Source organism: Schaalia suimastitidis DSM 15538, from assembly GCF_000429105.1.
GTDB classification, from domain to species: Bacteria; Actinomycetota; Actinomycetes; order Actinomycetales; family Actinomycetaceae; genus Pauljensenia; species Pauljensenia suimastitidis.
Genome location: NZ_AUBF01000009.1, coordinates 1 through 57,671 on the forward strand (window position 1 = coordinate 1; position 57,671 = coordinate 57,671).

Consider the following 57,671-nt stretch of genomic DNA (forward strand, 5'->3'; position numbering starts at 1 on the left):
AACAACAACCAACACACCCCCCCCTTTTGGGCGGGCGTGCAACAAAAAAGCTGCTGCACGCAGCACTGCTTACACCACTATACAAATCACGACCAACCCAAAACCCCACACCCGTGTGGGGGACACAAGAGAATACACTCGTGGTCGACACTTTTGCGGCGGCCACAGCGTGGGGGAAACGCCCGGACCCATACCGAACCCGGAAGCTAAGCCCCACAGCGCCGATGGTACTGCAACCGACAGGTCGTGGGAGAGTAGGACACCGCCGCAACCACACATATCCGTTTTGGGGCTTGCCTTCACCAATCAAAGGCAGGCCCCAAAACGTGTATTGCGACTTGTTGTTTTGATAGTTTCATAAAATGCTTGTCAATTACCCTTTGTTATGTGATGCTTTTCATACCTCCTAGGTGTCTCGTGGAAGGTGCGTTCGCTTGCTTTTATCTCCGCTTCAATCGTCACTTCGGAGGTATGAATGTGAAGCCGGTAGTCGTTATGAATGCAGTGCTCACATTCTTTAGCGTCATGGGTCTTTGTTTGGGAGTGCTCGCACCACATTGGCCAAGCTCCGAAGCGTTGGGTGTGAACTTCGGGGCGATTTTTCTTCTCCCTGCTTCCCTGCTGCTGTTGCTGATCTGTGTAATCATCTGGGTTGTCATTTTCGCGCAACATAAGGTAGGTACTGGAAGCCGCGGTGGGAAGAGTGCTCCGTTAACCACAACAAGTCGTATCTTCCTACTCGTTGGGAGTGTTACCATCGTAGTGAGCGTGGCCACATTTTTTCTGGTCCCATCGCAGAGTAGTGAGATGATCTTTGGTATAGCTGTTCTATCGATGATTGCGGCTATTGAGTTGCTTATCGTTGGCGGCATCTTACGATTCTTCACGGGTCAATCTCACATCAATGCCTAGAGGGCCATTCCGAGGTGTAGGTGTGCCCACCGTTGAGTGCTGGCAATGGTCCTTCGGAAGATGCGCCAAACCTCAGGTATGCCTTTCTCGGCATCCTTATGTGCCCAAAAAGGGCTTTGTTGCCATGAATATGACGCTGTGCACATGTCACGTCAGGTCGTTTTTGCCAAATGGCACCACATTATGCGTCCAGGGACGCAAAGGCATAGTATGGAATACCCTTAGTTTTCCACGAAAGGAATGAAGATGGATCTGGGAAGTCTCGGCCAGCAAGCACAAGATGCCGCAAAGTCCCTGCTCGGTGACGAAGCTAAAACAGACGCAGCACTTGATGCCGTAGCTGATGCTGCGAAGAAGGTAACCGGCGGTCGTTTCGACGGCCAAATCGATGCTGCGCGTGACACCGTCGATGGCAAACTCGGCGAGTAATCACTCGTAAAATGGCGTCGCCCAAGGCTGGGCGACGCCATTTCTTTGCCTCGTGTTGCCACTAAAAGGGCGGCATCGTCACGTTGTCACCACGGTGGGCTCGGATAATAAAGGTAAAGACCAAGTCGGTAGGCAATGAGGTAATTGGCCTCGACCCGTGCGCTGTGGTGTTGGAAGCGATGCCGATAATCCGCTACACGACTGTCCCTCGCATTGCCCGACTACCTCTGACACAATACCTGTGTGGATTTCTCGAATCAGCCAGTGCAACGTTCCGGCTCCATCTTGCTTGCAGCAACACCCATCGGAGATGCTGCAGACGCCTCGCCTCGCTTGATTCGTGCATTGTCCGAGGCCGATATTGTTGCAGCCGAGGATACTCGCCGCCTGCTTGCACTCGCTTCGCGCTTGGATGTGCGCATTAACGGAACCCTACTGAGCCTGCACGACCATAATGAGGGCGAACGGGCTCAGATGCTCGTTCAGCGTGCGGAAGACGGTGAGCGTGTACTACTCGTATCCGACGCCGGTATGCCCACGGTATCTGATCCGGGCTACCGCGTTGTCTGTCTGGCAGTCACATCTGGCGTGCCTGTGTCGGCACTGCCCGGCCCCTCCGCACCTGTGACGGCACTGGCTGTCTCCGGTTTGCCCAGTGACCGTTTTGTTTTCGAAGGCTTTCTTCCCCGTAAGGATGGCGAAGCAACGCGCCTACTCGCCAGCCTCGAAAATCTCCCGCACACACTGATCTTCTTCGAATCTCCCCGCCGACTGAACGACACTTTGGTGCGTATGGCGCAGGTTTTCGGAGGCGGTCGCCGTGCAGCGGTGTGTCGCGAAATGACCAAAACACATGAAGAAATCCTCAGAGGGGATCTCAATTCGCTCATTGCGCAAACAAGTGGAGAGGTACTGGGCGAGATCACGATCGTCGTCGAGGGGCACCGCGGCGTCACTGATGCTGATGATCATGTTGCAGCGGTCCTCGCCCTTGCGGCCGAAGGTATGCGTCTAAAGGAAGCTGCCGCTGAGGTTGCCGAGGCGACGGGCGCGCGCAAAAACGACCTTTATAAGGCGGCGCTGCGGCGAAAAGACGTTCAATAACGCCATCATTCCCTGTTGGCTCAGCGGTGCGTGTGGCGAGGGTTGATGCGGCAGAAACGGTCAGCGTTTGATCTTGCTAATGCCTGCCCAGTGGTGACGAATGCTTATGCCCAGCGCTCAGGGCGGTCAGCGGTGTGCTGTGCTGATGCGAGCGACATGCCTTGACTGCGGCAGGGGCTGCCTGCAGCAGTGACACTTCCATAGCGCCCTCAATACTCATGACATCTTGGTACTGTCCGCTCCAAGTATGAGAGATTACAGTACCCACTGCAGTGCGATAGGTAGCGCAGCGCCTTGAATATTACCTCGCAACTATGTAATATTTCGGGTAACCGAAAAATTGTGAGGATAAGTAGATGCGTTCCGCAACCCATGCCATCAAATTACTGTCATTGGCCTGCTGTCTTTGCCTTGGTATTGCCGCCTGCGCGAAACAGACAATCAGCACCAGCGGCAAACCACTAGTCGCCACATCTTTCACCGTCCTGGCCGATATTGCCCGCAATGTCGCAGGTGATCATATTGACGTCGTATCCATCACCAAAAATGGCGCAGAAATACACGGCTATGAACCCACGCCCAGTGATATTGCAGCCGTATCCAAGGCGGATCTGGTCATTGACAATGGAATGGGTCTTGAACTGTGGTTCGAACAATTTATGCAAGAAGTGAACGTTCCGCGTATCACCGCATCAGCAGGAATTACCCCGATCCCGATCGCCGAAGATGCCTACGCTGGCCGCGACAATCCACACGCATGGATGTCACCGAGTAACGTGAAAATCTACGCCACCAATATCGCTAATGCCTTCGCTGAACTTGATCCTGCACACGCCGACACCTACATCGCCAACGCCAAAGCCTACGGGGACAAACTTGACGCACTACGCACACGACTGGCCACCACCCTCGATGAACTCCCCGAACAACAACGTGCGTTGGTTACCTGTGAAGGAGCCTTCAGCTACCTCACTCATGACCTGGGGTTGAAAGAAAAATACCTCTGGGCCGTCAACGCTGAAAACCAAGCCACCCCAGGACAAATTGCGCAGGCCATCACCTTCGTCAACACCAACAAGATACCTGCAGTATTTTGCGAATCAACCGTTTCGGACAAGCCTATGCAGCAGGTCGTCGATGCTACTGACGCCAAATTCGGCGGAACACTTTACGTTGATTCACTCAGTGAAGACAACGGTCCTGTCCCCACATACCTGGACCTTATTGAATACGATCTCAAAATAATCGCTGAAGGACTCACCGGGCGTAACCAATGACACGTGACCAGCCCAAAGCGCCACCGCAGGACAAAATGCCGGGCGGCGCTACGCCTCGTCAAGATACGAAAAACATCCCCGCCATTACCGTCAACCACCTAAGCGTTCACTATGGCACGGTCTGTGCCCTCAACGACGTGACATTCTGCGTCGACGCAGGCAAAGTATGTGCACTCGTCGGCGTGAACGGCTCAGGAAAATCGACGCTGTTACGCGCCATCCTTGGACTGACTCCGTCAAGCGCCGGCCACATTGAAATCTTTGGAAACGCCGCCCGCGACGCGCGAAAAAACCGACATATTGCCTACGTCGCTCAAGGTGACGACATTGACCTGACATTTCCGCTCACCGTAGACGATATCGTAAGGTCAGGCTGCAAAAGCCGACACGAACGACGACTCTCTGCATGGCGCACCAGACACAATAAACGTGGCGGCGATGACGCAGTCGAAGACGCCCTCGCGCAAGTGAACCTTTGTGATATGAGGCTTCGACAGATTGGTGCCCTTTCTGGCGGACAACGAAAACGGGCATTTATTGCCCGTGCCCTTGCAGGTAAAGCACCGCTGATCCTCCTCGACGAACCCTTCGCTGGGGTTGACCACGCATCTGAACATATGATCCGCACGCTGATCAGCGACCTTGTCGCCCACGGAAGCACCGTGCTGGTTGCAACACACGACCTTGCGCACCTTAGCGAATTTGCTGATGAGGCAATTCTCCTTGCCGGGCGGATCCTCGCCCAGGGAAGGCCTGACGAGGTCTGTACACCGACAGTACTTGCCCGCGTATTCGGCATTGATACCGCAGCCCGTCGCGATGACGCAGGACAGAACTGATGGACCTCATCGACATCTTCATCACCCCCTTTAGCTACGGCTTTATGAGTCGCGCCCTCATATCGGCACTCGCTGCTTCAGGGGTATGCGCACTTTTGTCATGTTGGCTCGTGCTGGTCGGATGGTCTCTCATGGGCGATGCCGTGTCCCACGCAGTCCTTCCCGGTGTTGTCCTTGCCTATATCGCAGGCGTCCCATTTGCGTTCGGAGCAATCCTTTTTGGTGCCGGTGCAGTTGTCCTTATCGGAATTGTGCAGGAAAAGACTCGCTTACGGCAGGACGCCGCCATCGGCATCGTATTTACCACCTTTTTTGCCCTTGGGCTAGTGCTGGTTTCCATCACGCCCAGCCACATTGACCTTGGACATATTGTTTTCGGTAACCTTCTTGGCGTCTCGACAGTAGATATGCTGCAAGTCGTCGTTTTGGCGGTGCTCGTCGCAATAGTCCTCGTCGTTACGAGACACGATCTGACACTGGTCACCTTCGACCCAGCCCACGCCTACGTTATCGGCTTATCGCCACAGATACTCAACGGCATCCTGTTAGGTGCTTTGGCTGTGACGACTGTGGTGGCCCTTCAGGTTGTTGGCGTGATTTTGGTTGTCGCGCTACTTATTTTGCCTGGGGCAATAGCGCGCTTACTTACACAACGGATCACCACCATGCTGCTCATCGCACCGACAACCTCTATGGTGTGCACGGTCGGAGGTCTGCTGGTGAGTTACCACGCCGATATTGCTTCAGGAGCAACAGTCGTGCTGTTCCACGGCGCGGCCTTCCTTGCGGCGTGGCTATTGTCGCCACAGGTAGGTGTGCCCGTACTTGCGCGTCGCCACAGGCAGCGGCGCGCTGGTCGTACTACTTGGAATTGACGAGGCGTACGCCAGCGATGCTCATTCGCTCCCTTGCGGCGCGTCCAAGTTCCGCCGACACCGGTTCAGTCAGATCAGTGAAAACAGTGGTAGCAAAGCCTGCGCGAACCGCATCAAGGGCCGTATCGCAGACACAATGGGATTCCGCCAAACCGACAATGTCGACGCTACGGATACCCGCCTCGTGAAGGACGACACTGAGGGAACGGCCATCTTCTGAAGTGCCTTCAAAACCCGAATAGGCTGCCGAATACTGCCCCTTGCGAATCGTAGCGTCGGCGTTAAGTTGCGCCAATGCCGGGTGCAACTCCGCATTGGCTGTGCCAGCAACACCATGCGGCGGCCACGTATCAATGTAGTCGGGGTCATGTGAAAAATGTGCCCCCGGTTCAATATGCCAATCCTGAGTGGTGGCAATCAACGCGTAACTATCGCGATGGGCCGCGATATAGGCAGCGATCCGCTCGGCACAGGCGTTGCCGCCAATAACCGGAAGTTCACCGTTTTCGCAAAACGTTGGTTGAACGTCAACGACGATCAGTGCGCGTGACATATAACCCCCAAGATGGTTTCAGTGGTGTTCTCCCACAACGGTACGGCACTCAAGGGCGCGCGTCACCTGGGCCTCGTCAATCGGACAGGACGAAGGACGCCGGATGGCCGATGTCAATTCTGAGACACGGCGCCTGGGCACTAGACTATTGCCTATGAGTCGTATCCTCTCCGCTGTTGCTTGGCCCTATGCCAACGGTCCGCGCCATATTGGCCACGTCGCTGGCTTCGGTGTGCCCTCCGATGTGTTTTCCCGTTATATGCGCATGGCAGGACATGATGTGCTCATGGTGTCGGGAACCGACGAACATGGGACCCCGATCCTTGTGGCAGCTGACAAGGAAGGCGTATCAGCTCGCGAACTTGCTGACCGCAATAACCGTCTCATCGTTGAAGACCTCGTGGCCCTTGGTCTGTCCTACGACCTGTTTACCCGTACCACAGCTGGTAATCACTACAAAGTGGTGCAGGAAATGTTTGAAGTGGTGCGTGACAACGGGTACATGATTGAACAGGTGACGCGTGCTGCGATCTCCCCTTCAACGGGACGTACCCTTCCTGACCGCTACATTGAAGGCACCTGTCCGATCTGTTCGACTCCGGGTGCGCGCGGCGACCAGTGCGACGCATGCGGTAACCAGCTTGACCCAACGGATCTCATTGACCCGCATTCGCGGATTAATGGCGAAACACCGCAATTCGTTGAATCAACCCACTATTTCCTTGATCTCCCAGCATTGGCTGACGCATTGGCAGCATGGCTTGATGACCGTGAAGCCTCAGGTACGTGGCGACCAAACGTCATTAAATTTTCCAAGAATTTCCTGGAAGATATCCGCCCTCGCGCAATGACGCGCGATATCGACTGGGGGATCCCTGTGCCAGGATGGGAAGATCAACCGACGAAGCGTCTCTACGTGTGGTTTGACGCCGTCGTTGGTTACCTGTCGGCGTCCATCGAATGGGCTCGGCGCACCGGTGATCCGCAGGCGTGGCGTCAATGGTGGAATGATCCTGAAGCCTTGTCGTATTACTTTATGGGCAAAGACAATATCGTTTTCCACAGCCAAATTTGGCCCGCAGAAATGCTGGGCTACAACGGCCAGGGAAATAAAGGTGGAGAACCAAAGGGCTTAGGTACCCTCAACCTGCCCACCGAGGTGGTGTCCAGCGAGTTCCTCACCATGGAAGGCAAGAAATTCTCTTCCTCCCACGGCATTGTGATTTACGTGCGTGACTTTATGGAACGCTACCAAGCTGACGCGCTACGTTATTTTATTAGTGCCGCCGGACCAGAAACCTCTGACTCGGATTTCACGTGGGCAGAATTTCTTCGCCGCACCAACGGTGAACTGGTGGCAGGCTGGGGGAACCTTGTGAACCGTACTGCCTCCATGATTCATAAGAAATTCGGCGCAATCCCAGCACCCGGTGAGCTCGAAGATATTGACCGCGCGCTCCTGGACGCGGTGGCCGCTGGTTTTGACGAGGTGGGGGACCTTATCCGTCATCACCGGCAAAAAGCTGCATTGTCAGCAGCTATGCGACTGGTCGGTGAAGCCAACAAGTATGTCACCGACACCGAACCCTTTAAGCTCAAAGCGCCTGAACAACAAGAACGGCTGGCAACTGTGCTGTGGGTGCTGGCCCAAGCGGTCGCTGACTTAAACCTCATGCTCAGCCCCTTCTTGCCCCATGCGGCCAACGATGTTGATCGTGTCATGGGTGGTGCTGGTACTATCGCGCCGATGCCGCATATTGAAGAAGTGCCTGAATTGGATCCAGAGGCACTCACTGCTGATTTTGCGGGTCGTACTACGTACCTCATTATTACGGGTGATTACAGCGGCTTCCCCACGTGGCAGCGGCACGACATTGTCGTGGGCACCGAAATTGCTAAGCCGACTCCAGTATTTACGAAACTCGACGAGTCAATCGTGGAGGAAGAACTGGCACGCTACGCGAATCTCATTCCCGACGACGTCACCGGCGCCTAAAGGACGTTACATCTGTAGTGATAGCACGCCACATCTGAAGAACCCGCATGGCGCACAATACTCGTTGTGCGCCATGCTCTTTGTGTGTACTGCGCATCGTAGGCGCCGCGTGACGTGTAGTGCACAGTGTGGGTAATGCCTGCATCGCACGCATCGCATTGCCGAGCGTTACACGTGATTAGCGCTTGTGGCGTGCCCCAACAAATAGTGCCGCCACAATGAGCCCAATACCCAGGACAGCGACCGAAGAAATCAACACCAACGGCATGTCAATGTGCTGAATAAAAGCCAAGGCAACAAGGACTAAACCAAGGAGAATTACTAAAACTGCCCACAGCATCTGGCCCATGCGCACTCCACGGGCCTCAGCCTCGGGACGTGACGCTACAAGACGCTCAGTGCCTGTATTGGGCGCAGGAAGCGGCGTCGCTGGGGCAGTCGCGTCATCAGCGGAGGTTCCTCCTCTAATGTGCTGCGATGGAGCAGGGATGGTTGAAGTATCTGTATCTGCTCCTCCGGGGGCATCGGTACCGGTCGTGCTCGCGTGCCCACCAGTGGCAGTGAAGGTGCGGTCGTTGTTGGGGCTGGTTGGAAGGTGTTCATGTGCATCACTCACTGAAGCCAAATCTGACGGAAGGGGAAGATCGCTCGTGGACGTGGACGTGGACGTGGGAGCGGGCGCTGCCGTGTCCGTGTCTATTGCAGTCGCGGTGGCGGTTTCCGCGGGCGCTGTTGCGTTGGTGTCCGTGGTGGTTACCGTAGGCGCTGCTGTGTTTGGTGTCGCGGCGTTGTCGGCATCGGTATTTTCGGTAGGAAGAAGCTGTGTGTCATTCATGTTGTCAGGCTGAGTCATTGGTCTGTCCCTTAGTTATTTTCCACAGAGCTTTCGGGGGTGGGCTCCACAGGGGAACCGGTGTCATCCACCTCAAGTGCGTGCAACGAGTGCACCTGAACATTGAGTACGACAGTGATGCCCTTGTCGGCGGAGAACTGAGGACTTTCCCAGACCACAGTTTCTGCGCCGCTATTTGAGGCGACCTCAGTGCTTCGAGTGAGCTTCTGAGCGGAGGTGTTGAGGAAGTTATTGACAATGGAGGTGGTGACAATACGTACAGGCTGGCCTGTTCGATAGGTGACCACCATCGAGTCGATGGAGCCTCCGTCGTAAGTGATGGTCTTAGTTGTACCTTGAGGGGCTTCTTCCAACATGAGGTTCGCTGAGTCGGTGTAGAGACTCATCCTCATGTGATCATTTTCCCAGGTGGCATTTTGTGAGATCGTCATCAGGCTTTGCGAGGCAAGCACACCGTCGCTTGATTCGCTCTGCATTTGCGACAGTGGTAGGGAGGCAAGCGTTGTGGGTACGGCTATGAGGCAGCCAATGATCGATAGTGCGATAAGCCAGCCGGCGCCTCGGTCTTTGATTGAGGCGATGGCGATCGCAAAGCCCACCAGGACAAGGCAGATGCCGCCGCCGATAAGGGGAACCTGTAGAAAGTACTGAGCAGCGAGTTCAGAGCTAAAGGTCGCCGTTGGGGTGTGCATCAACTGGTAGAAATGTCGCATCAACGCAAAACACCCAGCGAGGATAAGGACAATGAGCCCCGTTAGTGCGAGGTTGGCCGATCCTGAGACCGTGCGTGGTTTCGGTGCGATTTGTACAGGTCCTCTCCATACAGGCACAACGGGAGCAGCGGTTCGTATGGGAGCCCCATCCGAGGTGACATACGGATTCGGTGCTGGTGGTGCGCTCTGCGGCCGATACGGCGCTGTCTGCGGAGCCGGAATATGGGCCTGCCAAGCGGTGGGCGGTGCGGCGTTGGGGCGGGGTGTGGAGGGAGCGGGTATCGATGTCGTAACCGCAGGTGTGGGTGTCGATGCAGGCGTGGGTGCCGGTGGCGTGCCAGATGGCGGCTCCGTGGCGGGCACCGAGGTGGGTGTTGGCACGGGTACGGAGGCTGCGGCTGTCACGGGTGCCGAGGCTGGGGTTGGTACGGGCGTTGAGGCTGCTGCAGACGTGGGTGCCGAGGTGGGGGCCGACGCGGGCGTTGTCGGTGCAGGTGAGGTGGTGCCGCGTGGCGTAAATGCGTGTGCGCTAACGGGTGTGGGCGAGGACTTCGCGGCAGTCATTGAGGCAAGTAAAGCGATGGTGAGCGCAACAACGAGTAGGAACCCGCCCCCGAAAAGCCATGTTGGCCACTGCCCGAAGGAGAGTGATAGGACAGTGGAGGTCCCGCCGAATCCGGTGACGATCAGTATGAGTTGCCCAAGGTGAGCAATATCGAAACGGCCTTGGAGTAACTCTTGAAGATGTATTCGTCCGTCGCTTTGTTCTGGCAGCAGCGCCCACACGACGCCATATACCAGCACCAGCGGAACAAAGAAAAAGGCTAAGACAATCGTAATGCCGCGGACCAGGGTGGGATCCCAGCCAAAGCGTTCGCCGAGTCCGCCACATACGCCTCCGACGACCCGTGAATGAGAGCGATACAAGCCACTGTCACGGATTGAGGCGAAGAATCCTTGGCTTGCTGGTGATGGCTGGTGGGCAGGTGCATGCGTGTAGCCGTGCGTCGATGCGCCAGGCTGGCCAGCAGGCGGGACAGACCCGGCAGGTTGGAATCCCGCAGGTGGGACAGTCCCGGCAGGGGGGGTAGATGTAAAAGGCGCCGTGGGGTGTGAAGCCGCATACAAGGGACCCGTGCCTGCGGGTGTATAGGTACCTGGTCTTTGCTGCCCATATGTGGGCGAAGGCCACGTACCGGGCACGTGTCCGTCGTGTGTGTGCCAGTGAGCCGTGTGCCCTCCGACTGTAGGCACGTGCCCAGGGTCTTCCTGTCTGGGCAGTCCCTGCCCAGCATGTACCCCTTCGGCAACTCCTTGTACTCCGTGTGCCGATGCGGCTCCAGTGGCGTGATCAGGCGTGTTGCCGCCTGTTGGGCCTCCTTGGGACCGCCAGTCTTGCGCATTCGTGTCAGCCTGTGGCATCTGTTGTGGCTCCATGACACTACTGTGCACCCAATGTGAAGGTCGGCGACATTGGGGATAGCCCTGATAACACCCTGAATTCCCCGCAGGGTGGTTATGGGGAGGCGAAAACATGCCACCATTGAGGGGTGACACCACACTACGCTGACTCACCGACGTCCACGACGCCCTACCAGTGGGTACCGCCTGTTCCGCAGCAGAAGCGCCCACCATTGCGTCGGGCAACGGCACGCAGTGCCGATATGCCGACACCGTGGGCGGCAGGTATCTGCGCGGGATTATCAGTCCATATGGGGATGCCTGTGACATTCGTGCGCATCATCATGGTGGTGACCTTCATCCCGTTCGGCGCTGGATTGCTGCTGTATTTATGGTTGTGGGTCATGGTGCCCCAAGACACAGGGGTAGCCAGCAATGACACGCGTATTGCTGGCCGTCTACGTGCAGTCGCTGCAGACAGACGTGCGGCCACTGCACGAAATCAATTGTTGCTCACAGGTGTCGTCACGCTACTGATCGCCGCAATGCTTGCCGTCCTATCGACCTCAGGGGTCGTCCAATGGCGTATCCTCGTGGCAACCGTTGTCCTCATCATTGGTTTGACCCTCATTTGGAGTCGCGCCGCAAATACGCAGCCTTTGCGCTCACCTGTGCAACTTGCTTCCGTACTCGCCGGTGTCCTGCTTGTCCTGGTCGCATTGGTCATACTGCTTTTAGGTAATGACCCCATTAAAGAAGTGGTGCAAGGCGCCATCGTTGGCGCGGTTTTGGTTGCCGGTGTCGGCTTGGCCCTGCTGCCCTTGGCTTTACGCGCCAGCCGAGACCTATCGGCATCGCGTGAAGAGCAGGTTCGTGACGCTGAACGGGCAGATATCGCGGCGCATCTGCATGATTCGGTACTTCAAACACTCACGTTGATCCGTGGCGCTGCTGACGATCCTCAGCGCGTGCGTGCCCTGGCGCTAAGTCAAGAACGTGAATTGCGATCCTGGTTGTATACCGGCAAGGAGGAAGCCGCCTCGTCGATTGCCGAGGCCCTCCGGGAAGCGGTTGGGCAAATCGAAACGACCCACGGTATTGCTGTTGACGTAGTCACTGTGGGTGACGCCGTCCCTGGACCGAGTGAACTCGCGTTGGTTGCCGCCGGAGCTGAAGCGGTAAAGAATGCCGTGCGGCACGGCGCGCCACCAGTGTCGGTGTATTTGGAGGTTGACCGCGCTGGCACTGACATTTACGTGAAAGACGCTGGTCCAGGTTTTGATATTGACGCGATTCCTGATGACCGTCATGGCGTGAAAGGCTCTATCCTCGGACGTATGGAACGTGTAGGGGGTACCGCCACTATCCGTCGGCGCTCGCCAGGTACGGAAGTGCATCTGCACGTTCCTTCTGCCTCGTCCCGCCCTGTCGCATTCTAGGAGTACCTATGACCATCCGCCTTATCGTCATCGACGATCACCCCATGGTTCGTGCGGGCGTGCGCGCAGAATTGGAAGCGTCAGGCGCTGACCTCGTCTTTGTGGGAGAGGCTGCCGACGTTGACGGTGCAATCGCCGCATGTCATGAACTCAAACCTGATGTTGCGCTGCTGGACGTACATTTGCCTGGCGGTATGGGAGGCGGAGGCGCGGAGGTCGCAGCCCGCTGTCACGATATCCCCGAACTACGTTTTCTGGCGCTATCGGTGTCGGATGCTGCCGAAGACGTTGTCTCTGTTATTCGCGCAGGCGCTCGCGGTTATGTGACAAAATCAATCTCCACCCCAGACCTTGTCGAGGCGATCGAACGTGTCGCAGGAGGAGACGCGGCCTTCAGCCCACGGTTAGCAGGCTTTGTGCTGGATGCATTCGGTACCGCGATGGTCGCGGCTGCTGACGACGAACTTGATTTGCTGTCATCGCGCGAGCAGGAAGTGATGCGTCTTATTGCACGTGGCTACACCTACAAGGAGGTGGCTTCGGAATTATTTATTTCCATTAAAACCGTTGAAACCCACGTGTCTTCGGTACTGCGTAAGTTACAGCTGTCGAATCGCAATGAGTTGACGCGCTGGGCGATGCAACGGCACATTGTGTGACGTATCGGCAGCAATAGCCCGTGTACTGCAAGGCAGATAGTAGTCCCGTCGCCGTTGTGACAGTTAGAATAAGACACTGTAGCAGCGTTCGGTGATGAGGCGAAGAATGCGCATACTGATCGTCATTAATGACTATTTCAATCCCAGCAACGGTATGTCGATTTCGACAAGGCGTTTTGTTGAGCAGTGGAAAGCGCGTGGCTACGAGGTCCGTGTCGTGGCTGCTGGCGTCAACGGTGATCCGGATTATCCGTTGAGAGTAGAAAAAATCCCGTTATTTCATCGCATCATCGCCCAGCAGGGTTTCCACTTTGCGCACGTTGATCGGCAGGTCGTCAGGTGCGCAGTGCAGTGGGCGGATGTCGTCCATGTCCACGATCCTTTTCCGCTGTGTCACGAGGCGGTGCTTGCGGCGCGCCGCCTTGGAAAACCTGTGGTGGGGACCTTCCATCTTTTCCCTGAGAATATGACTGCGTCGGTGTCGTATTTGAATAACCGGGCGATGAATATGGCCTTGATGCGTCGATTCATTGACAGTGTGTATCGGCATTGTGATCTTGTGATTGCACCAACACAGCGCGTATTTGAGCGGCTACGCGCAAGCGGCCTGAAGGTCGATTGTCACGTGGTATCGAATGGGATTGCAGACGACTTCCTTTTGCCCGCTCCTCGGGTGCCGCTGCACTGGACGCAGGCTGGGCTCTCGCACCGGTGGCAGGCGATACAGCAGATGAGTGTTGTGAGCGCGCCAACAAGTGCGTTGGCGGAGGGTTTTGCTCCGGAAGATAGGTGCGCGGACGAAGGCGTGGACATACATGATGGTGCGGGCAAACAGGGGGGTATGACTCGGCTCGATTGTGAGAATGGCTCTGACGGTGCGGATCGCCTCGACAGGGCGCCCAGTGGCGATAGCCCTGCCTTCGTCGTGGTTTCTGCGGGACGTCTGTCACATGAAAAGGGGCAGGATACGCTGATACGCGCGATTGCCCGCACGCGAGAGCCAGAGCGTATTGGTCTGGTACTTGCGGGGAAAGGGCCGCGTGCAAAGGCATACAAGGATCTCGCTTCAAGGCTTGGAGTGTGCTACCACCAGGGTTTTTATGAGAAAGATTCGCTGCGTGCCCTATTTGATCAGGCCGATCTTTATGTGCACTGCGCTCAGGTTGAGATTGAAGGAATGGCCTGCATGGAAGCATTTGCACGAGGCCTCGTCCCGTTAATTGCCGAGGCGCCCTTGTCGTCGACTGCAACCTACGCGCTCAGTGAGGCAAATTATTTCCCAGGTGGCGACGTTGATGCGCTTGCGGCGGGTATTGATGAATGGTTGGATAACCCAAAGCGCCGCGAGCAATGTGGGAATGATTACGTGAAGTTGGCTCACGAGCTTTCTATTGAACGATCTGGTCAGACAATTCTGTCCCTTATGAAAAGAGTCTGTAAAGATTTGAGTAATTATGAGTAATTGAGGGTCAAATTATCGTTAATTCGTGTTTGCTGTTCATTGCGTATGCGGCGTATGATGAAATCCCGAGCGGGAGCCGTTCCCGCAAGGACGGAGAATACTTTGCATCGCGTGGGATTCGACCGCGAGAAATACCTCGACATGCAATCGCGACATATTGCAGAGCGACGCGCGCAATTCGGCGGCAAACTATACCTGGAATTTGGCGGCAAACTCGTTGATGACATGCACGCCTCTCGTGTGCTCCCAGGATTTACTCCAGATAACAAAATTGTCATGCTTGCTGAAATGGCCGATGATGTTGAGATCGTTGTCGTCGTCAACGCTGAAGACTTTGCTCGCAACAAAGTACGCGCAGATCTGGGTATCTCTTACGAAGATGACCTTCTGCGTCACGTGGACGAGTTCCGTTCCTATGGTCTACACGTCGGTTCAGTTGTCATCACTCGCTGGTCGGACGCTAATCAACAAGCGCAAGCGTTTAAAAACAAACTCGAAAAACTTGGCCTACCGGTTTATCGGCACTACACAATCGCTGGCTACCCGCATGACGTTGCTGCCATCGTTTCTGACCAGGGGTATGGGCGCAATGAATATATCGAAACCACCCGAGATGTTGTGGTGATTACCGCGCCAGGTCCAGGATCAGGCAAAATGGCGACCTGCCTGTCGCAGCTCTACCACGACCATCAACGCGGCATTCAGTCCGGGTACGCGAAATTTGAGACCTTCCCAATTTGGAATCTCCCCCTGGATCATCCAGTCAATATTGCATATGAAGCTGCCACGGCAGACCTTGATGATGTCAATATGATCGACCCTTATCATCTTGCGGCACACGGTGTGCAGACGGTGAATTACAACCGTGACGTGGAGATCTTCCCTGTTCTGGCACGGCTATTCGAACAGATTCTTGGCGCTTCCCCTTATCAGTCACCCACTGACATGGGCGTGAATATGGCAGGGCATTGTATAAGTGACGACGAGGTGTGCCGCGAAGCGTCGAAACAGGAGGTTATTCGACGCTACTACAAGGCCCTTGTTACCGAATTACGAGACCAGGCAGAACCGGTTCAATCCCAGCGGATCGCCCTACTGATGACGAAACTTGGTATCAAGGCAACCGACCGGCCTGTGGTGCTTCCGGCACGCAGCCTCGCCGAAACTACAGATGCTCCTGCTGCAGCCATTGAACTAGCCGATGGACGTATCGTCACAGGAAAAACCTCAGAATTGCTTGGCGCGTGTTCAGCGATGTTACTCAATGCGCTCAAAGTACTGGCAGGTATTAATGACGAGGTGCGTTTACTCGCCCCTGAATCTATCGAGCCAATTCAGTCCCTAAAAACAGGGCATCTGGGGTCAAAGAATCCGCGCCTTCATACCGATGAAGTGCTGATTGCGCTGGCAGTGTCGGCCAATGGCGATGATTTGGCGCGCCGCGCCCTCGACCAACTCGATGCCCTGCGTGGCTGTGATGTACATACCTCGACTGTGCTGGGGCCCGTTGACGAAGGTATCTTCCGCTCCCTGGGTATTCAGGTGACAAACGAACCAGTCTTCGCTACTAAATCGCTGTACCGGAAACGCTAATCATCGCCTCGTCAAAAACACGAATGCGGCTCGCGAACGTCACGGCGCTACCGTTTCTAACGGTCACCTCACGTCTCGTGAACCAATTTCGTGGAGGTGAGGCAGTAGGGTAGAGGCGATGGATGAGAATGTAACTGCGCTACCAGAATTCGGCTATTGGGACGATACCTATGTGCCGCCCGAAACTCCCGCATTTGACTGCGACGAAGGTGTGAGCGACGCTTTGCCGTTTTTTGATGATGGTGCCAGTGCCAGTGCCAGTGCCAGTGCCGACAATGCGTTGCCGATCTTCGATGAGAGCACCGACGACACGCTACCCTTCCTAGACGAAAGCGCTTACGGCTTCGTCACGCCACACGCATCGCCGTCCGAGGCACACCCTTTCGGGCAATGGGACACACCTGATCACACCACAGCCCGCCTCCTAGAAGGCCTCAACCAACAACAATACGAGGCGGTCACCCATCGCGGAGCACCCTTACTCATCATGGCAGGCGCGGGTTCAGGAAAAACCCGGGTCCTCACCCACCGTATCGCCTACCTGCTGGAGACCAGACAGGCCAGCCCGGGACAGATCCTCGCCATTACCTTCACCAATAAAGCGGCCGCTGAAATGCGTGAACGTGTCGCGGCGCTTGTTGGTCCCGCTGGAGGGCGCATGTGGGTGTCGACCTTCCACTCCGCCTGCGTGAGAATCCTCCGTAGCGACTATAAGGCCGCAGGCCTAAGCAGCACCTTCACTATTTACGACGCGCAAGATTCGCAGCGTCTACTTCAAATGGTGCTCAAAGCCGCCGACGTGGATCTCAAACGATACAGCGTCAAACTGGTGGCAGCACGGATCAGCGATCTGAAAAATGAACTGATTACCGCACAAAATTACGCCAATACCGCACCCAATGACCCGATTTCACGGATCGTCGCCCCCGCTTATCTCGAATACGAAAAACGTTTAAAACAGGCCAACGCGCTGGACTTCGACGACCTCATCATGCGCACGGTGAAGATGCTGCAGGATAATCCGGCTGTCGCTGAGCACTACCATCGCCGTTTCCGACATATTCTGGTCGACGAATACCAAGACACAAATCACGCGCAGTACGTCCTTGTGCGCGAACTAGTGGGTAGTGGCGATGACGGTATTGCACCGGCGGAATTGACGGTTGTAGGTGACTCTGACCAGTCAATCTATGCCTTCCGAGGTGCCACGATCCGCAATATCGAAGAATTTGAACGCGACTTTGTGGGTGCTCGCACGGTCATGCTGGAGCAGAATTACCGCTCCACCCAAAATATTCTTTCGGCGGCTAATGCTGTTATCGCTCGCAATGCAGGTCGGCGCCCCAAGAATCTGTGGACGGCATCAGGCGACGGTGCCCCCATTGTGGTGGATGCTGCCGACTCTGATCGCGATGAGGCACGTTTCGTCATACAAGAAATTGATCGCCTGGCCGACCAGGGAGCCCATTGGGGCGATATTGCCGTTTTTTATCGTACGAATGCGCAGTCGCGCGCACTTGAAGAACTCCTTGTACGCCAAGGGATTCCTTACCGCGTCGTTGGTGGCACGCGATTCTATGAACGTAAAGAAATCAAAGACGCACTGGCGTATCTGCAGGCCGTGTCAAATCCTGACGACACCGTGGCGCTGCGCCGCGTGATAAATACGCCTCGCCGCGGCCTTGGAGCAAAGGCAGAGGAAGCACTGATCGCCTATGCGGATCAGTACGGAATCTCTTTTGGTCAGGCATGCCGCCACGTGTGGCGTGAACAGGGCGCGCCCCTGGGTGAAGGGGACGGGATATGTGATCAGGACGGCCAACAGTTGGCCGTGCTTGACGAGGCGGTCGTGCCATCTGTGCATCTGCCAGCGTCTGTGGGGCTTTCGCCTCGTGCCGCCAAAGGCGTCGGAGCGTTTTGGGGCCTTATTGAAGTGTGCCGCTCGATGGATGCGCGTCCAGGCAATAGTGCGGCAATCCTGGAAGAAATTTTGGACCACACGGGCTATCTGGCTCAGCTGCGTCATAGTGAGGATCCGCAGGATGTCTCGCGCGTCGAAAACCTCGCGGAATTGCACTCTGTGGCTAAAGATTTTGTCACCACTGCCCCGCAGTCTCACCTTGTTGATTTCCTTGAGCGTGTGGCACTGGTAGCCGATTCCGATCAGGTACCAAGTGAGAGTGGGCGCCAGGGCCAGGTGACGCTCATGACTGTGCATACAGCTAAGGGCCTGGAGTTTCCCACAGTTTTTGTGACCGGTATGGAAGATGGGACATTCCCTCATCAGCGAGCATTGGCTGATAGCACTGAACTTGCTGAGGAGCGACGCTTAGCCTATGTTGCCATTACGCGTGCGCGTGAACGCCTGTACTTGACGCGTGCAGCTGTACGTGCCTTATGGGGGGCGCCGCAGGATATGCCGCCGTCACGTTTCTTGGATGATATTCCGGTGGAACTACTTGACGTGCGTCGCCAATATACGGCGATGGATCGTTTGCGTGCTGCTGCGTCGAGCGGTGGCGGCACCTACCGTGGCAGCTATGCCCACGGGGATGCTTCTGGTAGGCGTGATCCGTGGGGTGATGAAGATACCGCACCGGTTTTTGGTTCGGGCCGAGGCGCGGGCCAGTCAACGGCTGCAGCTGCATTTGGGAAGACAGTGCGTTTAGGTGTGTCGACACCGCACGACAATAGTGGTGATACGCCAGGTGCCCTCCTTGTTCTTGCTCCTGGTGATCAGGTGCGTCATCGCACCCTTGGTGTGGGAACCGTTTTGGGGGTTGAAGGTTCGGGTCCGCGCGCTATTGCTCGGGTGGATTTTTCAGGTGTTGAGAAGCGTTTGCTGATCCGTATGGCGCCAATGGAAAAGATCTAAGGATGCTGGTGCCGTGGGTGATTATTGGCCCGACCTGCGGCTTTCGATGCCATGTGCGACACGTGCGATCGTTCAATGATTTTCGTCGCCGAGTCGGTTGGGCGGGCACGATGGCTGTCGTCGTTGCATGACTGAGGTGTGTCGTGGAGCGGATATGTCAGGGCGCACGAGAATAATTGCGCGAATATGCGCAATTTTTGGGGTTTTCAAGCATGTGTGATCTGTGTTAGGTTGGGCTCATCTTCCAACACAACGGAGAGGACAATGATGTCTCATCAGCGGGTGACATATATACGGACCCTTTCAGCAGGTGCCGCCGCAGCCCTTGTGCTGACAGGCCTGGGGCAGGTAGCCATGGCGGATGACCCAACCTACACCTACACCAAAATTGACCAAAGCCAGATGAGTGTGGTTGATGTTAATTCCGTGGAGGCCCAAGGCGAAATGCCTAACGGTCCCGCCGAAAGAATCCTGGACGGGGATATCTCCACCTACTGGCATACCAAGTGGCACGGTGGCATCGTACAACCTCCTCACCACGTCACTGTGCGCCTTGGCGGGCAGGGTGAGACTGTCAACCTTGGCAAAATTGACATTACGCCACGCCAATCGTCCTCCGGCTCAGGCCGTGCACGCGCATGGCAACTCTGGACCAGCGCAGACCCGAACTGTGCTGCCGATACCTTTACCAAACAAGCCGAAGGTGAATTTCCCGGCGAAGTAGCTACCTACGCCGAGGTTCGCACCATCACGTTGGCTGCGCCAGTACAAGCAGCATGTGCCAAATTTCTCCAGCTGACATCCTGGGGCGGCAAACAAGGCAGTGACATCATGTCACCACCTGAAAGCGTGGCGTCAATGGCAGAATTCAATGCCTACACAGCCACCGCTCAAACGGTGGAACCTCAGCCTGAGCCTCAACCAGACCCAGGGGTGCCCGCCGACAAAGTGGTCACACTGACCGACGGAACCCTCAGCGTGCGGATGCATACCGACTTTCCACAGGTCATCGGGTGGAATCTAGGTGGTGTCGAAGCTAACGGCAACACAGGCGCCGCGCTGACCACCATCCGCATTAACCAAACCGACCATGCTGTGACTGTCACCCCCGCCACTACGCAAGAGGCACATAGCGCGACCTGGGGCTTCGCAGTTAATGACACTAATATCACCTTCAAAGCGCGCGCCACGGTCGAAGACGGCACCTGGAAACTTACCCTTCTTGACCTAGCTGACCCAGATAACGTCGTCAAACAGATTGCCTTTCCTGGCCTGAACCTCGTCACCCTCAAATCAAGCGACCCCCAGGCACAGGTAACCTCCACGCGTATTTCCGTTAACCGCCTCATCAGTGGCGACCGTTTCGACGCCGTCGCCTCTATGAGTCCTGAAACCTACGCGTCCTACATGGTGATCCCCTCCACCTCAACGATTGCCTTCGGCATGGAATCCAATGCCATCGAAGACAACACAACCACCTATGCAGGTTCCAACCGAGGCTCCAACGCCAAGTGGATTCGCGTATCCACCCAAAATGGCTCAGTGAAAAGTGCAGCGATCTCACCGGGCAACTTTGTGTGGCGAGGTTCCAGTGCAAGTGCCATTGGCTACGATGAAGCACCCTGGATTGCGGTTCGCCCAACGGTTGATGCCAATAACGACAGCACCATCAACTGGCAGGACGGTGCCATCGCACTACGCGCCTTGCGTCCAGCCATTAACGGTGCCGACGATGTCGCAAATACCGTCATCACACGTATTCCTTTCAATATTGTCTCCCAGGCAACGCACCCATTCCTACGCACCCTCGATGACACCAAACGTATCGCTTTAGCCACCGATAACCTCCGCCAGCAAGTGATGCTCAAGGGTTACCAGGCTGAAGGACATGACTCCGCTCACCCAGATTATGCCGGCCACTACAACGAACGTGCGGGCGGCCTCGACGATCTGAAAACCCTGGTCAACGAAGGGAAAAACTGGAACGCCACATTCGGCGTCCACGTCAACGCCACCGAGTCATACTCTGAAAGCCACAATTTCTCGGAAGACCTCCTGCGGATGCCCCCACAGGCCGCCTGGGGATGGATGAACCAGTCGTACTACATTGACGGCCCCAAAGACCTAGGTACAGGCAATATTTTGCGGCGCTTCCAAGCCTTCAAAGACGAAGTGCCCGAAAACCTCAATTGGCTCTACATTGACGTTTACTACCCCAACGGGTGGGAGCCAGCACGCCTGGGTACCGAACTACAAAAACAAGGCTGGGTAGTCGGCACTGAATGGGCCGATAAATTCCCCGAAATCTCCATCTGGTCCCACTGGGCCAACGAAGAACGTTACGGCGGACAAACCAACAAGGGCATTAACTCCACCGTTTTCCGCTTTGTGGAAAACTCCCGTCGAGACATCTTCAACCCCGACCCCATCCTGTCCAATAGCAATATCGTCGAATTCGAAGGCTGGACGGGGAACGTCGACTACAACCTCTTCATCAAGAACGTGTGGGAACGCAACCTTCCGGTGAAATTCCTCCAACAATCCGACATCATGAAGTGGGAAACAGGCGAAATAACCTTCGCCAACGGCACTGTTGCTCGCTCAAGCGAAACCTCGGCCAGTGGCACAGTAGTGCCCACCAACCGTACCATCGACTATGACGGCGCCACCGTCTACACTCAAGGTCGCTACCTGCTGCCCTGGAGTGACGGCGGCCAAGAACGCCTCTACCACTGGAACCCCGCAGGCGGCACCTCCACCTGGACACTCACCCAAGCCTGGGCCAACCAGCCAAGCCTGACCCTGTATAAACTCACAGATACCGGTCGGGAACGCGTGGGCGATATTGCGGTCAGCGGCGGACAGATCTCCATTAATGCCGAAGCCGGTAGCGCCTACGTCCTGTACCCCAGCACCACGGTTGCGCAAGCAAAGGCACCTCACTGGGGTCAAGGCTCACAGATTAACGACCCAGGATTCTTCTCCGGCACCCTTGATGCGTGGGAGACGGTAGGCAACGTCAGTATTGAAAAGAGCGCTCGCGGCAACTTCCAAGCTCTTGTCGGCGAAGGTGAAGCGGTGATCGCCCAAGAACTTGCAGGCGGTAATTTGCCTGCGGGCACATGGAATGCCTCCGCATGGGTTGAAATTGACCCAACTGGCGAACGTGAAGTGAGCCTGTCGGTCACTGGTGACGGCGTCACCGCAACACCGCTGCAAACAGTCAGCGAAACGACGCCAGTCACCACGATCAGCACGACCCGCGCACGAAACGCCACCGCCTCGGACGAGAAACTACGCACCTACTTCCAACGTATGCGCGTCACCTTCACAACCGACGGTAACAACCCTATCGTCCTAGCCCTCAACGTGGCCGACGGGAACACAGCTGTGCGCGTCGACGACTTCAGGATCGTGCCATTTACCGAGGCGAGTGCACCCCAAGGTGCCACGTCCCCCATCGTCTTCGAAGATTTCGAACACCCAGATGCAGGGTACTGGCCCTTCGTGACCGGTATCGCCAACAGCGGCGGCGACGCGCGCACACAACTTGCCGAGCGTCACGAACCATACTCGCAGCGCGGATGGTGGGGTAAGAATGCCAATGGCCAAGTTGTTGAAGGCGGCAAACTCGTTGACAATGTCCTGTCAGGTAACTGGTCACTACAAGCCCATGAAGAAAACAACGGCTTGATCTTGCGCACAACCACAGCGACTGTCCCCTTCAAAGCTGGACACACCTACCGTATCTCCATGGACTATCAGTCAGGTTTGGCTGACCGATACCGCTTCGTCACAGGAGTCGACTCAGTCGCTGACGGCCAAAATCGAAGCACAATGCTTGACGCATACACCTTTGGAGCCACCACCCAAACAGAACGTTTCGTCACAGAGCTGACCGTTGGGGCATGTGGATCCTACTGGTTCGGTATCCAAAAGATCGCAGCCGGATTCCAAGCTGACCTGACAATGGACAATATCCTTGTCGAAGATCTTGGGACAGCCAGCACCAGCCCCGCATGTGCCGAACTGGCAATCACCCCAGCGACGACACTCCTCGCTGGCGTGGGTGCCACCGTCACCACGACAGTGACTTCAGCAGAACGCGAGGCCGCCTCGGCACTTCGCCACAACCTGGCCGCACCCGAAGGCTGGACGGTTGTCCCGCTGGAAGTTGCCAGCGACACCATGGAAGCCAACGGCACTTCAGTGCAGCGCTGGATCGTCACACCACCCAGCGACGCCAGTGGCAGCGCACAACTGCAGGCCCAGGCCAGCTACACCATTAACGGGCAAGTAAAAACAGTGAGCACTTCTCGTAACGTTGATGTGCTCACGGAAGGACTCAAAGACGGCGACAACTACCTGTCAGACCTTCCATTCGCACAAACCCCCACCAATGGTTGGGGACCAGTGGAACGTGACATGTCCAACGGTGAACAAGAACTGGGCGATGGCGATGTACTGTCCATCGGCGGCGAAGAATTCGAAAAGGGCCTTGGTACCCACGCCGTCGCAGTAATCCCCTTCGACCTTGGCGGCGCGTGCACAAGCTTTAGTGCCACCGTCGGCTTGGACGATGCGCAGGCCACACGAGGCAGCGTGACCTTCACCGTTGAAGACGGTAACGGACGCGTACTTGCTGGCCCCACCGCAGTATTGGGCCCCAATGATCCTGGCGTTCAACTGACTGCGAACGTTACAGGTGTTGACCGCCTCGTGTTGAAAGTTGGCAACGGCGGTGACAACGCTGGTAACGACTGGGCATCATGGGGTAACGCCAAGGTGACGTGCACCGTTGCTGCACCGCAGGGACAGCCTACCCTCACCGTGACACCGACTGAGGTTGAGGCAGGCGGACAATACAGCCTCGCAGTGAGCCACTTTGCTCCTGAAGGCTCCAGCGGTGACGTGGTGATCCGTGACAGTGCGGGCACTGAAGTGGCGACACTGACCCCTGACAGCCAAGGCAACGCGCGCACCAATATCAGCGTCCCCGCCGATGCACAGCCAGGGCTCGTGACGCTTACCGCAGTCCGTGCTTTGGGAGACCGGTGGGTCACTGCCACAGCTAGTGTCACCATCACCGCAAAGACACCAGTAGTTGCGCAGGCCCAACTCGACAAAACCGAAGTGAAAGTCGGCGACACAGTGCACCTGACCGGAAGTGGTTTTGCACCAGGTGAAGTCATCACCTTGGAAATGCACTCTGATCCTGTCCCGCTGGGCACGGTCGCAGCTGATGCGCAGGGCAAGATCGACGCAAGGGTCACCATAGGGTCGGCAGTTGCCGCAGGCGACCACACCTTGGTGCTGATCCGTCCTGCTGGCGCTCAGGCGCTTCGTATCCCAATCACCGTTACCGCCTCCTCTCCCACCACGCCGATCCAGCCGCAAGACCCCACACCAACAGATCCGGGTAACTCCAATGATTCTGCTGGTGGACAAGCTGGAAGTGCCGGTCAAAGCGGCTCCACTTCTGGGAAGGTTCCGGCAAAGGGATCGTCGTCAACGAAGAAGAGCTTGGCTACTACAGGTGCGAATACTAGCGCGCTCCTCGTCGGTGCCGCTCTGATCGGAGGACTTGGCCTCATGGCGCGCCGCCGCTTCGAAACGAGGTAGCGGACACGCTCAGCACAATGTGGGGGCTTGCGGTGACCGAAATGTCGTCGCAAGCCCCCACATATTTGCGTATGGGGTCTTGTGTCAGCGGTATATTTAGCGTTCATGTTCGCTTGAGGACTGTCGAGTTATAAGCGGACTCGTACAGGTGTGACCCTTGTGGGTGTGGAGCATTCCTTGTGCGTGCGGGGGGGCAAGTGTGGTGAGGTCAGTGGAAATGGAATGTGAGCATTCCTTGTGCGTGCGGTGGGTGCTGGTTGGACAATAATGTGGTGCCACCGGGCATCAACAGCAATGGCCACGCAATAGCGAAGCTGTAGGACGGACGGCCTAGGACACGGTACCCTATAGGTGGATGTCTCGACGTCGAAGAAAACGCTGAGTCCAACCCACGTCACCACTGACCGAAGGGACCAAAGGTGGACCTTTACGAATACCAAGCTCGCAACGTCTTTACTGCCCACGGTGTACCCACACTGCCGGGTATTACCGCCACGACACCCGACGAAGCCTACGAGGCGGCCAAGCAACTACTTGCCCACAGCGATCTGCTCGTCGTTAAAGCCCAAGTAAAAACCGGTGGGCGAGGCAAAGCAGGCGGCGTCAAACTTGCGCGCAGCGCTGAAGAGGCAAAAGAAAAAGCAGCGGCCGTCCTTGGGATGGATATCAAAGGCCACACTGTCCACACCGTCCTGATCGCTGCTGGTGCAGATATTGCCGAGGAATACTACTTCTCCATACTCCTTGACCGCGCAGGTCGCCGCCACCTTGCTATGTGTTCAAAAGAAGGGGGGATGGACATTGAAACCCTCGCAGCGGAACGGCCCCAAGCCCTTGCCCGCATCGGCCTTGACCCGAATATTGGAATCGATGCAAATGTTGCGGCCCGTATCCTCTCCGACGCAGGTTTCGACACTGAAAGCGCACAAAAAATCGTTCCCATCCTGGTTGCACTTTGGGACACTTACCGTGACGAAGATGCCACCTTGGTAGAGGTCAACCCGCTGGTCCTGACTGACGACTGCACAATTCTTGCGCTTGACGGCAAAGTAAGCCTGGATGACAACGCTGCATTTCGTCACCCACACTACGCCGAGTTGGTTGACCAGCGTACTGAAGACCCCCGTGAAGCTCAGGCAAAAGCAGCGGGGCTGAATTACGTGCGCCTGAACGGCGACGTGGGTATTATCGGCAACGGTGCGGGCCTGGTGATGTCCACCCTGGACGTCGTCGCAATGTCCGGCGAAGACCTCGGCGTCAAACCGGCCAATTTCCTTGACATAGGTGGCGGCGCCTCGGCAAAAGTGATGGCTGACGGGCTGAGTATCGTGCTGGGTGACGAGCAAGTGAAATCTGTTTTCGTCAACGTATTCGGTGGCATTACCGCCTGTGATCAGGTCGCTCAAGGCATTGTCGGCGCCCTTGAGGCCCTAGGTGCTGCTGCCACAAAACCGATCGTTGTGCGCCTCGACGGTAACCGCGTCAACGAAGGTCGGGCAATCCTCGCCCATGTGAATCACCCTCTGGTACATATGGCTGAAACGATGGACGGTGCTGCCCGTCTCGCCGCCGAACTTGCCGCGAAGTAACGAAAGGACAAGCCGATGTCGATCTTCCTCCACGCCGACTCCCGCGTCATCGTTCAAGGGATGACGGGCGCCGAAGGCATGAAACACACCAGCCGTATGCTCGCATCAGGCACGCAGATTGTTGCGGGCGTTAACCCCCGCAAAGCTGGCACGAGTGTCACCTTCGACGTGGAACCCTACGGTCCCATGGCCTCAAGTGTTCACTCAGGGCCACGTGACATCCCTGTCTACGGCACTGTTGCTGAGGCAATGGCTGCCACAGGTGCCACCGTGTCCGTACTCTTCGTTCCCCCGGCATTCGCCAAAGCTGCTGCCATTGAGGCGATTGATGCAGGCATTGAAACCCTGGTGGTCATCACTGAAGGTATTCCCGTACAGGACTCTACTGCATTCGTTACCCACGCCCTTACCCACGGTGTCCGGCTTATTGGCCCTAACTGCCCGGGCATTATCAGCCCCGGACAATCAAATGTCGGTATCACCCCAGCTGATATCACCAACAAGGGCCGCATCGGACTCGTGTCAAAATCGGGGACGTTGACCTACCAGATGATGTTTGAACTGCGTGATATTGGCTTTACGACGTGTATCGGTATCGGCGGCGACCCAGTGGTGGGAACGACGCATATCGATGCTCTCGAGGCCTTTGAAAGTGATCCCGACACCGATATGGTCGTCATGATCGGTGAAATTGGCGGTGACGCCGAAGAACGTGCGGCGCGGTGGATCAGTGAGCATATGACGAAGCCAGTTGTTGCCTACGTGGCAGGTTTTACTGCACCAGAAGGCAAAACCATGGGTCACGCTGGCGCGATCGTCTCAGGGTCGTCAGGGACCGCCGCCGCGAAGGCCCAAGCCCTAGAAGCGGTCGGCGTCAAGGTTGGGCGGACCCCGTCTCAAACGGCACTGTTAGCTCGCGAGGCGCTCGCACAACTTTAGGGCATCCGCATAGGGCGTCCAGCTCGCGCAGCGATAAGGAGTCCAAAGGACAATGCCCACACTTGCCCACCCATCGGCGCTGCGATGGGTGGGCGCAGCATTTTCAAGGCAGGATAAAAGCAATGAGTGAGCACACCGCGCCTTCGGAAACGATCGTCGATACACGACCCACAATCCGCCTACGCGTGCCCCCAGGGTGGGCGCGCGGCTTTGTTGCGGGCGTGTACACGGCACTGCTTGGCTGGGCCATATCGGTGATCGCCGTGGTTGGCACCTTCGCGATGGTCGCATCAAACCCGTGGCTAGGACATATTTCGTGGTCACAGGTTCTCGATGCGGGCGGAGACCTGTGGGGACTTATCCTTGGCGGCACATTGACAGTGGAAACGATGACGATACGTATCGTGCCGCTCCTTGCTCCACTCGGGCTGCTCGTCATCTTGCGTGTGCTGTTGCGCAGCGGAAAAGAATACCCATCAAATGCCATCTGGTTTGCAATCCCTGGGTTTGGGCTCACCGCATGCGTGACTGCGTGGGCGCTGCAAGGGCACCTCGTGTGGTGGTCAATCCTTCCTGGCGCATTCCTTCTCCCATTTATCGGCAGTGCCTGGGCGTGGGCGGGGCGCAATGACAACGGGGTATCGCGTCTGCCCTCTACCGTTAGACGCGCCCTTAAGGTGTGCCGTCAATGGCTTATTGCCACGAGTGGCCTGAGCATGATCGTCCTTATTGTGGCGGTTTTTACCTCGTGGGAGCGCATTGTGGGCATCCACGACCTATTCCTTATCGAGGCGCTCGCGCAACATATTGTCGCCATTGTGGCGCAGCTATTCCTGGTGCCCCATGCTCTCATATGGTCACTGGCATGGATCGCTGGGCCAGGATTTTTCCTGGGCACTGACGCCCTGCACTCACCGACGACGGCGCCGGTTGCCCCCATCCCCGTGGTGCCTTTACTGGGCGCCACTCCCAGTGGCGTCGTCGGATGGGCCGTCGTATTGATCCCCATCGCTGTGGGTATCGGCATGGGTCTATGGCAGGGCTATGCCGCAAAAGACCAGAGCCTACGTGACCTGTGCATGGTGATGTTGGCAGCAACACCTGCGTATTTCCTTGTGATACTTGGCGTGGGCTTCCTGTCAACAGCAAGCCTTGGTGCGGCACGTATGAGCGTGCTGGGTCCCGTGCCGTGGCAATTCGCTGCTGCCTTAAGTGCTGAAGTTGCTGTGGTTGCCTTTGTGGTGGCGGCCTGTATTCACCGTGACACAGTGACGTGGGTGACGGGCCACGTGGCGCACTACCGTGCAGGTACCGGTGTCGCGCAGCCGAAAGGGAAGACTGAACCGGCTACAGGCGATACGTCAGTGCCTGCCGAGGCGGCATCGGTCATTGCGACAAACGGTGCGGCTGCTGGTGGGCTGGCTTTGGGTGACGAGGCGGAGGAAGCCCCCACTGTCGGGCTGACTGTGCGCGCGGAAGACACGGGTGCCGATACCCCTGTGCTTGACGCGGATAACCCCAATGACCAGGTGCACGAACCTGCGGCGGGGTACACTGCCTCGGCACTCTCGGGAGCTGCGGGGTACACCGCCTCGCACCCGCACACACCCACTGCCATCGTTGAAGTACCAACAGCAGCTCACGCAGATGAGGAGACCAACAGACGATGACAGTACGCACCACGCCCCCTATCCCCAATGCTCGGATCCTTGTCCTTGTATCGGGAGATGGGTCAAATATGCGTGACCTCGTCGAGGCCGCTCGTAACGACAATTGGGGCGGAACTGTCGTTGCGGTCGGCGCTGACCGTGACTGCGCCGGTATCACCTGGGCACACAACCAGGGGATTGACACCTTCGTCCTCCCGCTGGCCCCAGGACAGGACCGCAACCAATGGGATCAGCATCTTGCAGAGCATATTGGCGCCTACCAGCCAGACCTCGTGGTCTGCGCCGGATTCCTCAAACTCCTTGGACCGGCGGTGCTCTCGCGTTTTGATGGACGCATCCTCAATACGCACAATTCGTTGTTACCAGCATTCCCAGGCACACGCGGACCCGCAGACGCTGTTGCCGCAGGCGTCAAATTGGCTGGGGCGACACTCTTCGTGGTTGATGCCGGCACCGATACCGGAGTAATCCTTGCTCAAACCGCAGTTCCAGTTTATTTTGACGATGACGCCGACACGCTGCTGGACCGCATTAAGGTCGCTGAGCGACACCAGTTGGTCACCACCGTTGGAGCGATGATCCGAGGCGGCTGGCACATCAACGGGCGCCGCTCACATATCGGCGTGGCTCCATCGTGACCAGCACACATTTACTCGTCGGGCTAAGCAGACTAAGCTGACACTGGTCGCAACTGGCGAGGGTGGCATAACCACCGGGGAGCGGCCGGCGACAGGCCTACTATGGCGCCGCCCGCCTGGGCGCTAAGGCATATACGACACGTGGAGAAAACATGTCCGTCCGCCTCGATAACCTTGACCCCATTAACTACCGCCCCATCCGACGCGCCCTCATTTCGGTCTACGACAAGACGGGCCTCGAAGACCTGGCTCGCGGCCTCCACCGCGCAGGTGTCGACATCGTGTCAACAGGTTCCACTGCGTCACGTATTGCCGCAGCGGGGGTCCCTGTGACCACAGTAGATGACGTGACAGGCTTTCCCGAAGTCCTTGAAGGGCGTGTGAAAACCCTCCACCCGAAGATCCACGCCGGTATTTTGGCTGATCAACGCAAAGCTGAGCATCGCGAACAAATCGCCGAACTTGGTGTGGATCCCTTCGACCTCGTTGTATGTAACCTGTATCCCTTTGCGGCAACCGTCGCCTCGGGCGCATCATTTGATGAATGTGTGGAGCAGATCGACATTGGTGGCCCCTCCATGGTGCGCGCCGCCGCAAAAAACCACCCGTCGGTTGCGGTGGTGACCTCACCAGAGCACTACGAAATGATTTGCGAGGCCGCAGCAGGCAACGGGTTGAGCCTCAATGAACGCCGTGAACTGGCCGCCGAAGCCTTCGTCCACACCGCCACATACGACTTGGGTGTCGCCACCTGGTTCACGGAACATCTCAATCGGGACGACCTCGGTGAAATCCTCGACGAAGCCTGTTTTGAGCACCTTGAAAGCGGCGCAGACCTCAGTGAGAACGTCTTCGATCTTCTGGCCGCCGCTGGTGGAACTGAAGAAGAACGCGAACATGTGCTGGCTGAACTAGAAGCAGAGGTGGACGCGGAGTTCCCCATGCTTGTCTCCGACGTCTTTGAACGCCTTGACACGTTGCGGTACGGCGAAAATCCTCACCAGAGTGCAGCAGTTTACGAATGTTTACGGTACGACGACGATGACGTGGAGGTCGAGGCTGGTCAGCCCAGCGGCCCAGGTGTGGCAAATGCCGTTCAACTCAGTGGCAAAGCCATGTCGTATAACAACTACACTGACGCCGATGCTGCTCTGCGTGCCGCCTACGACCATGAACGCCCATGCGTTGCCATCATTAAACATGCTAATCCCTGCGGTATCGCGGTGGCTGATGATGTTGCGCAGGCCCACCGCAAAGCACACGCTTGCGATCCAGTATCAGCCTTCGGAGGCGTGATTGCCGTTAACCGCCCAGTGACCATTGAACTGGCGCAGCAGATCGTCCCCATTTTCACCGAAGTAGTCATCGCCCCCGGATATGAAGATGGAGCGGTGGATGTGCTGGCAACAAAGAAAAATCTCCGCGTTCTCCTTGCCGACGCTCCTGACCGTGACGGCTATGAATTCAAACAAATCAGCGGTGGTTTGCTTGTCCAACGTTTCGATGCGTTAGATGCTGACGGCGATCGAGCAGAAAATTGGACACTGGCTGCTGGCCCCGCAGCAGACGAAGCCACACTGGCTGACCTTGAATTCGCATGGCGCAGTGTACGCGCAGTGCGCTCCAACGCAATTTTGGTGGCAAAAGACGGAGCATCTGTTGGGGTTGGTATGGGGCAGGTGAACCGGGTTGACTCGTGCAAACTCGCTGTGGAACGCGCCAACACCCTGGGTGGGCGAGCAAGTGGCGACGCAGCGGCCTCGGTTGATACCGCAGGTGGAGCGCGCGCTCAAGACCTGCTTTCTGACATGCCTGAGCGGCGAACCGAGGGGGCCGTCGCCGCCTCGGATGCTTTCTTCCCTTTCGCTGACGGTTTGCAGGTCCTTATCGACGCTGGTGTAACAGCAGTTGTCCAACCGGGTGGTTCGGTGCGCGATCAAGAATCCATTGACGCTGCCAACGCTGCTGGTATCACCATGTACTTCACTGGCATGCGTCACTTCGCGCACTGAGTGCGCAAGGTTGTCCCACACAATGGCGGATTTTCTGGACATAGTTCCGTGAAAATCCGCCATTTTCTGTGGGTGGTCGATAGAGACAAATACCTTCTGATTCAGCCACAGTCCTGCTCGGGGGAGTAGGCTCTAATGTCGACGCAACTCCCTGAAAAGAAGAAACCGTGAAAGCGACTACTTCCCGCACGCCCATCGGCAAAGCAAGTGCTGTGCTGCCCGATGACCGTCGCATAGCCATTGCCGAGGCCGCCAGCGCCCTCGGGGTGACACTTCCTCCGGTGGGTCCAAGCCCACGTCGTTGGCCACGTCTCCTCCAAGCCCCTAAAGGAGAGGTGTGGGCACTGGCCAATACTCGGCCAGCATTTTTCCGACACGTCTTCTACCAGCAACGATGGGCAATTTTTTGGGGAGCGACGGTGTCAACGGTGGGTACTGTCGCCTCCGCATTGGTCCCGTGGGCGATGGGGCGCGCACTGGATGTCGGCCTCGCCCACGGTATCTCCACCGAACTTGCCCTGGCCTCGGCAATCTTTCTTGCCGTCGTATGCCTTGTCGCTGTGGGTGACGCGTGCAATCAGATGACCGAGAACCTCAACTGGACGGGTACCTCCCTCAATATTGGTCGGGCACTGAGTTTCCACACGACGCGCAGGGCGGGGCAGGTACGTGAAGACATGCCAGCAGGTGACGTGGTGACCGCTGCCGACGGCGACTGTCGCACGATGGGGCAGGCCACCTCGCTTATTCCTGAACTTATTGCCTCAGCGATTTCTACGCTCGTTGTTGCCATCTTGATGCTTCGCGCCTCGATTGTGCTGGGTCTTATTGTCATCATTGGTATGCCACTACTGCTGGGCATTTTGGCGCTGCTGGCGAAACCTCTGTCGCGTAAGCAAAAGGTTCTTCGCGAAGAACAAGGAGAACTCACCACTATCGCCACTGACGCTGTCCGGGGTCTGCGGATCCTACGGGGTGTGGGCGGTGAAGATGCCTATGCTCGTGCCTATTGTGAACAGTCCACCAAGGTGCGTGATGCGGCAATAGCTGTGGCTCCACTGTCGGCATTTATTGCCGTGGCACGCACAGCGATGCCCCTGTTCTTTACCTTGCTGGTGGTTGGGCAAGGTGCGCTCCTTACTTTTGATGGCGCGTTAACGGTTGGGCAGCTCCTCACCTTCTACGGATTCACCGCGTTTTTACGCCATCCCATTTGGGTTATCGGCCTCTCTATTGAGCATTTCACGCGCGCATGGGTCAGTGCAGGACGTATCGCCCACGTTGCCAACGTTGCTCACCGCAGCCAAGAAGCAGGACCGGGCCCCGAGGAGTTGGCGCCACGCGACCAAATACAGGGACCGCTTACCCAGCCGTGCGATATCTGCTGGCACGAGGCCACGCTTGTTGACCGAGTGAGTGGCATATCGTTTGCTGGGGGCACCCTCCACGCCGTTGTTGGACCCGAAGAGGCCGCACGCGCAGTCCTCGAAAGACTCTCGCCAACCGCCACCGCCTGTAGCGGCGAGCTGCACTACGGGTCGTGCCGACACCCTATCGCAACCCTCGGTCAGCATGCCCGCGACAATATCATTCGTTCCACTGCCACACCCCACCTATTTGCGGGCACCCTTCGGGACAACCTTTTAGCACGTCACGCGCCCGATGTACGCACCCGAGGCGTGACAGAACTCATGTGGATGGAGCGCATTGATGGGGCTTCCCGTGATGAAACACTGTTGGCGCGCTTACCGCAAGCACGCGACATACCTGAATATGCGTGCGACAACAACGTTTTGATGGAGGCCATCGACAATGCCTATGCGCGTGACGCCTACACTTCCCTTGGCGGACTTGACGGACACCTCACAGAATCGGGCCGCAACCTGTCAGGCGGACAGCGCCAACGCCTCGCCTTGGCGCGCGCCTACGCGCAAAACCCGGCGGTGTTACTCCTTGAGGACCCTACCTCGGCGCTTGACGCCCACACGGAAGGCCTCATTGCCGAGGCGTTACCGCGGTGCAGAAGTGGGCGCACAACGATTATCTCAACGACCTCACCCCTTCTTCTTGCCTGCGCTGAGCGCGTGCACCTCCTTGACGCCGACGGTCGCCTCGTTGCCTCCGACACCTGGCATCAGCTCCTTGGGCGGGCGCACGATGGGCGCGCACACGAGCGAGAGGACAGTATCGCCCAAGCGCTCACTGTCCTAGTGGGACGCAGCGCCGATGCGCATAGCGATGCAGGAGATCCACCTCGCAGACACCCTCAGTCCACAATGGATACCCGTAACGACGAACAGCATGAAATGAACGACGCCGGGACAAAGGAGCAGCAATGAGACTGCCCCTGGCCTCGTCACAATTAACGCGCAAACGGATCCGTGATCTTATCGCTTCCCACCGGAAGATCCTGAGCCTGGTTATTACCTTGCAATTGATGGCGTCATTTGCAGCTGTCGTCTTGCCGTGGATGGTTGGCCGTATTGTTGACGGCATTGTCGCAGGTACCAGCCGCGAATGGGTGTACCAACAGCTTGCCATTATCCTTGGCCTTGTCAGCCTCTACACAGTCCTGGCATGGTTCGCTGACCGTAATGCGCGCGTCTTTGGTGAACGCGTCTTTGCCACATTGCGGGAAAATCTGGTGTCAACCGTTGTTCATCTTCCTCTGTCGAGCGTCGAATCTGCTGGCAGCGGGGACCTGCTGGGGCGCACCAATCACGATGTGACGAATGTGCAATACCTTGTGCGCAACGGTATTTCTTCAGTCCTTGCGCTGTTGACCACGGCGGTGGTGACGTTGGGTGCGACTGCTTTGGTTGCGCCAGCATTAGTGTGGGTGCTTCTTGCCGAGATTCCCATGGTGGTCCTGGTCGCCCGCTGGTATCTGCCGCGCACCGTTCCCGCCTACCGTGCCGCTGCCGCGCAAGCTGCGACGCTCAGTGGCGTGTTGGCGGAAACTATTGAACAGGGTGAAACAGTTGACGCCTTTGGATTAGCGCGCCAACGTCACAGCATCTTTGACAGTCACGTCACCCAACTGTGGCGCTTGGAACGCTACGGCGCGTGGATGAGACTGCTGCTTTTCCTTGCCATGGTGGTGACCACACTGCTGCCGATCCTCATCCTCATATGGTTGGGTGCCATGTGGCTGCCGTCAGGGATGGTCACCGCAGGTACCCTGACAGCAGCCGTGATGTACTGCTATCAACTGCGCGGACCCCTGTGGGAAGCGACTTTCTGGGTGGATGAACTACAATTTTCTTACACCGCGCTGCAACGGATCTTCGGCGTTGAGATGGTGCCCGCCGACAGGGCGACTACCCACGCACAGGCAGGAACAGGTCCACTACATGCCGACAACGTGTCCTATGCATACCGTGATGCAACGCCCGTACTTCATGGCGTCACTTTCAGCCTCATTGAAGGGGAGACGCTGGCAATCGTGGGGCCTTCAGGTGCAGGTAAATCTACTCTTGGCCGCATGTTTGCGGGTATTCACCCGCCAACTAGTGGGCGTATTCACAGCGAGGGCGTGTCATTGGTCGATATTCCGGAAGAGCAACTACGCCGAAAAGTTGCCCTTGTGACCCAGGAACATCACGTTTTCGTGGGGACTCTCGCTGATAACCTGCGTTTAGCCCGGCCAGATGCCACCGACGCACAGCTGTGGGATGCTCTCGCGGCGGTGGGTGCCTACACATGGGTGCGTCAGGACGAGGCAGGGCTAGCCATGCGGGTGGGGTCTGGTGGCGTTGATCTTCCTCCTGCACGCGCCCAGCAGGTGGCCTTAGCTCGGGTGGCGCTATTGGACCCAGAAGTGGTTGTCCTTGACGAGGCCACCTCGCTCCTTGACCCGACAAGTGCACACGAGGCGGAGGCAGGTTTGGCGCGCCTGCTTGAGGGCCGCACGGTTGTCGCTATTGCGCACCGCCTTGACACGGCAGCGGGCGCGGACCGGATTGCGGTCATGGTTGATGGGCGCATTGTGGAATTGGGAACGCACCCTGACCTGGTGGCCGCTGGCGGACACTATGCGCATCTGTGGCATATGTGGAATGCTGACGAGCCAGCCTAGTGGTCAACGAGTGTGAGTAGGCGGGGGAGGCGCGGTAGCATTAGGAGCGTGACTCAGCCAAGCACCCCTCGTCCCGTCCTTGTTGTTGATTTCGGTGCCCAATATGCGCAGCTTATTGCGCGGCGCGTGCGCGAAGCGTCGGTATATTCCGAGATCGTGCCACATACGATGCCTGTCGAGCAGATGCTTGCCAAAGACCCAGCTGCCATCATCCTTTCTGGTGGCCCGTCGTCGGTCTATGAAGATGGCGCACCCACCATTGACCGGGCACTTTTTGATGCGGGGGTTCCTGTACTCGGTATTTGCTATGGCTTCCAAACGATGGCGGCAGCCCTTGGTGGCACTGTTGGCCGTACGGGCACACGTGAATACGGGCACACGGAAGCGGCTGTCGCCCAGGGCTCGTGCCTTTTTGATGGCACTCCTGCCCAGCAGGTCGTGTGGATGAGCCACGGGGACGCTGTCCAAGCCGCCCCAGAAGGTTTCACCGTGACTGCGTCAACCGACCAGACGCCTGTGGCGGCCTTTGAAGATGGCCAGCGGCGCCTTTACGGTTTGCAATGGCACCCTGAAGTGGGGCACTCGGCCTTCGGTCAGGATGCGTTGCGTAATTTCTTGTATCACGGTGCTGGCGTGGAACCAACGTGGACAGCGGGTTCTATCATTGATGAACAAGTTGCTGCCATCCGCGAGCAGGTTGGGGATGCGCAGGTGATTTGCGCACTGTCGGGTGGCGTGGACTCATCGGTTGCTGCGGCGCTGGTTCATAAGGCGGTGGGAGACCAACTCACTTGCTTCTTTATCGACCACGGCCTGCTGCGTGCAGGCGAACGGGAACAGGTTGAAGGCGACTACGCGCGCGGTATGGGCATTAAGGTTGTCACCTGCGATGAGTCAGCGCGCTTCCTTGACGCGCTCGCGGGCGTGACGGACCCCGAAACGAAACGGAAAATTATTGGCCGCGAATTTATTCGCTCCTTTGAGGCTGCTCAAAAGCGCTTGATTGAAGAAATCGGTGCTGACGGCGGGGAAGTGAAATTCCTGGTCCAAGGTACCCTGTATCCGGACGTTGTCGAAAGTGGCGGCGGCGAAGGTGCAGCCAATATTAAGAGCCACCATAATGTGGGCGGTCTGCCAGACGACATGACTTTTGAACTCGTTGAGCCACTGCGCACCCTATTTAAAGATGAGGTACGTGCGGTGGGCCGCGAATTAGGGTTGCCGGACTACCTGGTGGCACGCCAGCCGTTCCCTGGCCCTGGCTTGGGTATTCGCATTATTGGCGAGGTGACTCGTGAGCGCCTGGAGATTCTGCGTGCTGCTGATCGTATTGCGCGTGAAGAACTGACGGCAGCGGGGCTTGATGCCGAGATTTGGCAGTGTCCGGTTGTTTTGTTGGCGGATGTGCGTTCGGTGGGTGTCCAGGGCGATGGTCGTACCTACGGGCATCCCATTGTGTTGCGTCCGGTTTCTTCTGAGGACGCGATGACGGCTGATTGGACGCGACTGCCTTATGACGTGTTGGCGCGTATTTCAACGCGTATTACCAATAGTGTGCCCGAGGTGAATCGTGTGGTCCTTGACGTGACCAGCAAGCCACCAGCCACGATTGAGTGGGAGTAATGCCGAACGTCCCTTTTCGGCTTTCTATTTTCACTAGCGTGGGTGCCTAGTGTGTCTCAGGTGCCCCGCTGGAATGTGACCATGCGTGAGTGTTCTGTGTCACCTGATGTCTGCAATTCAGTGACCCAAAGCGACACCTGAACGTTACTGCATCGGCGTCTGGCGTATCCCGCAGGAGCCAAACCGTTGTAGTCGTTAGGTCTAGCCGGCGTGGCCGATAATGAAGCGCTCGTGTGCAGGTGGAACACCCGTCTCCAGGTGGAATACCCCTCTCGATTACCGCCATCGGCGGTATAATTTTGGCGGTAAAGAAAGGGTGCGCCATGGCATACGAACCGCCTTTCCAACGCAACGATGCGATAGATACACTGTGCATGGAGATTGCAGAGTTCATAGGCATGATCTCCCCACAGGCGCCGTTGCTCAAGAGTCCCACGCTGCATCGAGAGCTCAGGATCAAGACGATCCATTCCTCCCTCATGATCGAAGGTAATAAGCTTGACGAACGGACAGTAACTGCCATCCTTGACGGCAAACGTGTCCTGGGGGATAGGCGTGACGTTCTGGAGGTCGCAAATGCCAAGCGCGCCTACGACCTGATCTTCGAGTTGGACCCGTATTCTATCGATGCCCTGCTAAGCGCTCACCGCACCATGATGGAGGGGTTAATTCCCGACGCAGGACGTTTCCGCAACGGAAACGTCGGTGTATTCGATGGCGATTCCCTCGTTCACACGGGCACCCCAGCGACATACGTCCCCGAAGTGATGACTAATATCTTCACGTGGCTCAGAGAAACAGGCATGCACCCCCTTCTCGCATCCAGTGTCTTCCATTTCGAGTTCGAGTTTTGCCATCCTTTCTCCGACGGCAACGGGAGGGTGGGAAGGATGTGGCACACACTGCTCCTTTCTAGGTGGCGACCTATGCTCGCATGGCTGCCCATCGAAAGCGCAATCAGGAGGCGACAACAGGACTACTACAAGGCGTTCACTGAATCGGAGGCGACGGGGTCGCCTGAGTGCTTCGTCCAATTCATGCTGGAGGCGATCCGTGAGTCGATCCTGCCATTTGTCAGCCCCGCAAACGAGAAAAAGTTGCTTCAATCCAAGGCGCTTGACTTCTTTCGCGAGCATGGCGACTCCAACGTGTCGCAGCTTGCACAACACCTCGGATGCTCGAAGCGAAGTGCAGAACGCCTCGTTGCCGAACTGAAAGAAGAAGGCCGTCTCTTGCGACAAGGAAGCACCAGATCTGGCATCTGGGTGGTAGGCAAATAGGGTATTGAATGTGCCAATAGCACCCCCAGGAGTACAGTGAGAGGAGCTTACCGAGTACTCAAAGAAATGACAGATGCGCACCTTCTTTCACTCCGTCCCCATCCCCACTGCAGGTGTCGCCCTTGGATTTGCGGCCCTAGGTAACCTCCTCAAAAGCTACTCGATACCGGCCTGGGGGATTGCGGGCACCTGCGCCGCACTCTTCTTCACCCTCATCTGCTTGCGTCTGGTCACAAATGTCGCGTCAATCGGTCGTGACCTGACCAGCCCAATCCTTGCCGGTGTGTCAGCGACGTGGTGTATGGCCCTCATGCAGCTATCCACCTATATTGCACACTGGTCGCAACGGCTGGCTTTTGCGGCGTGGTGCGTGGCCGTTGCTGCCCACACACTCCTCATCGTCTGGTTCACCTTCTACCACGTGCGTCACCGGCGCCTCGGCGATGTCACAACCGCATACCTCATCTGCTACGTCGGCGTTGCAGTCGCGGCTGTCACCAGCCCCACCGTCCGAGCCGAGGTAGCAGGCTGGCTTAGCCTCGGTTTTGCAGCCCTCAGCGTAGTGCCGATCCTCGTCGCCTTGGCCGTGCGTCACCACCGTCTGCCTGTGCCCGAAGCGGTTCGCCCATTGACCTGTATTTTCGCCGCACCAATGAGCCTGATCCTTGCCGGTTACCTGGCGTTATCACCACAGCCTGCGCCGTGGCTCGTCCTCATCCTTATTGTGGTGGCCCAAGGGCTTTACCTTTTTGTCCTCACGCAACTGCCCGGGCTTCTTCGCTTGCCTTTTTACCCCAGTTATGCGGCAATGACATTCCCTTTCGTTATCAGCGCCACGGCGTTACGAGGTGCCGTTGCCGCGCTGCGGGATGCGGGCTATGTCATTGCCGAGGCCGTCGACGCACTCGTGTGGGCACAGGTCGTTATCGCGTGCCTGATGGTCAGCTACGTTGCGCTGCGCTACCTTCACGCTTTTGGACACAACATTGTCCGCACGCATATGCGCGTGCAGTAACCGCCTCGTGTCGGCATGGTCACCTACGGATGGCGTACCTGTACCGACCGTGTCCCCAACATCAGAGCTTTAAGGACCGCTTCAAATTCGGCAGCGTCTAAGTCACGTCCCTGAAGCATCGTGGCATAGCATTCTCCAGCCTCAATTGACACAAGGGATGATGTGCGGAACCCGTTGCGCACATAGAAATTATGGCGGCGCTCGCGTTGCGCGGCATTAGGGGCCGAGGCGTCGCGCGGTTCCAGTTGAAGCACCGTCACGCCTCCGGGACGTGGCTGCGCCACCAAGTGCAACAACTGCGCTCCCACACCACTTGATCGCATATCAGGTGCCACCGCAATGAATAGCAACAGCGTGACATCGCGGCGACGAAATGTGAATGTGAGACCAGCGAATGTGTCGCCAAGAAACCACGCCAAGAAGCGGCAGGAAGGACGAAATAGCTCACATAGGGCCAAGTACGTCAGTGGGATACGTTCCTCGGCGGGAAAGGAATCGACGTAGAGGTCCCGCACCAACGGCCATACGGGTGACCATGGAAGAACACGTTTGTGAACTAAGGGTGGTGCCACACCACTTCACTCCTTGAACACTTGAGGAATATCACGACTAGGTTACGACACCCCAGAAGACAGCGCATTCGCATGAACTAGGGACCTCTCAGGGCTTCCACAGGGGAAACCCCAATAGCCGAGCGCCACAAAGTCAGGCACAGTTAGTACAGACATCAACACTAACGGAAGCAGCATCATGCTTGAATTACGGGGTATCACCAAGGCCTACGTCACCGCCAGCCTCACGCAGGTTGCCCTCAACGACATTAACCTTGCCTTTCGGGACAATGAATTCGTCGCAATCCTCGGTCAATCAGGCTCCGGCAAGACCACGATGCTGAACGTGGTGGGTGGCCTTGACCAATTCGACTCTGGCGACTTACTGATCGACGGTATTTCCACAAAAAACTACCGCGCTCGAGACTGGGACACCTACCGTAATAACCGCATTGGTTTTGTCTTCCAAGCCTATAACCTCATACCCCACCAAAGCGTACTTGCCAACGTCGAATTGGCTCTCACGCTGTCGGGTGTGGGCCGTGCTGAACGTAAACGCCGTGCCATCCAAGCCCTCACCGAAGTAGGGTTAGCGGACCACATTCACAAAAAACCCAACCAATTGTCGGGCGGACAAATGCAGCGCGTGGCACTGGCCCGTGCCCTAGTGAACGACCCGGAAATCCTCCTTGCCGACGAACCGACGGGCGCCCTCGACTCGCAGACCTCCTTGCAGGTAATGGACCTGCTCAAAGCGGTGGCGCGTGACCGCCTCGTCATTATGGTCACCCACAACCCCGAACTTGCCCATACCTACGCCACACGCATCGTGGAACTTGCTGACGGCCAAGTCATCGCTGACACTGACCCGTATATCCCTGGCGTGGAAGACCTGCGGCAAGCAAAAGTAACACGTAAAACATCCATGTCGTTCCTCACGGCAATGTCACTGTCTTTCAACAACCTGCTCACCAAAAAAGGTCGCACAATTATGACCTCAACAGCAGGCTCCATTGGCATTATCGGCATTGCCGCCATCCTCGCATTAGCCAACGGTGTGAATGAATACATTGCCCAAACCGAAGAGGAAATGCTCTCCGCATACCCACTGACCATCAACCGAGCGGGTACGGATATGGCGGCCGCATTTAGCGCATTTTCGGCTGGCCCGGCAGAGTCGTCCTCTGACACAGGCAATGAGGCGCAAGAAAGCGAAACAACCAATATCACCACTGTTGCAAGCGCCGCCCGCTTGGAAGAAACTCTAGACAACGTCAGCGTCAACGACCTCAAATCGTTGCGTACCTTCTTTAAAACCGACGGGTCACGTATCGATAGCCACGTGGACGCCATCGAATACAGCTACGACGTGACGCCGCAACTGTACCTTCCAGACACCACCACAATTCGGCAAGTCAACCCCTCAACCCTTGGGGAAGGTATTGATCTGACGAATATTTTGGGACCTGTCGTCAATAGTTCCATTAGCGCCCCCACCTTCCACCAGCTACCCGAAACAAAGGCCCTATACGAAAACGAATACGACGTCCTCAAGGGCCACTGGCCAACTTCAGCCAATGAAGTCGTGCTAGTGCTTTCCGCTGATGGCACGATCGAAGAAAATGTCGAATGCAACATGGGGATACGTGACTGTTCGGAGCTGAAAAAACTCATCGACGAACGCACTGGGAAAAACGGCAGTACGTCCACTACTGCATCAACTGATGCAGCTACGCCGAGCGCAAGTCGGCAATACAGCCTCGACGAAATGCTCAACGTGACATTCCGCCTCGTACATGCTTCCGACCTGTACGTGCACGACGCTGAACGTGCCATTTGGGTTGACCGAAGCGATGACAACACCCGCATGAAGACCCTGATCGACAACGGTGAAACAATCTCTGTGGTGGGGGTCGTCAAAGCAAAACCAGAATCAAAGGAAGCAACCCTCAGTAGTGGCCTGTACTACACTGCCGACCTCACCACGCACTTGGTGGACTATGCCACCCAATCAGCCATCGTCAAAGCCCAACAGGCAGACCCCACACGCAACGTCTTCACGGGGAAAACCTTCGCCGAAGAGGAAAAAGAAGGCAGCGCTGGAAGCAGCAACTTCGATATGGAATCCCTCTTTTCCATTGACGAAGAAAAGATTTCTGCCGCATTCACCTTCGATTCCAACGCCTTGAGCACAGCAATGAGTGCCATGGACTTTGGCAGTTTCGACACCTCCGCATTGGCAGCAGCACCCACATCCATGCCGAGTATTGATTTTTCTACCCTGCCGATGCCGACCATGGACACCTCTGCCTTTACGGCCATTGACCTGGGCGCTATCGACACCACTGCGCTCGCTGATCAATTCCCGCAACTGGCCTCCATTGACTGGGTCAACGTACTGAACAGCGCCGTTGGTGACGGTGTCCTTGGGCAAAACGCCCCCGAGACACTAGCAAACCTGGGACAAGAACTGTTCACCGGCTTCCTTGCCTACCAGAATGACAATGCAGGAAATGGCAAGACCGTGCAAGAACTTGCGCAGGAGTATTTCGCGCAGGAGAGTGTCGTCACGCGGATCAGTGACGTTCTGGGTAACAGTCAGATCATCGACACTGAAAAACTGGGCACGAACCTCGTGGCAGCCCTCGGTGAAGACCCAGCGGTTCAGGGTATGGTTACCGCCGTCCAAGAACAGGTCACCACCGCCCTCACTCAACAGATGGGCACCCAAATCTCAGCCATGATCGAGCAGATGATGGGGGCGCAGATGGCCGCTGTGATGGAGCAATCCATCACCACAATGATGACGGGCCTTCAAACACAGATCGCCTCACAAATTGAAGCGTCAATGGCACAGATGAGCACGGTGATGACGTCGGCCTTCAAAGTTGATGAAAGCAAATTCGCTGAAGCATTCCAAAGCAAGATGAACCCTGAGGAACTTTCGTCACTAATGACGTCCATGATGCGACCGCGCGCAGCTAGCTACAGCACCAACCTTGAACGCCTAGGGTACGCCGATCTGACCGACCCTTCGCAAATCAATATTTACCCTCAGTCCTTTGCCGATAAGGACGCAGTGAAAAGCATCTTGGATGAGTACAACGAGCAGGCACGCACTGCTGGTCACGACGACAAGGTCATTACCTACACCGATATGGTGGGGCTACTCATGAGTTCCATCACCAATATCATCGCCATGATCTCAGCCATGCTTATTGCGTTCGTCGCCATCTCTTTGGTGGTGTCCTCCATTATGATCGGCATCATCACCTATATTTCAGTTCTGGAACGGAAGAAAGAAATTGGGATCCTGCGTTCCATTGGCGCTTCCAAAGGCGACATCCGGTCGGTATTTAACGCTGAAACGGTCCTTGTTGGCCTGCTCGCCGGAGCTATCGGTGTTGGTATCACGTACCTGCTGACCATCCCCGCCAATGCGATAGTGGAAAATCTTTACGATGTGTCGGGCATCGCCCAACTGCCTGCTCTTGCCGCAGCCATCTTGGTAGCAATCTCTGTTGGCTTGACGCTGCTTGCTGGCCTGCTGCCTGCTGGTAAAGCAGCGAAAGCAGATCCGGTCGAAGCATTGCGTTCAGAGTAACCAAGAGGACTATCCTGAACACTATGGATGCTGACATATTTTCCGCTCTCGCCGCTTCACGCCGTTCCGTCCGCGATTTTCGTCCGGACCCTGTTGCCCCTGAGGTTCTCGAGGCGATCCTCAACGATGCGCGCACTGCAGCAAGCTGGTCGAATACCCGACCGTATATGCTGGCCATAGCAACAGGGGAGCAAGCAGAACGCATCAAAGCGGCCTACGTCGCCGAATTCGACGCCTCACTGAAAGCACAGCATAAAGACCCTGTCGCGATGGCAAAAATGGTGGCCAAAAGGCAACTGCCAGATGGTGACTTCCCTGTCACCGCGAAGTATCCCGAGGATCTACGTCCCGCGAGCGTCGAAGTAGGTGTTGGCCTGTATTCGCATTTGGGGATTCAACGAGGCGACACACAGGCCCGTGACGACCAGAACCGGCGCAACTTCGTTGCTTTCGGTGCGCCCGTCGTCGGTTTTGTCTTTATTCACAAAGATTTCCAACCATTTTCGGCGCACGACGCTGGGATCATGCTGGCCACCCTCATGCTGTCAGCTAAAGCTCGTGGCCTGGATACCTGCGGTCTTGGGAGCCTTGCCATTTGGCGTCGTCCCGTTGATGCCGAGTGGGATATCCCCAAACACTATGGGTTGATGACAGGCTTCGCGCTTGGTTACGCATCGGACGACCACGTCAACCGTTTCGAGGCGACGCGCCCACCACTGCGGATGGTATCGCCGAAAGCGCAGGGCAACTGACGGTGTGCGCAAAAAAGAGCCGAGTGTGGCCCGAGCCGTCACAGTCATTGGCGGCACCTGTGATGGATAACCATACGCACCTTCCTGTGCATGATGGGCAAATCCCCAACGCCAGCGGTATTCGACTGTCTGTTGCCGAGCAATTGCGGCGTGCTGAAGACGTTGGCGTCACACACATGGTGACAAGCGCGTGCGAAATCCCTGAATTCGACCCGAGTTTAGCCTTGGCGCGCCAATACCCGATGGTTAAAGTGGCGCTGGCGCTGCATCCGAACGAGGCGGCCCTCCACGCTGGACACGCTGAGCCATCCCCTGACGGCTTAGCTCCGCGTCGACGTGAGCATCACATTCCGCTGGACGAGGCCATAGCTGAGGTTGAGGCACGTCTGGGTGATCCGGCGGTGGTTGCTGTGGGGGAGAGCGGTTTGGACTATTTCCGCACCGCTGAAGAAGGGCGGGTCGCCCAAACCCAGTCTTTTATTGCCCACATTGAATTGGCTCGGCGCTCAGGCTTGCCGTTGCAAATCCATGATCGGGATGCCCATGGCGACACGATTGACATTTTGCGTGCCCATGCTGACAAAGACCAGACCATTGTCTTCCATTGTTATTCTGGGGATGCGCTGATGGCCGAGGTGCTCGCTGAACATGGGTGGTATGCCTCCTTTGCTGGTCCGTTGACTTACCCTGCGAATAATGATCTGCGTCAGGCGCTGATGCGCCTTCCGCGTGAATTGGTACTTGTCGAGACAGACGCGCCCTATCTCACACCTGTGCCTCATCGTGGTCACCCCAATGCCTCCTACGTGATGGCTCATACAGTCCGTGCGATCACCGAACTTTGGGGCCTTCACGAGGAAGAATGCTGTGTAACCCTGATGGATAATGCGCAGCGTGTTTATGGTGTGTGGTAGCGATATCAGGTGGCTTTGTGGTGACGAAAAGGCCCATGACAAGCGGCTTCCTCCGCGTGACGCTGGGCACTTTCTCTCGCCGCCTCGGTGTGAACCCAGTATCGTGGAAGGCGACAGAGCACCGTAGTATCAGCTGATACCGCAACACCCAGCGTGCCGGAGGACACGAGTGCTTCCTACAAGGTCTGGAGTTATATGAACCTGCGACGCCCCACGCGACGTACTGTCCTCACCGCCTCAGCAGCATCCGCTGCAGCCATTATCGCTATCGCCTCAGCAGGTGCGATAGCTGCCCATCGTGAAGTAGTCGTCGAAGTAGATGGCGTCAGCGTCCCAGTCACCGGGTTCTTTTCCGATGTCCAAGGCGCACTCTCAACCGCAGGTATTAATCTTGGTCAGCACGACCAAGTGGCACCAGCTCTGGCTGAAACAGTCAGTGACGGTGACACCGTTGTTGTACGTTCAGCAAGCGAATACTCCATGACCATTGATGGTGAGAATGTCTCCGCATGGTCTACCGCAACCAATATCTCCGACGTGATCGGTGATGTCCTGGCTGACGGGGCGACGGTTGCCATGCCTGCTGACCGTTCCACAGAACGTGCACAGCTTCCACTTCAGGCAACAAGCGAAGGTATCGTGGTCAACGCTGACGGACAAAGTGTTATCGTCAACGTTGAACCTACCGCAACCACTGACGAAATACTTGCAGCAGCAGGTGTCACCGCCTCGCCTATCGACCAGGTTTCCTTCACCCGTGAAGGCCAAACACTGACGGTAAATGTCACCCGTGTCATGCGCGGCACTGTCGTTGAAACAGAAGAACTGGCGTTCACCACTGAAGAACGTCAAGACGACACCCTCACCGTGGGCACGACGAAGGTCCTCCAAGAAGGGGCCAACGGCAGTGTGAATCGCACCTACTACCGTCAAAGCGTCAATGGTGTCAATACAGTGGACGTCTTGGTCTCGGAAGAACGAACCGAGCCCGTGAACAAGATCGTGGCCGTCGGTACGAAAGCGGCAACCACGACATCGTCCACATCTACGACAACCTCAAGCACGACCGTAGCGTCAGGTGACGTATGGGCCGCGTTGGCACGCTGCGAATCAGGTGGCAATCCAACGACGAATACCGGTAACGGCTACTACGGCATGTATCAATTCTCCTTGCCCACGTGGCGTTCCGTGGGCGGTACAGGCCTGCCTTCAGAGGCAAGTGCTGAGGAACAAACGATGCGCGCTCAGATCCTGCAGGCACGTTCCGGTTGGGGGCAGTGGCCCGCCTGCGCAGCTAAACTCGGCCTGCTCTGAGTTTGCCATTGCGCTAGTGCAATGACGGCGACTGTGTCGTCCCTAGCGTCATAGATACAGTGGTGAAAGGCTGTACGGATTTCGTGCCTCGACAACGTGCAGCCTTTCATTCACCTTTCACGTTTATAACGAAACGATTACAATCGCTATGTCCGCGCAACGCGTGGAGCCAGAAATGGCAGGACTACAGGAGTTATATGCCCGTGCTTGAGACGATACTCGATCGCTACCAGCCCACCCGCCGATGGGTGCTGGCCTGCTCAGCTGCCGCCTCGCTTCTCATCGTCGGCACCGCAGCAGCAGATGTGATCGCCTCCAAGTCCGAAGTTACCCTGGAAATTGACGGTGTTGCAATGCCAGTAACGACCTGGCAAGATACGGCAGGTGGCGTCCTTGATGCTGCTGGTATCACAGTAGGCGCCCATGACCTTGTCCTGCCAGCCCTTAACGAAACCGTTGGCGACGGTGATGTCGTCGTTGTCCGCACAGCGCACCCCTACACCCTCACTATTGACGGGCAGGCGCAAACCGTGTGGAGCACCGCCGCCAATGCTGAGGCAATCCTTACTGATGCGGGCAGCTTCGGTAACTCAATCCACCTAGCCGCCGATCGTTCAGCTAGCCGTGGAACTCCCATTCCACTGGTTGCCACCACGAAATCCATTAACGTCTCCGTTGCCAACACCGATCAACTTATTACCGCTGAACCTGGCATTGATGCACGTACAGCCCTAGAAAACGCGGGCATTACTGTGTCCCCCATTGATCGCGTGACCGTGAGCTATGACAGTGCCGGCCTGCACATCAATGTTGACCAAGTACAACGAGGTGCTGCCGTACGCACCGAAGAAACCCCATTCTCTGTCACTGAAACCCCCAGTACTGATCTATTCCAAGGCGAACGCGTAGTCCAAACAGCAGGTGTCGTGGGCATCACCGAAAAAGACGTATGGCACGAAACAGTCAACGGGCAAGATACACACCTGGTAGAAACCGGCACCCGTAGCACCACCGAAGCGGTCAACGAAGTAGTGCTGGTCGGCACCAAGGAAGTGACCCCTGAAGCGCTCATCGCGGCAGGCATCGACCCGAAGGCCACATTGGAAGAAGGTACCGAGGCTAACGGTAATGCGTCAATCCGTTACCGTGCACGCCTGGGGACCCTGTCGACATCGGCAGAAATTGCCGCCATTGTGGGCGATAGCGATTCCTCTGAGGCGGCAGCTGCCGCCATGTCTGCGGGTGTGCCACTGGTGTACTCCGGTGAAGACCCCAAGGCAATCGCCCAGACGATGGTAGCGGCCCGCGGCTGGGATGACTCGCAATTCCAATGCCTCGTCGTGCTGTGGCAGCGTGAAAGCGGATGGAATCCCTACGCTGAAAACCGATCCTCAGGCGCCTACGGTATTCCGCAATCACTGCCAGGGTCGAAGATGGCCTCGGCAGGTGCTGACTGGCGCACAAACCCCGCTACCCAAATTACCTGGGGTCTGGGATATATTGCGGGTCGTTACGGTACGCCTTGCGGCGCACTTGCTCACTCGAATTCTGTGGGATGGTACTGATCCTGCGCAGCACACGTGCAGGTGCGGCGACCCCCATCGTGTCCACTAGACTTTATCTGTGACCCCAGTACCACCAGCCAGCCCCAAGCCGCATAAGAATCGGCGCCTCGACGCCACCCTGCCTCCAGGTGCACAGCCATCCGACAGCGGGCTTTTGGGGCCAATTGAAATCAAAGCCATCGCTGATGCCTTGGGGATACGACCCACCAAAGTCTTAGGACAAAACTTTGTTCACGATGCTGGAACGGTGCGTCGGATCGTCCGCGCGGCGGAAGTCGTGGCAACCGATGATGTCATTGAGGTTGGCCCAGGATTAGGGTCCCTGACCCTGGCTCTCTTAGAAACAGGTGCGCATGTGCGTGCCGTTGAGATCGACCCACCACTTGCGCTCGCGCTGCCCGAAACCGTGCGCGCCCGTATGCCCGAGGCGGTTTCGCGTTTTTCTGTGGTCCTTCGCGATGCCATGACCGTGCGCAGCGTCAATGACCTGATCCCTGACCAGCTACAGGCCGAACAGGATGGGAGCGAGGCAAAGGCTACGATTGCCCCCAATAAACTCGTGGCAAATCTTCCCTATAACGTTGCTGTCCCCGTTCTGCTGTCGATGCTGGAACACCTCCCCACGCTGACTGACGTCCTCGTGATGGTCCAAGCAGAAGTTGCAGACCGCCTCGCCGCGCAACCAGGAAGCCGAACCTACGGTGTCCCATCGGTGAAAGCAGCCTGGTATGGGCAGGCTGAACGTGCTGGAACCATTGGCCGCAGCGTCTTTTGGCCCGTCCCCAATGTTGACTCCGCCCTTGTCCGGCTGCGCAGAAATCACGAGCCGCGAGGTGACGAAGCCCTACGCCTCGCAACATTCGAAGTGTGCGATGTTGCTTTTGGGCAGCGACGCAAAACCCTGCGCGCAGCAATGCGGACCTGGGCAGGTAGTACCGAGGCGGCCAACCTTCTGCTGGAAAAAGCTGATGTCGACCCGTCGGTTCGTGGCGAGACACTGGGAATTGAACAATTTGTCCGCATCGGTCGTGCACTTCTTGATCTACGTGCTGAGGGCGTCATTGCTCCTGCAGTGACACAGGGATCGCGAGGCCATGCTCATGCGTGAAGTCACCGCATCAGCCCCAGGGAAAGTCAATCTCACCTTGCACGTAGGGGCGCCGACCGATGACGGCTACCACCCGCTGGTGACCGTCTTTGAGGCAGTCAATATTCGTGAAACCGTGACTGTGCGCACGAAACGCCAGCCAGGGATCAGTGTCGAAACAACCGCTTACCTCCCTGACGGCACATGTGATCAGCGCACAACTGCGGCACTGGCGACACTGCCACCCAATGAACACCTCGCTGTGCGCGCTGCGAAAATCCTCCAACGCCTCGCCATGGCAACCCCGTGGGCACAGACTGCAGCAGGACTGACCATCACCGTCGACAAACGCGTACCTATGGCGGGCGGCATGGCCGGCGGGTCTGCAGATGCCGCCGCCGCACTGCTTGCCTGTAACGAGCTATGGGACCTGGGCTTGGACGGCGAGGAACTCCAAGTGATCGGGCGCACCCTCGGTGCTGATGTGCCCGCCTGCCTCGTCGGTGGTATCGCTCTGGGTACCGGACGCGGTGACCATCTGCAGGTCCTGACTCAAGCCCACGAAACCACAGACCCCTGCCATCACTGGGTATTCGCAATGGCTCACCAGGGACTGTCAACCCCAGAAGTATTTCGCGCCCTCGACGCCGCAGGTGGCCCCGGAGGAGCTTGGTCGCGCCTCGAAAAGCCGTCTGAACAGGTCATTGGAGCTCTCACGGGCAGCGCCGAAGCGCTTGCTCCCCACCTCCACAACGACCTGCAGACGACCGCTATCGCGATGCGTCCAGAATTGGCAGCAACCGTGGAAGCGGCCCGCAACGCGGGGGCGATCGGTGTTGTCCTGTCGGGCTCAGGTCCCACCGTAGCCGCCTTATGCACCACCTCAGATGACGCAAGGGCTGTGGCGATGCGCCTGACTCAGGCTCCGCAGGTGAGCGCCGTTGCACTTACCTCGGGTCCAGCAGTGGGCGCACGGATCGAAAGTGCGCAGTATTAAAATGGCTCATCTTCTTGGCACACAAGACCTTTTTGCGCTCGCAGGGTCACGACACCTTCTTGCCGATGTCAACGTCAGCGTTGAGGATTCCTCACGTATCGGCATCCTCGGCCCAAATGGCGCGGGAAAATCAACCCTTCTGCGCCTGATTGCCGGTCGTGTCGCACCCGATGGCGGTCGTCTGGTCACCCGTGAGGGACTGCAGATAACGATGCTGGACCAGCACGATACCCTGAGCGGTAGTGACACCGTGATTGAGGCAATCCACCCTGGTCTTGAGCACTACCAGTGGGCAACAAATCCGACGATTAGGGATATCCATACGGGCCTCCTCGGTGGCCTCGACCTTTCGGCGCGTATCGACACTCTGTCTGGTGGACAGAAACGGCGCGTCGCGCTGGCAAAAGTCCTTGCATGCGAGGCTGACGTTGTGTGTCTTGACGAACCCACGAACCATTTAGACGTTGAAGGCGTCGCCTGGCTTGCAGCCCACCTTAATGCGCGTTTTGCCCGCCCAGGTGCCGTCGGCGCATTACTTGCCGTCACACACGACCGCTGGTTCCTTGACGCCGTATGTGAACATATTTGGGAGGTTGTTCCTGGGATCGACCCGGGTGGGTCACGTCCACAAATCCCCGGACACGTAGAGATCTATGATGGCTCATACGCCGCCTACACCCTCGCCCGCGCGGAACGGGCCCGCCAAGCAGACGTAGCAGCTCAAAAACGCGCGAATCTGCTGACAAAAGAGTTAGCGTGGCTGCGACGCGGCGCACCCGCCCGCACATCGAAACCAAAATTTCATATCGCCGCCGCTGAGGCGCTCATTGCCGACGTGCCGCCGCCACGCGATACGGTTGAATTAGTGCGCATGGCCAGTGCTCGCTTAGGTAAAGATGTGGTGGACCTTGAGTCGGTGACTGTTTCCTTTACCGACGAGGTCGGCAGGGAACGCACACTTTTGAATGACATCACCTGGCGCCTTGCCCCTGGGGAACGGGTTGGTATTGTGGGCGTCAACGGTGCGGGAAAAACAACCCTCCTCAATCTTGTGCGTGGCAATATGATGCCCAACACTGGTCGCGTGAAACGCGGAAAAACGGTGCGTATTGCCACGTTGTCGCAGGAAACGCACGAACTTGATGCCCTTGCCGATATGCGCGTTGTCGAGGCGGTGGCGGTCGTTGCGCAGGTCGTGACGGTTGGCGGGAAGGAAGTAACCGCCTCGCAAATGACCGAGCGTATGGGCTTTACCCGTGAACGCGCGTGGAGTCGTGTTGGCGAAATATCTGGTGGTGAGCGGCGTCGCCTTCAATTGATGCGGCTAATGATGTCGGAACCGAATGTGTTGCTCCTTGACGAGCCGACCAACGATCTTGACACTGATACGTTGGCGGCGATGGAGGATCTGCTTGACGCATTCCCAGGTACCCTGGTCGTGGTCAGTCACGATCGCTATCTCCTTGAACGAGTGACTGATCATCAAGTGGCGTTGCTGGGTGATGGCGCATTACGGGCATTGCCCGGTGGCGTTGAGCAATACCTTGCTTTGCGTGCCGAGGCCTCACGCAGCGTTGACCTTGCTCCTTCTGAAAGCGGTGTGGACGATGGTGACAGCATGCTCGGCAAGTTCGGTAAAACACCATCAGATTCTGCACAGCGGCGAGCAGCCAAGAAGGAAGCCGACAGGCTTGAACGGCGTCTAGAGAAGCTACGAGGCGAATACAGTAGCGTCGAGGAACGCATGGCCGTTGTTTCGCGTGCGGTTGCGACTCAGGCGGGTCTTTTGGATGAATTAACTGCGCTTTCTGCTCGCCACGACGCATTACGTGAGGACATTGAGGAATGTGAAATCGCATGGTTGGAAGCCGCGGAACTACTTGAATGAAATATTGGACGTTGATTTAGCGTAAATTGCCTATTTTGATCACACTGAATTAGGGCAAGTGGTTAATCTGGAACTCCCACAATCGCCCGTGCTGGAAAATCCATCTTGACCTGCATTTATTTAGGTGCTGTGGCTGTGTGGTGTGTCGATAGTGTTCACTGGTAAATGAGGGTAAGTCACCAGGGCTTACGTAATTAAAAAATACCGCTGGAGGGAACAGAAATGGCGACCACGCTTCCCCTGATTGTCGACTGCTCTGTCGATAGCTGCTCATACAACAAGACCAAGCACTGCGGTGCAGCAGCCGTCACCATCGGCTACGCACAGACCTGCACAACCTTCATTCCTTTGTCCATCAAAGGTGGTATGGAAGACGCCTCCACCTTTGTTGGTGCCTGCCAAATGGCTGACTGCACCCACAACTCGGGATTGGAGTGCACTGCTGAAGCTATTCGTGTCGGTGCACATACCGCCGACTGCCTCTCATACGAAGCACGTTAAATGGTGCGACATGCAGGACTGTGTCAGCAGTTCCGCACAGCAGAGGGGTTCCGACGACAGTCGGAACCCCTCTGCTGCTTTCACACTTGCCAACGGATTTGAAGGGGTACGTGTCCATTTGCGCGGGTGAAGATAATGACCTTAGTGCCCCTGCCTGTGTGATGTGTGGAGGTGTATCTATGACGGGGTGTTTTCTATGAAGCGGGCGCTTCAAAGGGAAGCAGTAGTGGCCGCAACAGCATCCCAAGTTGCTCCAAGTCACTAGGAGGAAGTGCCGACAGAATATGTCGTTCGCAGGAAAGGAGCGTTTCCAATGCGCCATCTACACGTTCTCGCCCACGGTCGGTCAGGGTAACGGTGACCGTGCGACGATCCTCCGCGCTGCGGGAACGGTCGACAAGCCCTTGTGCCTCAAGGCGGTCAATCCGATTCGTCATCGTTCCTGAGGACACTAAAAGCTCAGCCATGAGCGCGCCTGGTGTGAGTGCATAAGGGCTGCCGGCACGTCGAAGTGCCGACAAGACATCAAATTCCCAGGGTTCAAGGCCATGGTCCGCGAAGGCTGCGCGTCGCTCTAAGTCAAGATGGCGGGCCAGGCGTGACACGCGCGAGAGCACCAGCATGGGAGAGGTGTCCATATCGGGGCGTTCGCGGGCCCACGAGTCAACGATACGATCGACTTCATCTGGTGTGTCGTTATGAGGCGCAGGCGTCATGTCTTCAAGATAGTCGATGTCAAGATGTGATGCCTATTAAGTAAACGGTTGCAAAACGGTTACGAAGGCCACAGATCCCCTCAGTTGCATCTACGATTGAATGCTATGGCGGAACACTCTTCCGCCGACTGACCACCCACGACAGTGATCCCAGGAGGCCGACACCGTGAAGAAATCCATCCAGCTTGCAGCCGCAGCTGCATCCGCTGCACTGATTCTCGCAGCCTGTGGCGCCGCACCGGAAGCGACAACAACCGACACTTCCACCGCGACTAACACCACCGAAACCACCACCTCGACCATCAAAGCTTGCATGGTTTCCGATGAAGGCGGCTTCGAAGACAAATCCTTCAACGAATCCGGCAAGATGGGCATGGAACAAGCCAAAGCCGAACTTGGCATTGAAGTTGCCTACTCTGAATCATCCTCTGGCGAAGACTACGGCCCCAATATTGCCGCACAAATCCAACAGGGCTGCAATATCATCATCGGCGTTGGCTTCCTCATGGCAGACGCCATGAACGAAGCTGCAGTAGCAAACCCGAACGTGAAATTCGCTCTTGTTGACTCCGGTTTTGCTGATTCCCCAGAAAACTCCAAGGCACTGGTATTCAATACTGCCGAAGCCAGCTTCCTCGCAGGCTACGCTGCCGCAGGTATGACCTCCACTGGTAAGGTCGGCACCTTCCTTGGCATGAATATTCCCTCGACTGCCATCTTCGCTGACGGTTTCCAAGACGGCATTAAGAAGTACAACGAGGTCAAGGGCACCAATGTTGAACTTCTGGGCTGGGACAAGGAAAAGCAGGACGGCATGGCCGTTGGTAACTTCTCCGACACCCCCAAGGGCAAGCAATTCTCTACCCAGCTCATCGAACAGGGTGCCGATATCATCCTCCCCGTTGCAGGCCCCGTTGGTGAAGGCGCACTTGCTGCCGCACAAGAAACCGGCAAAGCCAGTGTCATCTGGGTTGACGCAGATGGTTACGAAACTAAGCCCGATTTCGGTTCCCTCATCATGACCTCCGTCATGAAGGAAATTGACAACGCTGTATTCGACACCATCAAGTCCCTCGTTGAAGACTCATGGAGCTCCGACCCATACGTCGGCACCGTTGCTAACGGCGGCGTCTCTTTGGCTCCCTTCCATGATTTCGAAGACAAGGTCCCAGCCGAACTCAAGGCAGAGATCGAGCAGCTCTCCAAGGAAATCGCTGACGGAACCCTCGTTGTGGAATCCATTCACAACCCCTCCAACAGCTGATTTGGTTGTTCAATAAGTGACAGGCGCAGGACACTATGTCCTGCGCCTGCAACTTTGCCTGCAACTTCGGTAGGATAAACGCCAACCCAATAGACGTGTACGCAGTAAATGTCGCTTCTGTGGCAATGACGCCCCTGCATGTCGTCGTGAGACAGTAATGAGGAACCGCTTGTGAAGCTTGAATTGCGTGGCATCACCAAGGTTTTTGGCCCCTTAGTTGCCAACGACCACATTGACCTCGTCGTTGAACCAGGGAAAATACACGCGCTCCTGGGCGAAAACGGCGCTGGAAAATCGACCCTAATGAACGTCCTTTACGGCCTGTACCAAGCCGATGCCGGAGAAATCCTCATCGACGACGTCCCACAGCATTTTTCCGGTCCAGGCGATGCTGTTGCTGCAGGTATTGGCATGGTTCACCAGCACTTTATGCTGGTCCCTGTCTTTACTGTCACAGAATCAGTGGCGCTGGGTTACGAACCCACTAAAGGCGGACTCCTTGATGTGGCCAAAGCACGCCAAAAAGTCATTGAATTATCCACTCGTTTTGGTTTCGACATCGACCCTGATGCGCTGATCGAAGATCTTTCTGTGGGCGCTCAGCAGCGCGTCGAAATTATCAAAGCGCTGTCTCGCGACGCGAAGGTCCTCATCTTGGATGAGCCCACAGCTGTGCTCACCCCACAAGAAACCGATGAATTAATCGCCATCATGAAGGAACTGCGTGCCGCAGGCACCTCCATCGTCCTTATCACCCACAAACTCCGTGAAGTCCGTGCCGTTGCGGATCACATTACCGTCATTCGCCGAGGCAAGGTGGTCGGCGAAGCCACCCCCACCTCGTCAGAAAATGAACTGGCCAGTCTGATGGTTGGCCGCCCAGTCGACCTGGGTGTTGACAAAGACGCCGCCACCGTGGGCGATGTTGCCCTGGCCTACAAAGGCGTATCGCTTCTCGACGAAAGTGGCACCACCGCACTGGACCACATTGACCTGGAAGTGCGTCGCGGCGAAATCGTCTGCATCGCGGGCGTCCAAGGAAACGGGCAAACCGAACTCTGCGAAGTCACCCTCGGCTCACGCCACCCCAATGCAGGCCACGTAGAAATCGACGGTAACGACGTCACCGAATTGAGTATCCGCCAACGCCTTGGCGTGGGCCTCGGGTATGTGCCTGAAGACCGCAGCGAAGACGGAATGATTGCCAAATTCTCTATCGCCGAGAATATGATCCTCGACCAGTACGACCTGCCGCCCTACTCCAAAGGCCCGTCACTTAACCTGAAGGTCATCGACTCAAACGCAGAGACACTACGTGAAGAATTCGATGTCCGCGTCACCTCGGTTCACGACCCTATCTCTACACTGTCAGGTGGCAACCAACAAAAGGCCATCCTCGCCCGCGAATTGTCGCGCCCACTGCGTGTCCTGCTCCTTGCACAGCCAACCCGTGGTCTGGATGTTGGATCCATCGAATTCGTCCACGCACGTATTGTTGCCGAACGCGACAAAGGCACCGCTGTCCTCGTCGTTTCGACCGAACTTGACGAGGTCGTTGCCCTAGCAGACCGCATCGCCGTGATGTATCGCGGCAAAATCGTTGGCATCGTCGACGCTGACACACCAACCGACGTCCTTGGCCTCATGATGGCGGGCGTCCCAGAAACTGAAGCACGCGCACAAGCGTCCACGAAGGAGGCCTAGTGAGTACCGATACTCAAGCGACCACCAGCGCGCACCACTCAAATGATGCGTCCTCACAACAAGGTGGCCCAACCTGGGTGACAACCTTCCTCAAACGCTTCTTTAATCCGTCAACAACGACCATTGCGGGCGCCATCATTTTGGCACTCATCCTGGGCGCCTTTATCGTCGCGATCTTCGACGCCAAAGTCCAAGAAACCGCAGGATACTTTTTTGCTCGACCCAGTGACTTCCTCACCGCATTTTCCAATGCCTTCGGAGGTTTCTTCACTTCGCTGATCCAAGGCTCAATCTTTGACTGGACACAGCCCACCTTCAGTGGCGCAATCCGACCACTGACTGAAACCCTCACCCGTTCGGTCCCGCTGATCATCGCCGGCCTAGCCATCGCAGTGTCTTTCACCGCAGGCATGTTCAATATCGGCGTGCAAGGGCAGCTGATGATGGGGGCTGTTCTGGGCGGATTCATTGGGTTCTACTGGGAGTTGCCCGCTGGCCTTCACATGATTGCCGCGATCTGTGGCGCAGTCATCGGCGGTGCACTCTGGGGCCTTATCCCCGGCATTCTTCGAGCCAAACTCCACGCCAACGAAGTAATCGTCACGATCATGCTGAACTCGGTGGCAGTCTTCCTTGTGCAATTCCTCCTCACACGTAAACTCTTCTATGGCGAAGGCGGAATCCCCTCAAAGTCGCAAAAGATCCTGTCCAGCGCGTGGTATCCACAGATCCTCGGATCAAGCTTCCGTCTGCACCTGGGATTCATCGTGGCACTGCTTGCTGCAGTATTTGTGTGGTGGCTGCTAAAACGCTCCACCTTCGGTTTTGAATTACGCGCTGCAGGTGCCAACCCCTCTGCAGCTCGTACCGCAGGTATTAACGTGCCGCGTGTACTTATGCTCACCCTGGTGTTGTCAGGTGCCCTTGCAGGCCTGGCGGGTACTTCGCCGATACTTGGTACAGAAAAAGTCATCACCGGTTCTGTGGCGGGCTCCTATGGCTTTGACGCAATCACCGTTGCGCTGTTGGGCAAATCAACCCCACTAGGTGTGGTCCTGGCAGGTATCCTCTTTGGTGGCCTCAGCGCTGGTGGTGCTGTTATGCAGGCGTCGTCGGCACAAATCCCGGTAGATATCGTCCAAATTACTCAGGCAATCATTGTGCTTCTAATTGCCGCTTCCGAGGCCATCCGACTGCGGCGAGAAAAGAAAGCTGCCGATGCAGCCTCGTCCGCAAAGATCGCAGCCCCAGCCAAAGAAGCATCTGAAGGAGGCCGCGCATGAGCACCGCCGCTATCGCATCGAAATCCGCGACATCCGAGGCCATCAGTGCCCCCGTGCAATGGCGTGACCCCATTGTCACCACCTT

42 protein-coding genes, 1 rRNA gene and 1 riboswitch (1 of these 44 running past the window's edge) are annotated in these 57,671 nt (G+C 56.9%); of the genes, 37 read left to right on the top strand and 6 right to left on the bottom strand.

Annotated elements, in window-relative coordinates:
- Nucleotides 1–154: 154 nt before the first annotated feature.
- The 4 genes from rrf (at nucleotide 155) to rsmI (ending at nucleotide 2,445) form a co-directional block, all read left to right on the top strand.
- Nucleotides 155–271: ribosomal RNA gene (rrf, locus tag G438_RS0104260) — 5S ribosomal RNA — on the top strand.
- A 146-nt stretch (nucleotides 272–417) separates the two neighbouring features.
- Nucleotides 418–912 carry a hypothetical protein gene (locus tag G438_RS0104265; RefSeq protein WP_026460280.1) on the top strand — a complete coding sequence of 165 codons (495 nt, stop codon included), beginning with the start codon at nucleotides 418–420 and terminating at the stop codon, nucleotides 910–912.
- Nucleotides 913–1,158: 246 nt separating this feature from the next.
- Nucleotides 1,159–1,341, top strand: coding sequence for an Rv0909 family putative TA system antitoxin (locus tag G438_RS0104270; RefSeq protein WP_026460281.1), 183 nt, complete (start codon nucleotides 1,159–1,161; stop codon nucleotides 1,339–1,341).
- 243 nt (nucleotides 1,342–1,584) lie between these two features.
- On the top strand, nucleotides 1,585–2,445 hold the full coding sequence (rsmI, locus tag G438_RS0104275; RefSeq protein ID WP_026460282.1) for a 16S rRNA (cytidine(1402)-2'-O)-methyltransferase: 861 nt from the start codon (nucleotides 1,585–1,587) through the stop codon (nucleotides 2,443–2,445).
- Between the two features lie 76 nt (nucleotides 2,446–2,521).
- Here the strand turns inward: rsmI and G438_RS12455 are convergent, their stop codons facing one another.
- Nucleotides 2,522–2,665, bottom strand: coding sequence for a hypothetical protein (locus tag G438_RS12455; protein WP_165569227.1), 144 nt, complete (start codon nucleotides 2,663–2,665; stop codon nucleotides 2,522–2,524).
- A 136-nt stretch (nucleotides 2,666–2,801) separates the two neighbouring features.
- Here G438_RS12455 and G438_RS0104280 point away from each other — a divergent pair, with 136 nt between their 5' ends.
- The 3 genes from G438_RS0104280 to G438_RS0104290 are packed head-to-tail and all read left to right on the top strand — an operon-like array spanning nucleotide 2,802 to nucleotide 5,436.
- Nucleotides 2,802–3,722, top strand: a complete 921-nt coding sequence (locus tag G438_RS0104280) for a metal ABC transporter substrate-binding protein (RefSeq protein ID WP_026460283.1) — start codon at nucleotides 2,802–2,804, stop codon at nucleotides 3,720–3,722.
- Nucleotides 3,719–4,561, top strand: a complete 843-nt coding sequence (locus G438_RS0104285) for a metal ABC transporter ATP-binding protein (RefSeq protein ID WP_240470984.1) — start codon at nucleotides 3,719–3,721, stop codon at nucleotides 4,559–4,561. The genes G438_RS0104280 and G438_RS0104285 overlap by 4 nt, the downstream gene beginning before the upstream one ends.
- Nucleotides 4,561–5,436: a metal ABC transporter permease gene (locus tag G438_RS0104290; protein ID WP_026460285.1), complete on the top strand. Its 876-nt coding sequence runs from the start codon at nucleotides 4,561–4,563 to the stop codon at nucleotides 5,434–5,436. The genes G438_RS0104285 and G438_RS0104290 overlap by 1 nt, the downstream gene beginning before the upstream one ends.
- On the opposite strand, the gene G438_RS0104295 is transcribed toward G438_RS0104290, so the two are convergent.
- Nucleotides 5,423–5,989, bottom strand: a complete 567-nt coding sequence (locus tag G438_RS0104295) for an isochorismatase family protein (RefSeq protein ID WP_026460286.1) — start codon at nucleotides 5,987–5,989, stop codon at nucleotides 5,423–5,425. The genes G438_RS0104290 and G438_RS0104295 overlap by 14 nt on opposite strands.
- Before the next feature lie 154 nt (nucleotides 5,990–6,143).
- Between G438_RS0104295 and metG the strand changes: the two genes are divergently transcribed.
- Nucleotides 6,144–7,985, top strand: a complete 1,842-nt coding sequence (gene metG, locus G438_RS0104300; protein WP_026460287.1) for a methionine--tRNA ligase — start codon at nucleotides 6,144–6,146, stop codon at nucleotides 7,983–7,985.
- A gap of 178 nt (nucleotides 7,986–8,163) precedes the next feature.
- Here metG and G438_RS11920 read toward each other — a convergent pair whose 3' ends face one another.
- Both G438_RS11920 and G438_RS0104310 read right to left on the bottom strand, forming a co-directional pair.
- Nucleotides 8,164–8,820: a hypothetical protein gene (locus tag G438_RS11920; protein WP_131245765.1), complete on the bottom strand. Its 657-nt coding sequence runs from the start codon at nucleotides 8,818–8,820 to the stop codon at nucleotides 8,164–8,166.
- A gap of 29 nt (nucleotides 8,821–8,849) precedes the next feature.
- Complete coding sequence (locus G438_RS0104310) at nucleotides 8,850–10,988, bottom strand: PspC domain-containing protein (protein WP_165569228.1); 2,139 nt, start codon at nucleotides 10,986–10,988, stop codon at nucleotides 8,850–8,852.
- 113 nt (nucleotides 10,989–11,101) lie between these two features.
- Between G438_RS0104310 and G438_RS0104315 the strand changes: the two genes are divergently transcribed.
- The 16 genes from G438_RS0104315 (at nucleotide 11,102) to G438_RS10800 (ending at nucleotide 39,446) form a co-directional block, all read left to right on the top strand.
- Nucleotides 11,102–12,391, top strand: a complete 1,290-nt coding sequence (locus G438_RS0104315; protein WP_240470986.1) for an ATP-binding protein — start codon at nucleotides 11,102–11,104, stop codon at nucleotides 12,389–12,391.
- Between the two features lie 8 nt (nucleotides 12,392–12,399).
- A complete protein-coding gene (locus G438_RS0104320) occupies nucleotides 12,400–13,050 on the top strand; it encodes a LuxR C-terminal-related transcriptional regulator (RefSeq protein ID WP_026460291.1) in 651 nt (216 codons plus the stop codon).
- Nucleotides 13,051–13,144: 94 nt separating this feature from the next.
- On the top strand, nucleotides 13,145–14,512 hold the full coding sequence (locus G438_RS11925) for a glycosyltransferase (protein ID WP_084403083.1): 1,368 nt from the start codon (nucleotides 13,145–13,147) through the stop codon (nucleotides 14,510–14,512).
- 102 nt (nucleotides 14,513–14,614) lie between these two features.
- A complete protein-coding gene (locus G438_RS0104330) occupies nucleotides 14,615–16,105 on the top strand; it encodes a DUF1846 domain-containing protein (protein WP_026460292.1) in 1,491 nt (496 codons plus the stop codon).
- Nucleotides 16,106–16,223: 118 nt separating this feature from the next.
- Complete coding sequence (locus G438_RS0104335) at nucleotides 16,224–18,980, top strand: ATP-dependent helicase (protein WP_026460293.1); 2,757 nt, start codon at nucleotides 16,224–16,226, stop codon at nucleotides 18,978–18,980.
- A 264-nt stretch (nucleotides 18,981–19,244) separates the two neighbouring features.
- Entirely contained in the window at nucleotides 19,245–24,602 is a 5,358-nt protein-coding gene (locus G438_RS10795) for an endo-alpha-N-acetylgalactosaminidase family protein (protein WP_051259291.1), read from the top strand.
- A 419-nt stretch (nucleotides 24,603–25,021) separates the two neighbouring features.
- On the top strand, nucleotides 25,022–26,191 hold the full coding sequence (gene sucC, locus G438_RS0104345; RefSeq protein ID WP_026460294.1) for an ADP-forming succinate--CoA ligase subunit beta: 1,170 nt from the start codon (nucleotides 25,022–25,024) through the stop codon (nucleotides 26,189–26,191).
- A gap of 15 nt (nucleotides 26,192–26,206) precedes the next feature.
- A complete protein-coding gene (gene sucD, locus G438_RS0104350; RefSeq protein ID WP_026460295.1) occupies nucleotides 26,207–27,130 on the top strand; it encodes a succinate--CoA ligase subunit alpha in 924 nt (307 codons plus the stop codon).
- Nucleotides 27,131–27,252: 122 nt separating this feature from the next.
- Nucleotides 27,253–28,800, top strand: coding sequence for a cell division protein PerM (locus G438_RS0104360; protein WP_026460296.1), 1,548 nt, complete (start codon nucleotides 27,253–27,255; stop codon nucleotides 28,798–28,800).
- The gene (gene purN / locus G438_RS0104365; protein ID WP_026460297.1) at nucleotides 28,797–29,438 is read left to right on the top strand and encodes a phosphoribosylglycinamide formyltransferase; all 642 of its coding nucleotides are present in this window, start codon (nucleotides 28,797–28,799) and stop codon (nucleotides 29,436–29,438) included. The genes G438_RS0104360 and purN overlap by 4 nt, the downstream gene beginning before the upstream one ends.
- Nucleotides 29,439–29,477: 39 nt before the next feature.
- A riboswitch (ZMP/ZTP riboswitch) is annotated at nucleotides 29,478–29,567 on the top strand.
- 23 nt (nucleotides 29,568–29,590) lie between these two features.
- The gene (gene purH, locus G438_RS0104370; RefSeq protein ID WP_026460298.1) at nucleotides 29,591–31,450 is read left to right on the top strand and encodes a bifunctional phosphoribosylaminoimidazolecarboxamide formyltransferase/IMP cyclohydrolase; all 1,860 of its coding nucleotides are present in this window, start codon (nucleotides 29,591–29,593) and stop codon (nucleotides 31,448–31,450) included.
- Between the two features lie 167 nt (nucleotides 31,451–31,617).
- Nucleotides 31,618–33,789: an ABC transporter transmembrane domain-containing protein gene (locus tag G438_RS12545; protein ID WP_026460299.1), complete on the top strand. Its 2,172-nt coding sequence runs from the start codon at nucleotides 31,618–31,620 to the stop codon at nucleotides 33,787–33,789.
- Nucleotides 33,786–35,528, top strand: coding sequence for an ABC transporter ATP-binding protein (locus tag G438_RS0104380; RefSeq protein WP_026460300.1), 1,743 nt, complete (start codon nucleotides 33,786–33,788; stop codon nucleotides 35,526–35,528). The genes G438_RS12545 and G438_RS0104380 overlap by 4 nt, the downstream gene beginning before the upstream one ends.
- 48 nt (nucleotides 35,529–35,576) lie before the next feature.
- Nucleotides 35,577–37,151, top strand: a complete 1,575-nt coding sequence (guaA, locus tag G438_RS0104385) for a glutamine-hydrolyzing GMP synthase (RefSeq protein ID WP_034285183.1) — start codon at nucleotides 35,577–35,579, stop codon at nucleotides 37,149–37,151.
- Nucleotides 37,152–37,474: 323 nt separating this feature from the next.
- A complete protein-coding gene (locus G438_RS0104390) occupies nucleotides 37,475–38,431 on the top strand; it encodes a Fic family protein (protein ID WP_026460302.1) in 957 nt (318 codons plus the stop codon).
- A gap of 73 nt (nucleotides 38,432–38,504) precedes the next feature.
- Nucleotides 38,505–39,446 carry a TDT family transporter gene (locus tag G438_RS10800; RefSeq protein ID WP_051259292.1) on the top strand — a complete coding sequence of 314 codons (942 nt, stop codon included), beginning with the start codon at nucleotides 38,505–38,507 and terminating at the stop codon, nucleotides 39,444–39,446.
- A gap of 23 nt (nucleotides 39,447–39,469) precedes the next feature.
- Here the strand turns inward: G438_RS10800 and G438_RS10805 are convergent, their stop codons facing one another.
- Complete coding sequence (locus G438_RS10805) at nucleotides 39,470–40,018, bottom strand: GNAT family N-acetyltransferase (protein WP_051259293.1); 549 nt, start codon at nucleotides 40,016–40,018, stop codon at nucleotides 39,470–39,472.
- Nucleotides 40,019–40,196: 178 nt separating this feature from the next.
- Between G438_RS10805 and G438_RS0104405 the strand changes: the two genes are divergently transcribed.
- The 9 genes from G438_RS0104405 (at nucleotide 40,197) to G438_RS0104445 (ending at nucleotide 52,619) form a co-directional block, all read left to right on the top strand.
- Nucleotides 40,197–43,601, top strand: coding sequence for an ABC transporter ATP-binding protein/permease (locus G438_RS0104405; RefSeq protein WP_026460303.1), 3,405 nt, complete (start codon nucleotides 40,197–40,199; stop codon nucleotides 43,599–43,601).
- A 23-nt stretch (nucleotides 43,602–43,624) separates the two neighbouring features.
- Nucleotides 43,625–44,353 carry a nitroreductase gene (locus tag G438_RS0104410; RefSeq protein WP_026460387.1) on the top strand — a complete coding sequence of 243 codons (729 nt, stop codon included), beginning with the start codon at nucleotides 43,625–43,627 and terminating at the stop codon, nucleotides 44,351–44,353.
- A 2-nt stretch (nucleotides 44,354–44,355) separates the two neighbouring features.
- Nucleotides 44,356–45,267 (top strand): TatD family hydrolase, encoded by a 912-nt coding sequence (locus G438_RS0104415; RefSeq protein WP_034285187.1) that lies wholly within the window; start codon nucleotides 44,356–44,358, stop codon nucleotides 45,265–45,267.
- A gap of 195 nt (nucleotides 45,268–45,462) precedes the next feature.
- Nucleotides 45,463–46,581 (top strand): resuscitation-promoting factor, encoded by a 1,119-nt coding sequence (locus tag G438_RS0104420; RefSeq protein WP_026460305.1) that lies wholly within the window; start codon nucleotides 45,463–45,465, stop codon nucleotides 46,579–46,581.
- A 197-nt stretch (nucleotides 46,582–46,778) separates the two neighbouring features.
- Entirely contained in the window at nucleotides 46,779–48,146 is a 1,368-nt protein-coding gene (locus tag G438_RS0104425) for an aggregation-promoting factor C-terminal-like domain-containing protein (RefSeq protein WP_051259294.1), read from the top strand.
- Between the two features lie 58 nt (nucleotides 48,147–48,204).
- On the top strand, nucleotides 48,205–49,254 hold the full coding sequence (gene rsmA, locus G438_RS10810; RefSeq protein ID WP_051259295.1) for a 16S rRNA (adenine(1518)-N(6)/adenine(1519)-N(6))-dimethyltransferase RsmA: 1,050 nt from the start codon (nucleotides 48,205–48,207) through the stop codon (nucleotides 49,252–49,254).
- On the top strand, nucleotides 49,247–50,230 hold the full coding sequence (locus G438_RS0104435) for a 4-(cytidine 5'-diphospho)-2-C-methyl-D-erythritol kinase (RefSeq protein WP_026460307.1): 984 nt from the start codon (nucleotides 49,247–49,249) through the stop codon (nucleotides 50,228–50,230). Before rsmA ends, G438_RS0104435 begins: the two co-directional genes overlap by 8 nt.
- Before the next feature lies 1 nt (nucleotide 50,231).
- Entirely contained in the window at nucleotides 50,232–52,118 is a 1,887-nt protein-coding gene (locus G438_RS0104440; protein ID WP_026460308.1) for an ABC-F family ATP-binding cassette domain-containing protein, read from the top strand.
- Between the two features lie 222 nt (nucleotides 52,119–52,340).
- The gene (locus tag G438_RS0104445; RefSeq protein WP_026460309.1) at nucleotides 52,341–52,619 is read left to right on the top strand and encodes a DUF1540 domain-containing protein; all 279 of its coding nucleotides are present in this window, start codon (nucleotides 52,341–52,343) and stop codon (nucleotides 52,617–52,619) included.
- Between the two features lie 194 nt (nucleotides 52,620–52,813).
- Here the strand turns inward: G438_RS0104445 and G438_RS0104450 are convergent, their stop codons facing one another.
- The gene (locus G438_RS0104450; RefSeq protein ID WP_026460310.1) at nucleotides 52,814–53,335 is read right to left on the bottom strand and encodes a MarR family winged helix-turn-helix transcriptional regulator; all 522 of its coding nucleotides are present in this window, start codon (nucleotides 53,333–53,335) and stop codon (nucleotides 52,814–52,816) included.
- Nucleotides 53,336–53,501: 166 nt separating this feature from the next.
- On the opposite strand from G438_RS0104450, the gene G438_RS0104455 reads away from it, so the two are divergent.
- From G438_RS0104455 to G438_RS0104470, 4 genes are all read left to right on the top strand, one after another.
- A complete protein-coding gene (locus tag G438_RS0104455; RefSeq protein WP_026460311.1) occupies nucleotides 53,502–54,599 on the top strand; it encodes a BMP family lipoprotein in 1,098 nt (365 codons plus the stop codon).
- Nucleotides 54,600–54,770: 171 nt separating this feature from the next.
- Nucleotides 54,771–56,303, top strand: a complete 1,533-nt coding sequence (locus G438_RS0104460) for an ABC transporter ATP-binding protein (RefSeq protein WP_026460312.1) — start codon at nucleotides 54,771–54,773, stop codon at nucleotides 56,301–56,303.
- Nucleotides 56,303–57,586, top strand: a complete 1,284-nt coding sequence (locus G438_RS10815) for an ABC transporter permease (protein ID WP_084403087.1) — start codon at nucleotides 56,303–56,305, stop codon at nucleotides 57,584–57,586. Before G438_RS0104460 ends, G438_RS10815 begins: the two co-directional genes overlap by 1 nt.
- Nucleotides 57,583–57,671, top strand: partial view of an ABC transporter permease gene (locus tag G438_RS0104470; protein ID WP_051259296.1) — the 5' portion only. Its footprint extends 1,186 nt past the window's final position; the window shows 89 of its 1,275 coding nt (coding positions 1–89); it begins with the start codon at nucleotides 57,583–57,585; its stop codon lies beyond the right edge, outside the window. The genes G438_RS10815 and G438_RS0104470 overlap by 4 nt, the downstream gene beginning before the upstream one ends.

What these genes read in the sequence shown, in the direction of transcription:
- G438_RS0104270 (WP_026460281.1), top strand. Translation starts at nt 1,159, where the DNA reads ATGGATCTGGGAAGTCTCGGCCAGCAAGCACAAGATGCCGCAAAGTCC.
- G438_RS12455 (WP_165569227.1), bottom strand. Translation starts at nt 2,665, where the DNA reads ATGAGTATTGAGGGCGCTATGGAAGTGTCACTGCTGCAGGCAGCCCCT.
- G438_RS0104280 (WP_026460283.1), top strand. Translation starts at nt 2,802, where the DNA reads ATGCGTTCCGCAACCCATGCCATCAAATTACTGTCATTGGCCTGCTGT.
- G438_RS0104285 (WP_240470984.1), top strand. Translation starts at nt 3,719, where the DNA reads ATGACACGTGACCAGCCCAAAGCGCCACCGCAGGACAAAATGCCGGGC.
- G438_RS0104290 (WP_026460285.1), top strand. Translation starts at nt 4,561, where the DNA reads ATGGACCTCATCGACATCTTCATCACCCCCTTTAGCTACGGCTTTATG.
- G438_RS0104295 (WP_026460286.1), bottom strand. Translation starts at nt 5,989, where the DNA reads ATGTCACGCGCACTGATCGTCGTTGACGTTCAACCAACGTTTTGCGAA.
- metG (WP_026460287.1), top strand. Translation starts at nt 6,144, where the DNA reads ATGAGTCGTATCCTCTCCGCTGTTGCTTGGCCCTATGCCAACGGTCCG.
- G438_RS11920 (WP_131245765.1), bottom strand. Translation starts at nt 8,820, where the DNA reads ATGAATGACACACAGCTTCTTCCTACCGAAAATACCGATGCCGACAAC.
- G438_RS0104310 (WP_165569228.1), bottom strand. Translation starts at nt 10,988, where the DNA reads ATGGAGCCACAACAGATGCCACAGGCTGACACGAATGCGCAAGACTGG.
- G438_RS0104320 (WP_026460291.1), top strand. Translation starts at nt 12,400, where the DNA reads ATGACCATCCGCCTTATCGTCATCGACGATCACCCCATGGTTCGTGCG.
- G438_RS11925 (WP_084403083.1), top strand. Translation starts at nt 13,145, where the DNA reads ATGAGGCGAAGAATGCGCATACTGATCGTCATTAATGACTATTTCAAT.
- G438_RS0104335 (WP_026460293.1), top strand. Translation starts at nt 16,224, where the DNA reads ATGGATGAGAATGTAACTGCGCTACCAGAATTCGGCTATTGGGACGAT.
- G438_RS10795 (WP_051259291.1), top strand. Translation starts at nt 19,245, where the DNA reads ATGATGTCTCATCAGCGGGTGACATATATACGGACCCTTTCAGCAGGT.
- sucD (WP_026460295.1), top strand. Translation starts at nt 26,207, where the DNA reads ATGTCGATCTTCCTCCACGCCGACTCCCGCGTCATCGTTCAAGGGATG.
- G438_RS0104360 (WP_026460296.1), top strand. Translation starts at nt 27,253, where the DNA reads ATGAGTGAGCACACCGCGCCTTCGGAAACGATCGTCGATACACGACCC.
- purN (WP_026460297.1), top strand. Translation starts at nt 28,797, where the DNA reads ATGACAGTACGCACCACGCCCCCTATCCCCAATGCTCGGATCCTTGTC.
- purH (WP_026460298.1), top strand. Translation starts at nt 29,591, where the DNA reads ATGTCCGTCCGCCTCGATAACCTTGACCCCATTAACTACCGCCCCATC.
- G438_RS0104380 (WP_026460300.1), top strand. Translation starts at nt 33,786, where the DNA reads ATGAGACTGCCCCTGGCCTCGTCACAATTAACGCGCAAACGGATCCGT.
- G438_RS0104390 (WP_026460302.1), top strand. Translation starts at nt 37,475, where the DNA reads ATGGCATACGAACCGCCTTTCCAACGCAACGATGCGATAGATACACTG.
- G438_RS10800 (WP_051259292.1), top strand. Translation starts at nt 38,505, where the DNA reads ATGCGCACCTTCTTTCACTCCGTCCCCATCCCCACTGCAGGTGTCGCC.
- G438_RS0104405 (WP_026460303.1), top strand. Translation starts at nt 40,197, where the DNA reads ATGCTTGAATTACGGGGTATCACCAAGGCCTACGTCACCGCCAGCCTC.
- G438_RS0104410 (WP_026460387.1), top strand. Translation starts at nt 43,625, where the DNA reads ATGGATGCTGACATATTTTCCGCTCTCGCCGCTTCACGCCGTTCCGTC.
- G438_RS0104420 (WP_026460305.1), top strand. Translation starts at nt 45,463, where the DNA reads ATGAACCTGCGACGCCCCACGCGACGTACTGTCCTCACCGCCTCAGCA.
- G438_RS0104425 (WP_051259294.1), top strand. Translation starts at nt 46,779, where the DNA reads ATGCCCGTGCTTGAGACGATACTCGATCGCTACCAGCCCACCCGCCGA.
- G438_RS0104435 (WP_026460307.1), top strand. Translation starts at nt 49,247, where the DNA reads ATGCGTGAAGTCACCGCATCAGCCCCAGGGAAAGTCAATCTCACCTTG.
- G438_RS0104440 (WP_026460308.1), top strand. Translation starts at nt 50,232, where the DNA reads ATGGCTCATCTTCTTGGCACACAAGACCTTTTTGCGCTCGCAGGGTCA.
- G438_RS0104445 (WP_026460309.1), top strand. Translation starts at nt 52,341, where the DNA reads ATGGCGACCACGCTTCCCCTGATTGTCGACTGCTCTGTCGATAGCTGC.
- G438_RS0104450 (WP_026460310.1), bottom strand. Translation starts at nt 53,335, where the DNA reads ATGACGCCTGCGCCTCATAACGACACACCAGATGAAGTCGATCGTATC.